Annotated in this window: 52 protein-coding genes and 1 pseudogene (1 of these 53 cut by a window edge); 29 read left to right on the plus strand and 24 right to left on the minus strand. The window is 74.6% G+C overall.

Annotation, left to right across the window (positions count from 1 at the left end):
- Nucleotides 1-198 precede the first annotated feature (198 nt).
- Together ABZ340_RS28780 and ABZ340_RS28785 are read left to right on the plus strand one after the other, a co-directional pair.
- Nucleotides 199-444, plus strand: coding sequence for a hypothetical protein (locus tag ABZ340_RS28780; protein ID WP_358784758.1), 246 nt, complete (start codon nt 199-201; stop codon nt 442-444).
- 3 nt (nt 445-447) lie between these two features.
- Nucleotides 448-825: a toxin Doc gene (locus tag ABZ340_RS28785; RefSeq protein ID WP_358784759.1), complete on the plus strand. Its 378-nt coding sequence runs from the start codon at nt 448-450 to the stop codon at nt 823-825.
- A 67-nt stretch (nt 826-892) separates the two neighbouring features.
- Here the strand turns inward: ABZ340_RS28785 and ABZ340_RS28790 are convergent, their stop codons facing one another.
- Nucleotides 893-1,561 (minus strand): TetR/AcrR family transcriptional regulator, encoded by a 669-nt coding sequence (locus tag ABZ340_RS28790; protein ID WP_358784760.1) that lies wholly within the window; start codon nt 1,559-1,561, stop codon nt 893-895.
- 56 nt (nt 1,562-1,617) lie between these two features.
- Between ABZ340_RS28790 and ABZ340_RS28795 the strand changes: the two genes are divergently transcribed.
- The 3 genes from ABZ340_RS28795 to ABZ340_RS28805 all read left to right on the plus strand — a co-directional run bounded on the left by ABZ340_RS28795 (nt 1,618) and on the right by ABZ340_RS28805 (nt 4,232).
- Nucleotides 1,618-3,066, plus strand: a complete 1,449-nt coding sequence (locus ABZ340_RS28795; RefSeq protein WP_358784761.1) for an MFS transporter — start codon at nt 1,618-1,620, stop codon at nt 3,064-3,066.
- Complete coding sequence (locus tag ABZ340_RS28800; RefSeq protein ID WP_358784762.1) at nt 3,063-3,458, plus strand: cupin domain-containing protein; 396 nt, start codon at nt 3,063-3,065, stop codon at nt 3,456-3,458. Before ABZ340_RS28795 ends, ABZ340_RS28800 begins: the two co-directional genes overlap by 4 nt.
- Before the next feature lie 129 nt (nt 3,459-3,587).
- Nucleotides 3,588-4,232, plus strand: coding sequence for a class I SAM-dependent methyltransferase (locus ABZ340_RS28805; protein ID WP_358784804.1), 645 nt, complete (start codon nt 3,588-3,590; stop codon nt 4,230-4,232).
- A 48-nt stretch (nt 4,233-4,280) separates the two neighbouring features.
- On the opposite strand, the gene ABZ340_RS28810 is transcribed toward ABZ340_RS28805, so the two are convergent.
- Together ABZ340_RS28810 and ABZ340_RS28815 are read right to left on the minus strand one after the other, a co-directional pair.
- The gene (locus ABZ340_RS28810; protein ID WP_358784763.1) at nt 4,281-4,832 is read right to left on the minus strand and encodes an HAD family hydrolase; all 552 of its coding nucleotides are present in this window, start codon (nt 4,830-4,832) and stop codon (nt 4,281-4,283) included.
- A 63-nt stretch (nt 4,833-4,895) separates the two neighbouring features.
- Nucleotides 4,896-6,065, minus strand: a complete 1,170-nt coding sequence (locus ABZ340_RS28815) for a lactate 2-monooxygenase (RefSeq protein ID WP_358784764.1) — start codon at nt 6,063-6,065, stop codon at nt 4,896-4,898.
- 495 nt (nt 6,066-6,560) lie between these two features.
- Between ABZ340_RS28815 and ABZ340_RS28820 the strand changes: the two genes are divergently transcribed.
- Nucleotides 6,561-7,004: an SSI family serine proteinase inhibitor gene (locus ABZ340_RS28820; protein WP_358784765.1), complete on the plus strand. Its 444-nt coding sequence runs from the start codon at nt 6,561-6,563 to the stop codon at nt 7,002-7,004.
- A 136-nt stretch (nt 7,005-7,140) separates the two neighbouring features.
- On the opposite strand, the gene ABZ340_RS28825 is transcribed toward ABZ340_RS28820, so the two are convergent.
- The 10 genes from ABZ340_RS28825 to ABZ340_RS28870 form a co-directional block, all read right to left on the minus strand.
- Entirely contained in the window at nt 7,141-7,383 is a 243-nt protein-coding gene (locus ABZ340_RS28825; RefSeq protein ID WP_358784766.1) for a CDGSH iron-sulfur domain-containing protein, read from the minus strand.
- Nucleotides 7,364-7,993, minus strand: a complete 630-nt coding sequence (locus tag ABZ340_RS28830; RefSeq protein ID WP_358784767.1) for a HemK2/MTQ2 family protein methyltransferase — start codon at nt 7,991-7,993, stop codon at nt 7,364-7,366. Before ABZ340_RS28830 ends, ABZ340_RS28825 begins: the two co-directional genes overlap by 20 nt.
- A 45-nt stretch (nt 7,994-8,038) precedes the next feature.
- Nucleotides 8,039-9,058, minus strand: coding sequence for an iron-containing redox enzyme family protein (locus ABZ340_RS28835; RefSeq protein WP_358784805.1), 1,020 nt, complete (start codon nt 9,056-9,058; stop codon nt 8,039-8,041).
- 112 nt (nt 9,059-9,170) lie between these two features.
- Entirely contained in the window at nt 9,171-9,353 is a 183-nt protein-coding gene (locus tag ABZ340_RS28840; RefSeq protein ID WP_358784768.1) for a hypothetical protein, read from the minus strand.
- Between the two features lie 85 nt (nt 9,354-9,438).
- Nucleotides 9,439-10,446, minus strand: a complete 1,008-nt coding sequence (locus ABZ340_RS28845; protein WP_358784769.1) for a Ppx/GppA family phosphatase — start codon at nt 10,444-10,446, stop codon at nt 9,439-9,441.
- Between the two features lie 100 nt (nt 10,447-10,546).
- Nucleotides 10,547-13,381, minus strand: coding sequence for an NHLP bacteriocin export ABC transporter permease/ATPase subunit (locus ABZ340_RS28850; RefSeq protein WP_358784770.1), 2,835 nt, complete (start codon nt 13,379-13,381; stop codon nt 10,547-10,549).
- A 1-nt stretch (nt 13,382) separates the two neighbouring features.
- Entirely contained in the window at nt 13,383-15,608 is a 2,226-nt protein-coding gene (locus tag ABZ340_RS28855; RefSeq protein ID WP_358784771.1) for an NHLP family bacteriocin export ABC transporter peptidase/permease/ATPase subunit, read from the minus strand.
- Entirely contained in the window at nt 15,605-16,411 is an 807-nt protein-coding gene (locus ABZ340_RS28860) for an HlyD family efflux transporter periplasmic adaptor subunit (protein WP_358784772.1), read from the minus strand. The genes ABZ340_RS28855 and ABZ340_RS28860 overlap by 4 nt, the downstream gene beginning before the upstream one ends.
- A gap of 120 nt (nt 16,412-16,531) precedes the next feature.
- Entirely contained in the window at nt 16,532-16,747 is a 216-nt protein-coding gene (locus ABZ340_RS28865; protein ID WP_358784773.1) for a type A2 lantipeptide, read from the minus strand.
- Between the two features lie 521 nt (nt 16,748-17,268).
- Nucleotides 17,269-19,440 (minus strand): SpoIIE family protein phosphatase, encoded by a 2,172-nt coding sequence (locus ABZ340_RS28870; protein WP_358784806.1) that lies wholly within the window; start codon nt 19,438-19,440, stop codon nt 17,269-17,271.
- A 241-nt stretch (nt 19,441-19,681) separates the two neighbouring features.
- Between ABZ340_RS28870 and ABZ340_RS28875 the strand changes: the two are divergent.
- Nucleotides 19,682-20,299: pseudogene (locus tag ABZ340_RS28875) on the plus strand (response regulator transcription factor); the annotation flags it as partial.
- On the opposite strand, the gene ABZ340_RS28880 reads toward ABZ340_RS28875, so the two are convergent.
- The 4 genes from ABZ340_RS28880 to lanKC form a co-directional block, all read right to left on the minus strand.
- On the minus strand, nt 20,222-22,255 hold the full coding sequence (locus ABZ340_RS28880; RefSeq protein ID WP_358784774.1) for an ATP-binding cassette domain-containing protein: 2,034 nt from the start codon (nt 22,253-22,255) through the stop codon (nt 20,222-20,224). The pseudogene ABZ340_RS28875 and the gene ABZ340_RS28880 overlap by 78 nt on opposite strands.
- Before the next feature lie 28 nt (nt 22,256-22,283).
- Nucleotides 22,284-24,020 (minus strand): ABC transporter ATP-binding protein, encoded by a 1,737-nt coding sequence (locus tag ABZ340_RS28885; protein WP_358784775.1) that lies wholly within the window; start codon nt 24,018-24,020, stop codon nt 22,284-22,286.
- Nucleotides 24,021-24,164: 144 nt separating this feature from the next.
- Nucleotides 24,165-24,281 (minus strand): SapB/AmfS family lanthipeptide, encoded by a 117-nt coding sequence (locus tag ABZ340_RS28890; protein ID WP_358784776.1) that lies wholly within the window; start codon nt 24,279-24,281, stop codon nt 24,165-24,167.
- Nucleotides 24,282-24,359: 78 nt separating this feature from the next.
- Complete coding sequence (gene lanKC, locus ABZ340_RS28895; protein WP_358784777.1) at nt 24,360-26,960, minus strand: class III lanthionine synthetase LanKC; 2,601 nt, start codon at nt 26,958-26,960, stop codon at nt 24,360-24,362.
- Between the two features lie 322 nt (nt 26,961-27,282).
- Here lanKC and ABZ340_RS28900 point away from each other — a divergent pair, with 322 nt between their 5' ends.
- The 4 genes from ABZ340_RS28900 to ABZ340_RS28915 all read left to right on the plus strand — a co-directional run bounded on the left by ABZ340_RS28900 (nt 27,283) and on the right by ABZ340_RS28915 (nt 32,195).
- Nucleotides 27,283-29,727 (plus strand): SpoIIE family protein phosphatase, encoded by a 2,445-nt coding sequence (locus ABZ340_RS28900; RefSeq protein ID WP_358784778.1) that lies wholly within the window; start codon nt 27,283-27,285, stop codon nt 29,725-29,727.
- Nucleotides 29,728-29,851: 124 nt separating this feature from the next.
- On the plus strand, nt 29,852-30,271 hold the full coding sequence (locus tag ABZ340_RS28905) for a CBS domain-containing protein (RefSeq protein WP_358784779.1): 420 nt from the start codon (nt 29,852-29,854) through the stop codon (nt 30,269-30,271).
- A 359-nt stretch (nt 30,272-30,630) separates the two neighbouring features.
- Complete coding sequence (gene rfbB / locus ABZ340_RS28910) at nt 30,631-31,611, plus strand: dTDP-glucose 4,6-dehydratase (RefSeq protein WP_358784780.1); 981 nt, start codon at nt 30,631-30,633, stop codon at nt 31,609-31,611.
- Nucleotides 31,612-31,679: 68 nt separating this feature from the next.
- A complete protein-coding gene (locus ABZ340_RS28915) occupies nt 31,680-32,195 on the plus strand; it encodes a metallophosphoesterase (RefSeq protein WP_358784807.1) in 516 nt (171 codons plus the stop codon).
- A 28-nt stretch (nt 32,196-32,223) separates the two neighbouring features.
- Here the strand turns inward: ABZ340_RS28915 and ABZ340_RS28920 are convergent, their stop codons facing one another.
- Both ABZ340_RS28920 and ABZ340_RS28925 read right to left on the minus strand, forming a co-directional pair.
- Nucleotides 32,224-33,495 carry a YncE family protein gene (locus ABZ340_RS28920; protein WP_358784781.1) on the minus strand — a complete coding sequence of 424 codons (1,272 nt, stop codon included), beginning with the start codon at nt 33,493-33,495 and terminating at the stop codon, nt 32,224-32,226.
- 164 nt (nt 33,496-33,659) lie between these two features.
- Nucleotides 33,660-34,031, minus strand: a complete 372-nt coding sequence (locus ABZ340_RS28925; RefSeq protein WP_358784782.1) for a helix-turn-helix domain-containing protein — start codon at nt 34,029-34,031, stop codon at nt 33,660-33,662.
- On the opposite strand from ABZ340_RS28925, the gene ABZ340_RS28930 reads away from it, so the two are divergent.
- From ABZ340_RS28930 to ABZ340_RS28965, 8 genes are all read left to right on the plus strand, one after another.
- Complete coding sequence (locus ABZ340_RS28930) at nt 34,030-34,530, plus strand: STAS domain-containing protein (RefSeq protein ID WP_358784783.1); 501 nt, start codon at nt 34,030-34,032, stop codon at nt 34,528-34,530. The two genes, ABZ340_RS28925 and ABZ340_RS28930, sit on opposite strands and share 2 nt — an antisense overlap.
- Nucleotides 34,531-34,932: 402 nt before the next feature.
- Nucleotides 34,933-35,394, plus strand: coding sequence for an ATP-binding protein (locus ABZ340_RS28935; RefSeq protein WP_358784784.1), 462 nt, complete (start codon nt 34,933-34,935; stop codon nt 35,392-35,394).
- Nucleotides 35,395-35,760: 366 nt separating this feature from the next.
- Nucleotides 35,761-36,852, plus strand: a complete 1,092-nt coding sequence (locus tag ABZ340_RS28940) for an S-(hydroxymethyl)mycothiol dehydrogenase (RefSeq protein ID WP_358784785.1) — start codon at nt 35,761-35,763, stop codon at nt 36,850-36,852.
- Nucleotides 36,849-37,481: an MBL fold metallo-hydrolase gene (locus ABZ340_RS28945; RefSeq protein WP_358784786.1), complete on the plus strand. Its 633-nt coding sequence runs from the start codon at nt 36,849-36,851 to the stop codon at nt 37,479-37,481. The genes ABZ340_RS28940 and ABZ340_RS28945 overlap by 4 nt, the downstream gene beginning before the upstream one ends.
- 127 nt (nt 37,482-37,608) lie before the next feature.
- Nucleotides 37,609-38,523, plus strand: a complete 915-nt coding sequence (locus ABZ340_RS28950) for an SDR family oxidoreductase (protein ID WP_358784787.1) — start codon at nt 37,609-37,611, stop codon at nt 38,521-38,523.
- A gap of 104 nt (nt 38,524-38,627) precedes the next feature.
- Nucleotides 38,628-38,813, plus strand: a complete 186-nt coding sequence (locus ABZ340_RS28955; RefSeq protein ID WP_358784788.1) for a hypothetical protein — start codon at nt 38,628-38,630, stop codon at nt 38,811-38,813.
- A 150-nt stretch (nt 38,814-38,963) separates the two neighbouring features.
- Nucleotides 38,964-39,173: an EamA family transporter gene (locus tag ABZ340_RS28960; protein WP_358784808.1), complete on the plus strand. Its 210-nt coding sequence runs from the start codon at nt 38,964-38,966 to the stop codon at nt 39,171-39,173.
- 93 nt (nt 39,174-39,266) lie between these two features.
- Nucleotides 39,267-40,445: an aminotransferase class I/II-fold pyridoxal phosphate-dependent enzyme gene (locus ABZ340_RS28965; RefSeq protein ID WP_358784789.1), complete on the plus strand. Its 1,179-nt coding sequence runs from the start codon at nt 39,267-39,269 to the stop codon at nt 40,443-40,445.
- A 117-nt stretch (nt 40,446-40,562) separates the two neighbouring features.
- Here ABZ340_RS28965 and ABZ340_RS28970 read toward each other — a convergent pair whose 3' ends face one another.
- Nucleotides 40,563-40,976 (minus strand): zinc ribbon domain-containing protein, encoded by a 414-nt coding sequence (locus ABZ340_RS28970; RefSeq protein WP_358784790.1) that lies wholly within the window; start codon nt 40,974-40,976, stop codon nt 40,563-40,565.
- A gap of 146 nt (nt 40,977-41,122) precedes the next feature.
- Nucleotides 41,123-41,857: a TetR family transcriptional regulator gene (locus ABZ340_RS28975; protein ID WP_358784791.1), complete on the minus strand. Its 735-nt coding sequence runs from the start codon at nt 41,855-41,857 to the stop codon at nt 41,123-41,125.
- 209 nt (nt 41,858-42,066) lie between these two features.
- Here ABZ340_RS28975 and ABZ340_RS28980 point away from each other — a divergent pair, with 209 nt between their 5' ends.
- Together ABZ340_RS28980 and ABZ340_RS28985 are read left to right on the plus strand one after the other, a co-directional pair.
- On the plus strand, nt 42,067-42,921 hold the full coding sequence (locus ABZ340_RS28980) for a hypothetical protein (protein WP_358784792.1): 855 nt from the start codon (nt 42,067-42,069) through the stop codon (nt 42,919-42,921).
- Between the two features lie 123 nt (nt 42,922-43,044).
- The gene (locus ABZ340_RS28985) at nt 43,045-43,602 is read left to right on the plus strand and encodes a flavin reductase family protein (RefSeq protein WP_358784793.1); all 558 of its coding nucleotides are present in this window, start codon (nt 43,045-43,047) and stop codon (nt 43,600-43,602) included.
- Nucleotides 43,603-43,637: 35 nt separating this feature from the next.
- Here the strand turns inward: ABZ340_RS28985 and ABZ340_RS28990 are convergent, their stop codons facing one another.
- Complete coding sequence (locus ABZ340_RS28990) at nt 43,638-46,016, minus strand: SpoIIE family protein phosphatase (protein ID WP_358784809.1); 2,379 nt, start codon at nt 46,014-46,016, stop codon at nt 43,638-43,640.
- Between the two features lie 491 nt (nt 46,017-46,507).
- On the opposite strand from ABZ340_RS28990, the gene ABZ340_RS28995 reads away from it, so the two are divergent.
- Both ABZ340_RS28995 and ABZ340_RS29000 read left to right on the plus strand, forming a co-directional pair.
- Nucleotides 46,508-46,669 carry a hypothetical protein gene (locus tag ABZ340_RS28995; protein WP_358784794.1) on the plus strand — a complete coding sequence of 54 codons (162 nt, stop codon included), beginning with the start codon at nt 46,508-46,510 and terminating at the stop codon, nt 46,667-46,669.
- Between the two features lie 52 nt (nt 46,670-46,721).
- A complete protein-coding gene (locus ABZ340_RS29000) occupies nt 46,722-47,117 on the plus strand; it encodes a DUF3662 domain-containing protein (protein WP_358784795.1) in 396 nt (131 codons plus the stop codon).
- 42 nt (nt 47,118-47,159) lie between these two features.
- Here ABZ340_RS29000 and ABZ340_RS29005 read toward each other — a convergent pair whose 3' ends face one another.
- Complete coding sequence (locus ABZ340_RS29005; protein WP_358784796.1) at nt 47,160-47,834, minus strand: nucleoside/nucleotide kinase family protein; 675 nt, start codon at nt 47,832-47,834, stop codon at nt 47,160-47,162.
- Between the two features lie 149 nt (nt 47,835-47,983).
- On the opposite strand from ABZ340_RS29005, the gene ABZ340_RS29010 reads away from it, so the two are divergent.
- The 5 genes from ABZ340_RS29010 (at nt 47,984) to ABZ340_RS29030 (ending at nt 54,542) form a co-directional block, all read left to right on the plus strand.
- The gene (locus ABZ340_RS29010; protein WP_358784797.1) at nt 47,984-48,724 is read left to right on the plus strand and encodes a beta-phosphoglucomutase family hydrolase; all 741 of its coding nucleotides are present in this window, start codon (nt 47,984-47,986) and stop codon (nt 48,722-48,724) included.
- The gene (locus ABZ340_RS29015; RefSeq protein ID WP_358784798.1) at nt 48,721-51,075 is read left to right on the plus strand and encodes a glycosyl hydrolase family 65 protein; all 2,355 of its coding nucleotides are present in this window, start codon (nt 48,721-48,723) and stop codon (nt 51,073-51,075) included. The genes ABZ340_RS29010 and ABZ340_RS29015 overlap by 4 nt, the downstream gene beginning before the upstream one ends.
- Nucleotides 51,076-51,312: 237 nt before the next feature.
- Complete coding sequence (locus ABZ340_RS29020) at nt 51,313-52,812, plus strand: hypothetical protein (protein WP_358784799.1); 1,500 nt, start codon at nt 51,313-51,315, stop codon at nt 52,810-52,812.
- A gap of 153 nt (nt 52,813-52,965) precedes the next feature.
- On the plus strand, nt 52,966-53,820 hold the full coding sequence (gene prcB / locus ABZ340_RS29025) for a proteasome subunit beta (RefSeq protein WP_358784800.1): 855 nt from the start codon (nt 52,966-52,968) through the stop codon (nt 53,818-53,820).
- A 188-nt stretch (nt 53,821-54,008) separates the two neighbouring features.
- On the plus strand, nt 54,009-54,542 hold the full coding sequence (locus ABZ340_RS29030; protein ID WP_358784801.1) for a DUF5709 domain-containing protein: 534 nt from the start codon (nt 54,009-54,011) through the stop codon (nt 54,540-54,542).
- A 68-nt stretch (nt 54,543-54,610) separates the two neighbouring features.
- Here the strand turns inward: ABZ340_RS29030 and ABZ340_RS29035 are convergent, their stop codons facing one another.
- Nucleotides 54,611-54,832 (minus strand): hypothetical protein, encoded by a 222-nt coding sequence (locus tag ABZ340_RS29035; protein WP_358784802.1) that lies wholly within the window; start codon nt 54,830-54,832, stop codon nt 54,611-54,613.
- A gap of 779 nt (nt 54,833-55,611) precedes the next feature.
- On the opposite strand from ABZ340_RS29035, the gene ABZ340_RS29040 reads away from it, so the two are divergent.
- Nucleotides 55,612-56,515, plus strand: the 5' portion of a protein-coding gene (locus tag ABZ340_RS29040; RefSeq protein WP_358784803.1) for an alpha/beta hydrolase. Its footprint extends 26 nt past the window's final position; only the first 904 of its 930 coding nucleotides appear in the window; it begins with the start codon at nt 55,612-55,614; the stop codon falls past the right edge of the window.

A 56,515-nucleotide genomic window follows, 5' to 3' on the forward strand; every position in this document is an offset into this window, starting at 1 on the left:
GTTGCGTGGGGGGTCCTCTGGGTGTGCGGGCCGGCCCGCCGCCCGGCCCGCCCCCCCCCCCCCCCCCGGGCCGGCGGGGGGGGGGGGGGGCGCCCCCCCCCCCCCCCCCCACGGTCCGTGACGCCCTCAGGTACCGCCGCATCAGCCCTGTGACCTGCCACTATTTACGGCGCAGTACCTGCGCGGTACCGTAGGGGCATGCCAGCTCTGAACGTGGAGTTCAGCGACCGCGAACTGGAGGATCTGCGGCAGATCGCCAAGGAGCGCGGTACGTCGATGAAGGCCCTCGTGCGCGAGGCCGCCGCCGCCGACATCGCGCGGCACCGGGCGCTGCAGGAGGGAGCGGAGGCGTTCCGCCGGTTCTTCACCGCCCACGCCGAGGAGTTCGCCGCCGCCTTCCCCGACGACGAACCGCCCGCCAAGGGCGAGGGCCGGGCCGCCTGATCCATGGCGCCCGTCCTCCACATCGACGTGCCCTGGCTGCTCCAGCGCCACGAAGAGGTCCTGCCGGACCAGCCCGTGATCAACGACTTCTCCGCGCTGGTCGCCGCCGTCGCCCGGCACCGCGTCGACCCGCCCCGCCTCGGCGTCGACTCCGACCCGGCCTGGCGGGCCGCCGCCCTGCTGCACACCCTCGCCGTGCTCAAGCCCCTGCCGTCGGCCAACGCCCGGTTCGCCTGCGCGACGGCCGTGGCGTACATGTTCGTCAGCGGCGTCGGCATCGACCCGCCCTACGGCGCCCTCGTCGACCTCGCCCGCGACCTGATGTCCGGCACGGCCGACGTCTACGGGGCCGCCGACCGGCTGCGGTCCTGGCAGATCTGAGGGGACGGAGGCACGGGGCCCGTACCGGTTCCGGTCCGGCGGACGCCGCGGGTCGCCCGGAGAACCGTCAGCGAGTGGCGATGAGGCCGTCCACGAGGGCCCGGAGGCCGTCCAGGTAGGTGTCCTCGGCGGTCAGCGCGGCCCAGCGGTCCGCGACCTGTGCCAAGCGGGGAAGCGACTCGGGGTCGAGCTCGGCGAACACCTGTTCCCGGTATGTCGTACGGCCGTCCTCCGCGCGCCGCCGGGCCGCCGCCGCCCGGGCCACCATCTCTCCGGCGGTGTAATACCAGATCGCGCGGTACCCGTGCACGGCCCGCTCCGGGGGCAGGCCGCACTCGGTCAGGCCGTCGACGATCTGCTCGACGAACCACAGTGCGGACACGGACATCAGGTCGTCGGCGGCCAGCACCTCCACGATCCAGGGGCAGCCGGCGAGCGCCTCGTGGATCGCGGCGGCGCAGACGACGACCCGTTCGCGCGGGTCGGCGGGCAGGTCGGGCCGGCGCAGCGCCCGTGCGGCGTAGTCGTCCATCAGCAGGACGAGCAACTCTTCCTTGTTGCGCACGTGGTGGTAGAGCGCCATCGGCGTAGTGCCGACCTCCGTGGCGAGCCGCCGCATCGTCAGCCGGTCCACGCCTTCCTCGGTCACGATCCGGCGGGCGGTCGCGACGACCCGTTCGAGGGAGATGCGGGGAGGTCGGCCCAGGGTTCTGCGGGGTGCGGACGGCTGCGGCATGCCCCTCATCATCCCCCAAGGTCGACAGAGGCGGTTCCCGGCGCTACTTTTCTTACATGTATAAAAATTTAGCGGGGCGTTCTGGCGTGGTGCTGGCGGCAGCGGCCGTCGCCCAGTTCCTCTTCGCCCTGGACATGTCGGTCGTCAACGTCGCTCTGCCCGCCGTCCGTGTCGCGCTGGGATTCGCGCCGCTCGGCCTGTCGTGGGTCGTGCACGCCTACGCGCTCACGTTCGGCGGGTTCCTGCTGCTGGGCGGCCGCGCCTGCGACCTGTACGGCCGGCGCCGCATGATCGTGCTGGGGCTCGCCGTCTTCGGACTGTGCTCACTGGCGGGCGGTCTCGCCCAGGCACCCTGGCAACTGATCGCGGCCCGGGCCGGACAGGGCCTGGGTGCCGCCGCGGCTGCCCCGGCCGCGCTGTCGCTGCTCACCACCACCTTCGGCGAAGGACCCCGGCGGGTGCGCGCGCTCGGCGTGTGGAGCGCGGTGAACGTCGCGGGCGGAGCGCTGGGTGTCCTGGCGGGCGGGCTGCTGACCGAGTACGCGGGCTGGCGCTGGGTGATGCTGGTCAATCTGCCCCTCGTGGCGGCCGCTCTCGCGCTGGTGGCCGCGGGCGTGCCCGCCGGGGACCGGCTCGCCGGGCGTGAGCGGCTGGACGCGCCGGGCGCCGTCCTGGCGACCGGCGGAATCGGGCTGCTGGTGTTCGGTGTCGTCCGTACCGGCACCCACGGCTGGGAATCCGCGGCCACGTGGGGGACCCTTGCCGCCGCAGTCGTGCTGCTGGCCGCCTTCGTCCTCGTCGAGTCGAGGACCGCCGCGCCGCTGCTCCGGCTCGGCCTGCTGCGCAGCCGCTGGGTGGCCGGCGCGAACGCCCTGGTGTTCCTGGCCGCGGCCGGGCAGTTCGCCGCCTTCTACTTCGTGTCCCTGTACATGCAGCAGGTCCTGGGCATGAGCGCCGCGGCGGCCGGTGCGGCCTTCCTGCCCTTCTCCACGAGCGCGGTCGCGGGTACCGCCGCCGCGACCCGCCTCGCCACGGTCCGCGGTCCCCGCGCCGCCCTCGTCCCCGGTGCCCTGCTGGCCACCGCGGGGCTGGCCTGGTTCGCCTTCATCAGCCCCGACGGCGGCTTCCTCACCGACGTGCTCGGCCCGTCCGCCGTCACCGGCGCCGGGCTCGGCCTGGTCCTGGGCCCGGTCGCCGCCGCCGCGACCACCGGCGTCGTCCCGGGTGAGGCCGGCATGGCCTCGGGCCTCCTCAACAGCTCCCGCCAGCTGGGCGGCTGCGTCGGCCTGGCCGTGCTGGCCACCGTCTCCGCGCACCGCACTGGTACGGCCGCCGATGCTGCGTCCCTCGGCGACGGCTACGCGCTGGGCCTCGCCGTCACCGCCTGTCTCTTCCTGCTCGCGGCCGTCGTGGCGATCTGCGTACTGCCGCGCCACCGGGCCGTCACCGCCGTCTCGCACCCTCTCACCTCGACCGGGAACCGACTGGAAGGCACACCCTCATGACACCCACCGTCATCGACCTGTTCGCCTCGGCCCTGCACTTCTGCCCCGACGGTGACGTCCGAGCCGTCGAGCGCCAGACGACGAGCAGCGCGCCGGGCACCTGGCAGATCGGGACCTTCCATGTGGAGACCGGCGCCGACGTCCACGCCGACCACTGGGAGATGCACCCGCGGGCCGATGAGGCGGTGTGCTGTCTGACCGGCGGCGTGCGCCTTTATTTCCGCCCGACGGACGCCGGCGGGGCCGAGGAGATGGTGCGGCTGCCGGCGGGCACCGCGGTGATCGTCCCCCGTGGCCGCTGGCACCGCCTGGAACCGGACGGTCCCAGCGACTTGGTGTCGGTCACCCTGCGCGAGGACACCCGTCTCGAAAAGCGCGACGGCGCCCGCTGACCGGGAGGTGACCCGGCGGGACTGCCGCCGGGTCACCACGAGCCGCGCCGGTGCGCGCAGGGGCCCTGCCCTGAACTGAGCCGTCACGCCGCTTGGTGCCTTGTTAGCCTGTGGCCGGTGGAAAGGGGACTGGACGCAGATGACTGGCTGGCAGACACGCGGACGTCTTATGACGCCGTCGCTGCAAGTTACGCAGAGCTGACACGTCACCTCTTGGACGAAACACCCGAAGAGCGCGCGGCCTTGGCCCTGTTCGCCGACCTGGTGTGTGCCCAGGGCGGCGGGCTGGTCGCGGACGTGGGGTGCGGGACGGGCAGGATCACAGGTCACCTGCGGAAGCTGGGCCTGGACGCGTTCGGCATCGATCTGTCACCTGGAATGATCGATGTGGCCCGTCGTGACCACCCCGGTGTGCGGTTCGATCTCGGTTCCATGACGGACCTCGCCTTGGCCGATGCCTCGGTGACTGGGCTGGTCGCTTGGTATTCATTGATCCACATTCCTGATGGTGAGATCAGCTCGGTTCTCGCGCATTTCCGTCGAGTGCTTCGGCCCGGCGGGCCGTTGCTGCTCGGATTCCATGTCGGCAATGAGTCGCAGTTGAAAACCGAGGGCTATGGCGGGCATCCGATGAAGGTCCATGTCCATCGCCGGCAGCATGACCAAACGATTGCGTGGCTTGACGAAGCCGGCTTCACCGTCGAGACGCACAAGACTCTCGTCTCTGCCGAGAGCAAGCTGGGAGGGATCATCCTCGCGCGTCGTCAGCCTTGAGGGGCTCCGCCGGTGAGCTGCCCCGAGTTTTGCATAGTCCGTGAGGCGTCACATCGTCATACGCTCCATGGGCAAGAGGCCGAGCGCCTGCAAAGGCGCCGACAGCACGGCATCCGCTTTTTCTGTCCGGTCGTACATGTGCCCCCATGCCGCTGCGGCACCGTGACTTCCCGTTGCCGCGGCGGTGCGCAGATCCAGTGGTGAGTCACCGAGACAGGCCATGTCCACGGGATCGACGCCGAGTTGCTCCGCGGTCGGCAGAAGCCCGTCCGGCGCCGGCTTCGGACGGGACACCAGGTCGTAGCCGATGAGCACGTCGGCACGCAGGCTTGCAGACCTCAGCAGTGCCCCAGCCGCGCGGGAACTGTTCCCGGTGAACACCGCCACAGCCCGACCCCGGGTTTGCAGGGCAGCGAAGACGTCAGCGACCCCGGAATGTGGGTCCACTTCGGCATCCTTGAGTTCCTGGTAGTACACCTCGGTCTCCGAGCGTGCCGGACGCCGACCGGTCAAGTGCTCCGAAATGACTCCCGGCGTGCCGCGCCAGTACGCGCCGACGGCATCGTTCGCATGGATGGCGGGACTGCCCAGTGCACGCACCGCAGGAACAAACGCCACAGGAAGGCCGTGTGCCGGGCGACCGTGCCGCCGGGGAGTTTTCCGTCAGGCGGTGCCCTCCACGAGATCGGCGGGGCTCAGCGTCGACGGGGCGGCGTGACCGGACAGGGCGAGGGTGAGGTCGAACTCGGCGAGCAGGCAGCGGATGACGTGCTCGACGCCGGCCTGGCCGTCGAGGCCGAGCCCGTAGGCGTAGGGCCGTCCCACCAGGACCGCCCGCGCGCCCAGGGCGAGCGCCTTGAAGACGTCGTCGCCGGTGCGCACCCCGCTGTCGAACAGGACCGTGAGCCGGTCGCCGGCCGCTTCCACCACCCCGGGCAGCGCGTCGGCCGCCCCGACCGCGCCGGCCACCTGGCGGCCCCCGTGGTTGGACACCACCACGCCGTCCATCCCGGCGTCGGCCGCCAGCCGGGCGTCGTCCGGGTGCAGGACGCCCTTCAGTACGATCGGGCCGTCCCAGTTCTCCCGCAGGAACGCCAGGTCCGGCCAGGTCTTGCCGGGATCGGCGAACATGCCGACGAAGTGCATGACGGCCGCGTTCGGGTCCTCGTGCACCGGCTTGGCGAGGCCCGCCCGGAACGCGGGGTCGGAGAAGTAGTTGGCGGTGCCGACCCCGCGCAGGAACGGCAGGTACGCCTGGTCCAGGTCGCGGGGGCGCCAGGACAGCAGCGGCGTGTCCAGGGTGACGAACAGGGCCGTGTATCCGGCCGCCTTCGCCCGGCCGAGGAAACTGCGGGCCACCTCGCGGTCCTTGGGCCAGTACAGCTGGAACCAGCGCTCCGCGTCCCCCATCGCCTCGGCGACCTGCTCCATGGGCGTGCTGGACGCCGAGGACAGGATGTACGGCACGCCCTGCGCGGCGGCGGCACGGGCGGCGGCCGGTTCGGCGTCCGGATGCATGATCGACAACACGCCGACCGGCGCCAGCGCCAGCGGGGCGGGCAGAGAGCGGCCCAGCACCTCGACCGACAGGTCCCGCTCGCGCACGTCCCGCAGCATCCGCGGCACGATGCGGCGCCGGTCCAGCGCCGCCCGGTTGGCGCGCGCGGTGCTGCCGTCGCCCGCGTTGCCCGCCACGTATCCGACGGGGCCGGGGCCCAGGCGCTGCTCGGTGAGCGCCTCCAGCCGGGTCAGGTCGGTGGGCAGCCGGGGCACGGTGCCCGTCATGCCGTTCAGGTAGATCTCGTACTGGAAATCCGCCCAGTGCTTCGCCATCCCCGCTCCCGCCTCTCGTCGTCGCGCTCGCGTCGCCCAGACGATACTCGCGAGCAGACCGAGGCGGGTGCGGCACGCGGGCCGGCGTTCAGCCCGCGCGCACGCCCGGCGCCCCGGCGGACTCCACGCCCTCTCGGGCCCGTGGACCGCCCGGGGTCCGGGGAACGGCCGCGGCAGGGCGGGGAAGGGCACGGCCGCCCGGGCGCGGGGCCGCTCGCGTGACCGGACGGCGGTTCGCGCGGCATGTTTCCGGCCTATTGCGGAGCGCGGGGATCACGCCATCCGGCCGGTTCGAGCGATCAAGAACCGCTCGAAATCGGCACGAGAACGTTCGAGCTCGGTGACATCACGCCACTGATTCAATACGCAAGGTTACCTAAACGTGCAGGGTCGATGTGAGTTCCGGCGGCGGACTCGGCAGACTCGCGCTCGCCGTTCCGGCACCCGACCGGGCCGGACCGGCGACCCGTCGAATCGAGCGGAAGGATGCACACGATGCGGAACACCGCGCACCGGGCGACGACCCTCGGCCACACGGCCGCCACCGTCTTCGGGCCCCTGACCGGGGCCGCCCTCGCCGCCCCGGGCCACACCCCCGCCTCGCTCCACGCCCCCTCGGCCCCGGTGCTCACCGTCGGCCGCGGCGAGAGCGCGGCCACCGCCACCCCTCTTCGCGCGGTCACCCTGACCTGCGCCCCGCGGCCCTCCGGCACCCACCCGGTACCCGGCCCGGCCTGCGCCGGACTGCGCGCCGCCGACGGGAACCCGGACGCCCTGACGGCCGGTGACGATGTGCTGCGCACCAAGGAGTACGCCCCCGCCGTCGTCGCTGTCGTCACCGTCGACGGGGTCTGGCAGGGCCGGCGCGTCTCCTCCGAGCGCACCTTCGCCGACGAATGCGTGCAGCACGCCCACGGCGCGGGCGTCTTCGCGTTCTGAGGACCGGCACCGCGCGGTGTCCGTGCCGTGTCAGGGACCCGTTGCTGGGGAGTGCGGGTCCGGACACGGGCCGGCGCGGTGCCCCACCGGGGGCGGCGGACGGAGTGGGGCCGTCCGCCGCCCCCGGGATCACGTGTCAGTCCTGCCGGGGCCGCTCGCCGGGGGCGGGACCCTCACCGGCCCGGGACCGGGCGCGGTGGCTGGTGTCGCACCAGGGGTAGCGGCGGCTGCGGCGGCAGGTGCACAGGGCGACCCGGAAACGGTCGGAGGACACCGTCGTACCGTCCTCCAGCTCCACTTCCACCGGGCCCTCCACCAGCAGGGGGCCCCGGCGCTGGACGGTGATCCGGCGGGGGGCGTCAGACGGGGAGTTCGGCACGGACGACCACCAGCTCTTCCTTGTTGTCCGCCGCGGACAGCAGCCCCCGCTGCCGCAGCCAGCGTTCCCGGCCCCGCAGCACGGGGCCGAACGAGATCCGCTGCCGCCGGACCACCGCCGCCTTCAGACCGGCCTCGCGCAGATGCCCGACGGTCCGGCCGGGATCGCTGAGCGCGGACTGCACGATCAGCAGCACCCCGCCGGGGCGCAGCAGGGCGGGCCCCTCCCGGCAGATGCGGTCCAGGACGAGGCGGCCGTCGTGCCCCGCGTCCCAGGCCCGGGCCGCGCCGCGCGGCCGGGTACCGCCGCCCGGCGCCGGCACGTACGGCGGATTGGCCAGGACCAGGTCGAACGACTCGCCGCGGACCGGTTCGAAGAGGTTGCCGCGCCGCACCCGGACCGGCAGCCCGGCCAGTACGGCGTTCAGACGGGCGGCGCACACCGCCCGCCGGGACACGTCCACGGCGGTCACCCGGCCGCCTCGCCGCGCGGCCCGGAGCGCCAGCGCGCCGGAGCCGGTTCCCACGTCGAGGACGTCCGCCCCCGCGGGGAGCGGCTCGTCGGACAGCGCCCCGGCCAGCAGCTCCGTGTCCTCCTGAGGGGCGTACACGCCCGGTAGCACCAAGGGATTCACACGCCTCGGGTACCCCGGGGATCAAGAAGTATGGGCCGCCGGCACCTCGGCGGGCAGGGGCGTGCGCAGGGACGACCGGCCCGCCCGCCAGTCCGCCAGCAGGCGCGCGGCGAGGCGGTCCTCCACCACGGTGGTGGCGTCGATCCCGAAGACCACGTCCGGGGCCAGGTGCGGCTCCTCCTCCAGCAGACCGCCGATCACCTCGTGGCGCACCACCTGCTCGTGGACCGCGTCGGCCTCGACGTGCTCGTCGTAGAAGTGCTCGGCGGCGGGCCCGGCGCCGGTGCGGCGCATCGCCTCGGCGAGCCGCCGGGAGCCGGGGGAGGAGGTGATCTCGACCGAGGCGAAGTGGCCCACGAGGGCGCCCCGCAGGCGGCGGTGCAGGCCGAAGAGGGACATGAGGTTCACCGTGGCGAGGGCCTCCGCGGACGCCGCGTCCAGGTAGCGCCCGTACGTGGTGTCCAGGCCCAGGTCCGTCATCAGACCGGCGAACAGGCGGGCGTGGACGCGGTCGGCCCGGCCGCCGCCGTACTCGTCGAACTCCACCGCCGCCATCCCCGCCTTGGCCCGGCCGCGCAGCCGGGGCAGCACCCAGGCGTGCGGGTCCGCCTCCTTCAGGTGGTACAGGGAGCGCTGGGCCGCGTACTCGCGCAGCTGCCACAACTCGCCCTCGTCGCGCAGGAAGTGGGTGACGCCCGTGCCGTCGGCCGGTTCGACGAGGAGGCCGGCGACCGCGTCCTCGACGTCCGCGTGCGCCCGGGTGCCGGCGCGCAGCGCGGACAGGAAGCGGTGCTCCAGCGCGGCGCGGGTGCGCAGCAGGCCGGGGTCCCACTCGTGGTCCGCGGGCACGCCGGCGAAACCGCGGTAGTGCAGTTCGTAGCACACGTACAGGGCGAGCTGGAGGTCGTCGCCGTACGGGGACGCGGCGGCGGCGGTCTCGGGGCGGGGCAGCGGGCCCGCGCCCAGCAGGTACTCGGTGACGGCGGCGGAGAGCGGTCCGCGGGCCGTCGGCAGCAGGGGTCCCTCGCGGTCGTGGTCCAGATCCATGGCCTGCGGGTACCCGGGCGTGGCGGCAGACCACCCCCCTCCCGGACACGCGCGGGCGGCGGCAGCCGCAGGAGCCGCCGCCGCCCGCACCGGGGCCTCGCGGCGGTCAGTCGCCGCGGGCCTGTTCCTGAGCCTGGGTGCTGGGCGTGATGGCATCCCCGGCCTCGCCCCGGTGCCGCCGTTCCTCCTCGGACTCCGGCGAGCGCGTCTCGGCGTCCTCCACCTCGCGCAGCACCTCCTCCAGCGCCGTCCGGGGCTCCTTGTGGCCGTGGTCGCCGTCGTGGGACACGGGTGTCTCCTTCCGTCGTTCTCCGACGTTTTCCGTCGTTCCTGCTGTGTCGTCACCTCTCCGGGCGCGGCCGGCGGACCGGGACTCAGCCGGTCGTGGCCGCGATGCGCAGGGGCACCGGGTCCGGGGGAGGGGCCTCGTCGCTGCGCCGGGTGATCTCCGCCCACCAGGACGGGCCGTCCTCGATGTGGCGCAGCAGGACGCCCTCCCGGATCGCCCACGGGCAGATCGTCACCGTGCGCAGCCCCGTCAGCTTCATCGCCGTGTGCCCGACCACCGCGCCCGCCAGGCTCTGCGCGGCCCGGGGCGCGGAGATGCCGGGCAGCCGGGCCCGCTCGGCGGCGGGCAGGGCGGCCAGCCGGTCGATCGCCCGCCGCAGGTCCGCGCAGTGCAGCTCACGCTCCACGAACGGCCCGTGCCGTCCGGGCGCGGCCCCGCACAGCCGCCCCAGCTGCTGGAAGGTGCGCGAGGTCATCACCGCGGTGCGCGGGCCCTCCCAGCGGATCCGGGCCGCCACGTCCCGCAGCTGATGGCGCACCGCGCGGCGCAGCGCCCGCACCAGCTGGGGCGGCGGCGGGTCGAAGCCCTCGAAGAACTCGTGGGTGAGCCGGGCCGCGCCGAGCGGCAGCGAGGCCACGAAGTCCGGCAGCCGGCCCCGGCCGAAGGCCACCTCCAGCGAGCCGCCGCCGATGTCGAGCAGGGCGAGCGGGCCCGCCCGCCAGCCCATCCAGCGCCGGGCTCCGAGGAACGTCAGCTCCGCCTCCACCTCGCCCGGCAGCGTGCACAGGGCGACCCCGGTGCGGGAGCGGACGGTGCGCAGCACCTCCTGCCGGTTCGGGGCGGCCCGTACCACGGCGGTCGCGAAGGCCAGCGGACCGGCCGCGCCCCAGCGGGCCGCGGTCCCGCTCGCCTCCGCGACCGCGTCGGCCAGCCGCTCGACCGCCTCCTCGGGGACCGGATCCCCCGGTCTGACCTGCTCCGACAACCGCAGCCGCCACTTGGCGGTGTGCACCGGCAGCGGCACCCCGCCCTCCGCGTCCGCCACCACCAGCCGGACCGCGTTCGATCCGACGTCCACCACGCTGATTCGCATGCTCCGGCAGGTACCCACTCCGCGGGCGGATCAACGGAACCAGGGCGGGGACGGCCGGCATCCACCGCCACCGTGGCGCATGCCGGCCGCCTGTGCCCCGTCAGGCCATCTGCCGCCGCACCAGCTCGTGCAGCCGGCCGCCCGTGTCGGCCAGCAGCTGCGCGGGCGGTCCCTGCTGGGCGACCTTGCCGTCCTCCATCACGATCACGCGGTCGGCGTCCAGCACGGTCGACAGGCGGTGCGCGATGACGATGCGGGTCGCGTTGAGCGCCTTCGTCGACTCGATCACCCTGCGCTGCGTCTCGTTGTCCAGGGCGCTGGTCGCCTCGTCGAAGAAGAGGATGCGCGGCCGGCGGATCAGCGCCTGGGCGATCATCAGCCGCTGCCGCTGGCCGCCGGAGACCGCCCCGCTGCCCGAGACGATGGTGTGCAGCCCCATCGGCATCCGCCGGATGTCCTCGGCGAGCCCCGCCATCTCGGCCGCCGCCATCACCTCCTCCGGCGTGTACGGCTCCGTGCCGCAGATGACGTCCATGATCGAGCCGGTGAACGGCTGCGCGTGCTGGAGCACCACCCCGCACTGGCGGCGCACCGCGGACTGGTCCAGGGCGGCCAGGTCCTGGCCGTCGTACAGCACGCTGCCCGACAGCGGACGGTCGAAGCCGATCAGCAGCCTCAGCAGGGTCGACTTCCCGCAGCCGCTCGGGCCGACGATCGCCACGAACTCGCCCGGCCGCACCTCGAACGACACGTCGTCCAGGATCAGCGGCCCGTCGGCGGTGTAGCGGAACGACAGCCGCCGCGCCTCGACCGCCCCGGACAGCGGACCCGGCCGGGTGCTGGCCGTGCGCACCTCCGGCGCCGCCTCCAGCACCGGCTTGATCTCCTCGAACAGCGGCAGCGCCGCCACCGCCGAGACGAACGCGCCGGTCAGCTGGGTGACCGAGGTCAGCAGCATCGTCACCGAGGTGGAGAAGGTGAGGAACGCCGCCGCCGACATCGAGCCGCGCGCCGGGCCTGCCAGCAGCATGAACATCACCAGGGTGCACAGCGGCAGGTAGACCGCGCCCAGCACGGCGTTGAGGTTCTTGACGCGGCCGGCCTTCTGCTGGAGCTCACGGCTGCGCGCGAAGCGCTCCGCCCAGGCGGCGTACGCGTAGTTCTCGGCCGCCGCCACCCGCAGCTTGGGCAGGCCGCGCAGCGTCTGGAACGCCTGGTTGTTCAGCTTGTTGGTGAGCACCACCAGCCGCCGCTGCCAGCGCACCTGCCACAGCCCGAGCCCCAGGAACACCGCGGCGACCACGACGAGCATGGCGATCGCCGCCAGCGCCATCGGCACGCTGTACCACAGCAGCAGCCCCAGGTTCACCGCGCCGACGGTCACCGACTGGGCCACCGTCGGGCCGACCCCGGCCAGCAGCCGGCGGATCGCGCTGACGCCCATGGCCGCGCTCGCCAGTTCGCCGGTGGAGCGCTCGGTGAAGAACGTCGTCGGCAGCCGCAGCAGCCGGTCCCACACCGCGGGCTGGAGGGTCGCCTCGATACGGCCCTCCAGCCGCAGGATGGTGAGGTTCTGCAGCAGCATGAAGGCCGCCGCCACGACCCCGCCGATCATCACCGCCAGACAGACCTCGGCGATCAGGCCGGTCTGGGCGCGCGGCACGAACTCGCCGAGCACCTTGCCGGTCGCCAGCGGCACCAGCGCTCCGACCGCCACCGTCACCAACCCGCTGACCAGCAGGTTCAGCAGGTCTGCGCGGGTGCCCCACAGACAGAACCGCAGCAGCCGCAGCGGGCTGAGCCGGCGGTCGGGCAGCGGCCGGTAGAACATCACCGCGCGCGGCTCGAACTCGTCGGCGGTCGCCTTGTCGACGGCCGTCTCCCGTCCGGAGCCCGGCTGCACGGCCACGTATCCGCCGCGCCGCCACAGCAGCGCCACCGGCGCCCCCGACAGCGCCCGCCGGCCCACCAGCGGCCCGACGTTCTCCCGCCACCAGCGGCCCTGGAGGCGCACGGCACGGGTGCGTACCCGGGAGGCGAGGGCGACCCGCTCCACCGGGTCCAGCCGGTCGCTCTCGGTGCCGCTGTGCGCCGGCTCGGCGAGCGTGATGCCCGCGGCCCGGGCGACCAGCTTGCAGGCCGCGTACGTGGCGTCCGCGTCGGCGGACGTCGTCTGCCGCCGGGACCGGGTGCCGATCGAGGCCAGCAGCGTCCGGTCGGCCCGGGCGCGCACCTCCTCGCCGGCCTTGATGCCCTCGGCGGTGCGGGTCTCGTGGGTGCGCTCCAGCTGCTCGATCCAGCGGTCCAGCGTGGTCAGCAGCCGGTACTGCTGGTCGACCATGCTCCGCCACAGGGCCGGGTCCATCAGCAGGTCGGCCGCGGCCTCGGCGCCGTACAGCTCGCCGTACTGCACACTGCCCGGCGGGACCTGCATCCAGAACACGTCGTCGTCCGTGGGCGCGGCGGCCCGCTCGCCGGCCGTCGGCGCCTGGAAGAGGATGGACAGGCTGCGGCCGACGCCCAGGGCGAGGGCGTACTCCAGCGGGCTCGTCGCCGGCGGGACGTACTGCGGGTTGCCGTACTCGTCGTACGACCAGGTCTGCGTGGTCGCCGGCTGGTACAGCTCGCGCAGGTTGATGCGGTGCATCACGCAGTCCCGCAGCGGGCGGGCCACCAGCGTGTGCTCCGGCCCGGTCACCGGGCCCAGCAGCAGCGAGCCCGCCTCCAGACGGCCGAGGTGGTGCCAGTGGCCCTGCTGCGCGGCGTCCACCGCGAACAGGTCGACGGCGCCCGCCGCGACCAGCCACAGCACCTGCGGCCCCTCCAGGTCCAGCCGGCTGAAACCGGCGCAGTCCAGCCGCGTGCCCAGCCGGCCGAGCGCATTGAGGACCAGGTCGCCCTCGTGCACGAGGCCGCCTTCGTGGACGGACGTCATCTCACCGCTCCCTGACCAGTGCCGCGTACGCGCCGCCGCGCGCCACCAGCTCCTCGTGCCGCCCGCGCTCCACGACCGTGCCGTGCTGGAGCACGACGATCTCGTCGCTGTCCCGCACGGTGCTGAGCCGGTGCGCGATCACCACGCAGGCGCAGCCGCGCTTGCGCAGGTTGTCCATGACCACCTGTTCGGTCTCGGCGTCCAGCGCGCTCGTCACCTCGTCCAGGACGAGGATGCTGGGGCGGCGCACCAGCGCCCGCGCGATCTCCAGCCGCTGGCGCTGCCCGCCGGAGAAGTTGCGGCCGTCCTGCTCGACCCGGCTGTGGATGCCGCCGGGGCGGCGCATGACCACGTCGTACAGCGCCGCGTCGCGCAGCGCCTCCACCACCGCGTCGTCGGGGATCGACGGGTCCCACAGCGCCACGTTGTCGCGGACGGTGCCCTCGAAGAGGAACACGTCCTGGTCGACGAAGGAGACGGAGGCGGCCAGTGCCCCGCGCGGGATGTCCTCGATGCGCCGCCCGTCGATGCGGATGACGCCCTCCCACGGCGTGTACAGGCCCGAGATCAGCCGGGACACCGTGGACTTGCCGCTGCCCGAGCCGCCGACCAGCGCCACCTGCCGCCCCGGTCCGACGGTCAGGTCGAAGCCGCTGAGCAGCGGCTTGTCCAGGGGGTTGTAGCCGAAGGTGATGTTCTCCAGCTCGACGTGGCCCTGGAGGCGGCGCGTGTCCTCGCCGCCGCCGGGCCGGCCGTAGAGCGGGTCGGCCCGGAAGTTCTCCACGTCCTTCAGGCGGGCCACGTCGGCGGCGAAGTCCTGGATGCGGCCGGCGACGCCGTTCAGGCGGGTCAGCGGGGCGGTGAAGCGGGCCACCAGCGCCTGGAAGGCGACCAGCAGGCCGACCGACATGTGGCCCTCCACCGCCCGCAGGCCGCCGATCCACAGGATCAGCGCGCTGTTGAACGTGGCCAGCGTCGGCGCCACCACGCCCAGCCAGGCGCTCGGCACCCCGAGCCGCTGCTGCTCCTCCAGGGTGGTGGCGTGCTGCCCCGCCCACTTGCGGAAGTAGCCGTCCTCACCGCCGGTCGCCTTCATCGTCTCGATGAGCTGAAGGCCGGTGTAGGCGGTGTTGGTGAGCCGGGCGGTGTCCGCCCGCAGCTTCGCGGTGCGCGTCGCGCGCAGCCGGATCACGACCCGCATCGCCACGATGTTCAGCAGCGCCACGCCGATGCCGACGAACGTCAGCTGGGGGTCGTACGTGTACATCAGCAGCGCGTACAGGACGACGACCACCGCGTCCACGCCCGCCGCCGCCAGGTCGCGGGCCAGGGTCTCGGCCACCGCGTCGTTGGACTGCAGGCGCTGTACCAGGTCGGCCGGGCTGCGCTGGGAGAAGAACGTCACCGGCAGCCGCAGCAGGTGGCGCAGGAAGCGGGCGCTGGACAGGGTGGAGGAGATGAGCCGGCCGCGCAGCAGGTTGGCCTGCTGGAGCCAGGTCAGCACGACGGTGAGCAGCACGCACGCCGCCATCGACGTGAACAGCACGCCCAGCAGCGAGGTCTGCCGGCCGATCAGGAACTCGTCGATGTAGGTGCGGCTGAGCGCGGGCACCGCCGCGCCGACGGCCACCAGCAGCAGGCTCGCCAGCACCGCGGCCGGCAGGGTGCCCGCGGTGCCGCGCAGCCGGGCCGGCATCGCGCCCAGCACGCCCGGCCTGCGCCCGCCGCGGGTGAAGCCCTCGCCGGGCTCCAGGACCAGGACGACACCGGTGAAGCTGCCGTCGAACTCCTCCAGCGGCACGAACCGGCGCCCCTTGCCGGGGTCGTTGATGTACACCCCGCGGCGGCCGAAGCGGCGGCCCATGCCGTCGTAGACGACGTAGTGGTTGAACTCCCAGAACAGGATGGCCGGTGCCGTCACCTCGGCGAGGGCGGCCAGGTCCATCTGCATGCCCTTGGCGGTCAGTCCGTAACCGCGCGCCGCCTTGAGCAGGTTGCTGGCGCGCGAGCCGTCGCGGGAGACGCCGCAGGCGATGCGCAGTTCCTCCAGCGGGACGTGACGGCCGTAGTGGCCGAGCACCATCGCCAGGGAGGCGGCGCCGCACTCGACGGCCTCCATCTGGAGCACGGTCGGGGTGCGGACGGTCTTGGCGCGGGTCTTGGGCACCGTGCGCTTGGGCGGCGGGGCGGCACGGCGTCTGCCCCGTGTCTTCAGGTCGGCGGTCACGGCAGCAGCCAATCGACGGGACGCTGGTCGGCCAGCCGGATCGAGCCCGTGGCCAGGGTCATGGAGGTGAGGGCGTACGGCGGTCCGCCGGCGGTCGACCAGGCGTAGCCGCTCTTCGTGGCGGAGGACCGGTCGAGCCGGACGGTCACGGCGACCGGCCTGCCCTCCTTGGTGAACTGCTCGCCGAGCTGGCTGTCCCCGAGGAACGCGCCGATCTGCTGCGCGGACTGCGCGGAGCGGTCCACCGACTTCACATGCCCGCGCAGCACGCCGTACTCCTGGCTGGGCACCGACTGCACGGTCAGGTCGACGGCGGCGCCCGCCCGGACCTCGGCGGCGTTCTCGGCGGGGACGTACACGGTGGCGTACAGCGGGTCCCCGGTGTGGGCGACCTTCTCCACGGCGGCGACGTTCGCGCCGGTCTGGACGATCTGCCCGACGGTGGCGGCCAGCGCGCTGACCCGGCCCGCGTCCAGGGCGCGGACGACCGTCTCGCCCTCGGCGGTGCGGACCTTCAGCACCGGCGCGCCGGCGGGCAGCCGCTCGCCCTGCTCGGCGAGGACGGCGGTGACCTGGCCGGAGACCGGGCTCTGCAGGATGTAACTGCCCTGCCCGTGCGTGAGGACGGCGGGCGCGCTGACGGTGGAGGCGACCGATCCGGTCACCGCCCACACGGACGCGGCGGCCATCGCGACCACGGTCACGGAGAGGACGAGCCAGCCCTGGGGACGGGCGAAGCGCACCGGAAGGTCGAGCTCCTCCGGCGACTGCAGCTTGGCGAGGGCCTGCTGGCGGAACTGCACGGACCTTCCCTCACCTGCGGAACTTGACGACAACGGCCCACGCGGGCCGGGGATGTGACGGCACCCGAGAGTCCCGGAGCCGGGGAGCGGCTCCGGGACTTCGGTGGCGCTGGGGCGCGATCAGAGACCGGCGACCAGGTTGGTGACCGGGGCCGTGTTCAGGCCGGTGACACCCTCGACCGTGTCGACGACGCCGTTCACCAGGCCGGTGACCGGGGCGATGCTGTCCACCACGCCGGTGACGGTGTTCAGGGCGTTGATGGCGAGGCCGCCGGAGACGTTGTCGAGCTCGGCGTCGGAGATCTCGACGGTCTCGACCTGGGAGGTGGAGTTCATGATGGAACTTCCCTTCATGCGTATGTTTCACAAGGGGGGAGCGGCCCCCTCTGGGGACAGACGGACGGCCGCGTCCGCGGGTGCCGGGCGCCGGGCGCTCGGGGCGGGGAGCCCCTTCGCGGCCCCCGCGGTGCGATGGATCAAAGCACGCCGCCGGTCCGCCGTTCCACTCAACCACCCCCTCCGACCAGGCACTTCGAACCGTCCGGCCGCCTTTCCGTGCAGGCGCGCGCACGGCTTGCCAGCGACTTCTTCACATGCGGCGCGAGGGTGAGGCGCCCGCGCCCGTGCTACCCGGACGGCGAATCCGGCACTTGCGCCCCAAAGGCGTGAGCGGGACCGGGCCCGTGTGCAGATCCGCCGTGCACGGTGACCGGGTTGGGCAGTCGATGTGCAGATTCACTGAAGCGAGGGTTCCACTCGGTGATCTCGACAGATCGTTACTGATCGATTGCCGAGTGTAAAAGGGCGAGTGGTGATCGGGAGGGCCGTCTCCGCCGGAGACGGCCCCGCCGCCGCTGTCACTCCTCCCGCGTCCTGAGCAGCAGCACCGCGACGTCGTCGATGCGCTCCTCCGCGTCCGCGACGTGCCGCACCAGGTGGTCGGCGAGTTCGTCCAGCGGCAGCTCCCCCGCCTCGGCCAGCCGCCGGCCCAGGCCGGCGAGGGCGTCCTCGAAGTCGGCACCGGGCGACTCCACCAGCCCGTCGGTGTAGAGGAGGAGCAGGGACCCGGGGGAGAGGCCGACCTCCGACGCGGGGTACGCCGCCGCCGCGTCGATGCCCAGCAGCGGCCCGCCGGCCAGGTCGAGCACCCGCACCCGCCCGTCCGGCCGCCGCAGCAGGGGCGGGGGATGGCCCGCGCGGGACAGCACGGCCCGCCCGCGCCCCGGATCGATCCGCAGGTACAGGCAGCTGGCGAACAGATCGGTCCCCAGATCGATCAGCAGCCGGTTGGTCCTGCGCATCACCTCCTCCGGGGCCTGGCCGACGGCCGTGTACGCGCGGACGGCGGTACGGATCTGCCCCATCAGGCCGGCCGCGGTCACGTTGTGGCCCTGCACGTCCCCGATCACCGCGGCGGCCGTCCCCTCGATGGGCACCAGGTCGTAGAAGTCGCCGCCGATGTCCATGCCCCGTGTCGCCGGCAGATAGCGGGCGGCCGCCTCGATGCCCGGCAGGCGCGGCAGCGAGTGCGGCAGCAAGGCCTCCTGCAGCCCGTGCGCCAGACGGTGCTTGGCGTCGTACAGCAGGGCGCGGTCCAGGGCCTGGGCCACCAGCCCGGCCAGACTGGTCAGCACCGCCCGCTCCTGGACCGGGAACGCGTGCGGCCGGGAGTAGGCGAGCACCCAGGTGCCCACCGGCCGGCCGGAGGCGATCAACGGCAGGTAGGCCCAGGCCGCGAAACCGTCCGGAGTGGCCTGCCGGGCCGGGTACAGGTGCTCCAGCTGCTCCCAGGACTCCAGGAACGCGGGCACCCCCGTGCGCAGCACCTGCGTGCCGGGGGTGCGCTCGGTCAGCGGCATCCCGTCGAACCGCTCCACCAGGTACGGATCCGGGTAGCCGCGGTGCCCCAGCACTTCCATCCGGCCCGCCCGCGACCCGAGGATCACCAGCGCCTGGCTGCCCAGGGTCGGGGCGATCTCGTCCGCCACCAGCTGCACCACGTCCTGCACGCCCACCGCCTCGGTCAGCGCGCCGGCCAGGCTCAGCACCTGCGCGATGGTGACCAGACGGGACGGGGCCTCGCCGGACCCCGGCGCGGCCCGGCCGGCCCCGGACACCCCCCGGGCCCGGCCGATGCGGACGCTGAGCCCGGTCCGGCTCGGGTAGAGCCGGAACGACAGCCGGTCGCCGGGCGGACGCAGCGCGACGAAGGAGGTCGACTGCTGGCTGAGCAGCGCCGCCCGGTAGCGGTCTTCGTACACGGGGTCGTTCAGCCACGGCACGGCCGCCCACAGCGGCGTGCCGAGCAGCTTGCCGGCCGGCGTCCCCAGCAGCTCGGCCGCCGCCGGATTGACGAAGGCGACGCGCCCGTGCAGGTCGAGCGAGCACAGGCCGTACGGCAGCCGTCCCGCCATCCGCACGGCTTCCAGGGCGCCGAGGGAGCCGGCCGTGCCCCCCGCGGCCGGCGCGGCGAGCAGGCCGGGTTCGTGGTGACCGGGCTCGTGGTGGACGTGCTCGTGGTGGCCGGGCGGGCCCTCCCGCGCCGCACGCTCCAGCCGGAGCGCCAGCCGTGCGCAGGCGGCCGTCAGCCGCTCCCGTTCCCGGCCGGACAGCTCCGTGGGGCGGGCCCCCGGCCAGGTCAGGAAGACCGCGCCGTGCACCGTGGACCCGGTCGCGACCGGGAGCGCGGCCAGGGCGAACGGGTAGGGCAGGACCACCGAGACCCGCGGATAGCGCCGGGCCATCTCCTCCTCGCCGCCGACCCAGACCAGCCGCCGCCCGCGCACCGCGTCGGCCACCGGGACGCGCGCGCTCAGCGGCACGCGCTCCCAGGGCGCCGCGAACGCCCGGGGCAGCCCCGTCATCACCGCCAGCTCCAGCACGGTCCGGTCCGCGGAGAGCAGGTACACCGCGCCGACGTGCGCCTGGACCTCCTCCATCATCGAGGCCAGCGCCGGCGACAGGACGGGCCGGCCGGCGGGCGGCCCGGAGACCGGGGGCTCTCCCGGGGTGGGCTGCCGGTCGGACACCCCGACCACCTCCTCGCACGGCCGGGCGACGGGTCCCAGGGTCAAATCTCCCTCGTGGCGGCGCGGCGCGCACGGCGAACGGCCCGGCGTCCGGCCCGGGCGGGCGCGGGCGACCCGCGGCACCCGGGTCGCCCGCGCCGGTGCCAAACCGCCCGCGTACCCCGGCCGGCCCGGCCCATGGCCCCTCGTCCGTTGCACGCGGCGGCGTACGGGCGCCTCGTGTGCGCCCCCGCGCCTCCCGATGGCCGGTTCCACGCGTTCGCGGGCGGTCGCGGACGCGAACAATGGGGCACGCGCTCACCATGACGGAACAGGCGTACGGCGAGCTGAAGGGGTGGCAGTGATCCGGGTGCTTCTGGTGCACGACACATGTCTGGTGCGAACGGTCCTCGCGGACTGGCTGCGCCGCGAACCCGACTTCGAGGTGTTCGAGACCTCGTGGCGCGGCGCGCCCGGACGGGTGCGGACCCTGCGGCCCGACGTCTGCGCCGCGGACCTGGAGTGTGCGGACGCCTACGGCATCCCGCCGCTCGGCGAGCTGTCCCCGCCGGGTCCGGCCTCCCCACGGCTGCTGGTGCTGGCCGGCAAGCACCGGCCGGGGCTGCTGAAACGCGCCGCGGAGGCGGGGGCGCTCGGCTACGTGGACAAGGAGGGCACGCCGGAACGCCTGGTGCACGGCATCCGGCGGGTCGCCCAGGGAGGACGTTTCGTCGACGACTCCCTGGGCCTCGGCTTCCTCAAGGCCGCCGAGATGCCGCTGACCCGGCGGGAGCTGAGCGTGTTATCCCTGGCCGCCGAGGGGGCCTCCATCGCGGAGATCGCCGGAACCCTGCACCTGTCCCGCGGGACCGTGCGCAACTACATGGCGGCCATCACCCGCAAGACCGGGGCCCGCAACCGGGTCGACGCCATCCGCATCTCCCAGGGCCAGGGCTGGCTGTGACCGCCGTGCGGGCGGGGCCGGCCGGCCGCCGACGAGGTCCCGGTAGGCCGCCGAGGAGCGCAGCAGCTCCTCGTGGGTCCCCTGCGCCGTGCGCGGGCCGTCCATCACCAGCACGCGGTCCGCGCGGCGGGCCGAGCCGGCCCGGTGGGCGACGACGACCAGGGTGCCGCCGGGCCGGGCCGCGAAGGCCCGCTCGGCCCGTTCCTCGGCCTGCGGGTCCAGATGACAGGTCGCCTCGTCGAGCAGGGCGAGCGGCGCGGGGGAGAGGTATGCCCGGGTGAGCGCGATCAGCTGCCGCTCGCCCGCGGACAGCGCCGACGGGTCGACCGGGGCCGCGGGACCGCCGAGCGCCTCCAGGAGCGGGGTCAGGCCGACCGCGTCGGCCGCGGCGAGCAGCTCCGCCTCGGGCACCGGCTCCGCGCGCAGGTGCGTGAGGTTCTCGGCGACGGTTCCGGTGAAGACGTACGCCTCCTGCGGGATGAGCACCCGCCGGGCGGCGGCGTCCGGCCCGGGCACCGGATGCCCGTCGATCGCGACCGTGCCGTGGGCCGGTACGACGAGTCCGGCGACCAGGGCCGTGAGCGTGGACTTGCCGATGCCGCTCGGGCCGACGACGGCCAGGTGCGAGCCGGGCGGGAGGGTGAGGTCGAGACCGTCGACGACGGGGGCGGCGGCGGGGCCGTAGGCGAAGGTGACGCCGTGGAGCGCCAGGGCGGGGACGGGAGAGGGGGAGGGGGAGGGGGAGGGAGCGGGGGGACGGAGGAGGACCGGGGGCGCCGGGGCCGGTGCGGCGGGACCGGCGTGGGTGCCGGGGGCTCCGGTGGGGAGGGGCGGCGGGACGGGGTGGCCGTCCGAGGTGGCTAGGGTGGGGTCGTCGTCTGAGGTGGTGCGAGGGGTGGGGTCGTCGTCCGGGGCGGTGCGGGGGAGGGGCGTGTCGTCGTCCTCCGTCTCCCCGGGGGCGAGACGGCGCAGGACGACCGCGAGGCGGGAGCCGCTGGTGCCCAGGCCGTGGACGAGGTCGCGCAGGGCGGGCAGCAGGGACTGGGTGACGTAGGCGAGGGCGCCGACCAGGGCCCCGGCGGTGACGCCGTGGGCGAGGAGCCAGGGCGCGGCGGCGAGCAGCAGCACGACCGGCAGATGGCCGCCGGCCGCCAGGGCCGCCACCCGCAGCACGCTCCAGCGGGCGAGGGAGCGGGCGGCCCGCAGCTCGGCCTCGACGTGCCGGGCGACACCGGCACCGGCCCGGTCCTCCGCACCGGCCGCCGTGAAGTCCCGCAGGCCGGGGCAGACGGTGCCCAGGTGGCCGGCGAGGGCCTCGTCGGCGATGAGGAACGCCTCCTGCCGGCGGGCCAGCACCCGCAGCGACACCGCGAACAGCGCCACCGCGGCCACCAGCGGCGGCAGGACGGCCGGCAGCAGCAGCGGCGAGAGGGAGAACAGCCCGGCCAGCGCCCCGGCGGTGGCGAACAGGAACGAGCGGGAGACCAGCACCAGCCCGGCGAAGGCGTCCCGCGCGATCTCCACCTGCTGCGTCAGCCCCGACAGGGCCCCGCCGTCCCCGGCCCGCACCCCGCGCGCGGCCACCCGGGCGACGAGCCGGTCCCGCAGCGGTTCGACGAGGTCGGCGACGGCCGCGTACACCCGCGCGGTCCCCAGCGCGCCCAGCGCCACGCCGAGCCCCGCCACGGCCAGCCAGCCGAGCCCGGTCCCCGTCCGCCCCGCCAGGAACCCGTCGTCCAGCGCGCGGGCCGGCGCGTACCCGACGAGGAAGCTCTGCCCCGTCTCCAGCACGGACCAGCCCGCGAGCCGCGCCAGGACCCGCGCCCGGGCCCGCAGGTACCGCAGGCCGCGCCCGTACACCCCGCCGGTCACCGGACCCCTCCCTCGCCGCCGGGCCCTTTCACGGGCCCCCTCCCTCGTCACCGGTCCCTTCGCCGCCGAACACCGCCCGGTACTCCGCCAGTCGCCACAGCTCCTGGTGCCGCCCCACCGCCCGCACCCGCCCCGCCTCCAGCCACGCCACGGCGTCCGCGCGGGCGGCGGTGGCGGCCCGGTGGGCGACGAGGAGCCGGGTACGGCCCGGTCCGCGGCCGACCAGGGCCCGGGCGATGCGGTGTTCGGTCACCGTGTCGAGGCTGGAGAGGGCGTCGTCGAGGATCAGCAGCCGCCCCCCGTGGGCGAACGCCCGGGCCAGCCCGAGCCGCTGGGCCTCGCCGCCGGAGAGCGGGGCGTCGGCCACGGCGGTGGCGTACCCGTCGGGCAGGCGGCGGACGAAGTCGTCCGCGCAGGCGAGGCCGGCCGCCTCCCGGACACGGCCGGGGGAGGGGGCGGGCAGCGCGAGGCCGATCGTGTCCTCGACGGTCCGGCCCAGCAGGGCGGGACGGGCGAAGGCATACCCGACCGCACGGCGCAGCTCGGCGCGGGACAGCTCCGGCAGGGGCACGCCGTCGAGCAGCACCTGCCCGGCGTCCGGGTCGGCCAGCCGCCCGGCGATCGCGGCCAGCAGCGACGTGCCGGAGCCGGAGCGGCCCACCACGGCCAGCGTCGTCCCGCCGGGCACCACCAGGTCCACGCCGTCCAGGACGGCCCGGCCGCCGCGCCGGGCGCTCACGCCCCGCAGTTCCAGCCGGCCGGGGCCCTCGGGCAGCCGGCCCGTCCCGTGGCCGGGGGCGGGTTCGGCGAGGACCTCGCCGAGCCGCCGGGCCGCCGCCCGGGCCCGGGCCAGGCCGGCGAGCTGCCCCACCAGCACGCCGACGCCGGTGGCGAGGACCGCGTACCGGGAGGCCGCGAGCACCTCGCCCACCGTCAGCCGGTGCCGGGCGAGGAGCACGCCGGCCACTGCGACGACCCCGAGGTACAGGGCGGGCGCCACGGCGACCGCCCGGGCGGCGGCCCGGCCCTGCACCCGCCACATGCGGTGCCCGGCCTCGGACAGCTCGGGCAGCGGACGCAGGACCCGCGCCGTCTCCCGGTCCGCCGTGCCCGCCGCCCGGATCGTGCGGAAGCCGCCGACGGCCTCCGCGAGGGCCGCGGCGATCCGCCCCTGCGCCCGCTGGTACCGCTCGGCGCAGGCGGAGGTGTCGCGGGCGAGAGAGCGCAGCAGCAGGACCAGCACCGGCGCCCCGGCGAGGAACACGGCGGCCAGCCACACGTCGATCAGGGCGAGCGCCACCAGGCCCCCGAGGGGACCGGCGAGCGCGGCGAGCAGCGCGGCCCGGGCCGCCGGTGCCGTCCCGGCCTGGGCCGCGCTGCCGACCAGGCGTGCCACGAGGTCCCCGGAGCCGAAGCGGTCGGCGGCCCGCGGGCCCACGGCCAGCAGGTGCCCGGTCACCGCGCGGCGCAGCCAGGCGGTGGCGCGGGCGCCGACGGCGCCGGTCAGCCAGGTCTCCACCGCGTCGAGCAGGGCGGCGGCCAGCACGAGGGCGGCGCAGTACAGCACCCAGCGGGTCGCCGGGGCGTGCGCCAGCAACAGGTCCAGGGTCCGGCCCAGCGCGGCCGGCAGCAGCAGGCCGGCACCGGTTCCGGCCACACTCACCAGGCACAGGACCGCGCACGGGACGCGGGCGTCCCGGCCGGCCGCCCGCGACAGCGCGCGCCCCGGCCCGGCCCCGGCGCCGTCGTCGGCACGGGTCGTCATACGGCTGTGGCCCTCCCGTCAGGGGAAAGAGGTGCGGGGGAGAGATGCGGGGAAGAGAAGAAGTGAGGCGGGCGGGAACGGCGGACCCCGGGCGGCCCTCCCTCGCGGGAGCGGGCCGCCCGGGGCCGGGTCACACGGAGCCGGTCACAGACAGAGCAGCACGCTGGCCGCGCTGATGCAGGACAGCAGGCTCACCGTGCTGTTGCCGCCGCCGTCGGTGCGGGCCTCGGACTCCATCGTCTGCAGGTCGAGAAGCGCCATTGTCGTTTCCTTTCCTCGGAACCCGTGAGGGTGATGTGGTTTTCCGCCCGTGGGGACGGGGGTGGTGTCACGACTCCGTCAGGTGGCGGAGCCGCGTCGGTGGGGCCGCGGTGGCGGCAGGAACGGCAGGTGCGCGGCGCGCTCGGCGTCCAGCGCCGCCGACAGGGCCAGCAGGCAGCCCGCCGTTCCGGTGGCGAGGTCCATGGACAGCCGCATCATCTGGTGGCCGGGGAAGGCCAGCTGGCCCTCGTACGCCATCGCCGACCAGCCCAGTGCGGCGATCTGCTCGGCCAGATGCGCGGGCGTGGCACCGGGCGCGCCGGTGCGGGCCAGGTGCAGGATCATCCCGGCGCGGCCCTGGAACAGGCCCGGCTGGGCGTAGAAGCGGGAGCGGGCGGCGGTGAGGATGCCGTCGCGGGCCCGCTCCAGCGCCGCGTCGCCGTCCGGGAGGTGGGCGAGGAGGTCGTCGAGGACCACGCCGACGCCCACGCTGCCGTCGCCCAGGTACGGCAGGGTCCGCCAGCCCTCGTCGACCTCCAGCGCGCCGTCCGGCCGGGCCGCGCAGCACTCCAGGTCGCGGCCGAGCGCCAGGCGGGCCGCGTCCAGCAGCGCGCGGTCGCCGGTCCACTCGTACCGGCGCAGCAGGAACAGCGCCGGCCCGCTCGCGCCCCGCAGCAGCCCCGCCCGCCGCCGGGACGCGTCGGGCGGCGGTTCGGCGAGCCTGCGCAGGAGGATCTCCGCGGCCTCGGCCGACCGGTCCCGCAGCTCCGTCTCGCCCGTGACGCGGGCCAGGTGGCCGAGGGCCAGCCCCAGCCCGGCGAGTCCGCCGTACAGGTCGGAGGAGAGGTTCTGCCAGCGCTCCCGCAGGATGCCGTCGACCAGGTCCAGCGCCCGCCCGCGGTGCCCGAGGCGGTCCAGGACGCAGGCGACGCCCGCGAGCCCGTCGTACAGGCCGAGCGGTGTCCCGGCGGGCGGCGGGCCGGTGCGGGCCAGCAGCCACCGCTCGCCCTCCTCGTACCGTTCGGCGCCCGTCTCGGCCAGCGCGTACAGCACCCCGGCCGCGCCGTGCGCGAGGCCCAGGCCGCCGCCGTCGGAGAACTGGGCGATGTCGCCCGGGAAGAGCCGGTCGGCGCGGTCCGGCGTGGCCGAGGCGAGGATCGCCTTGACCATCGAGTCGCGGCTGGAGGGCCAGTCGCCGGGCCGGGCCGGCGGGGCGGAGACGACGGAGGCCGCGCCCGGCCCGCGGGTGATCTCCGCGACCGCCTCGTCCAGGAAGGGGCGCGGCACGTCCGGGAACTGCTCCGCGACGACCTGCGCCAGATGGGCCGCCTTGCCCCGGTCCACCACGAACAGCGTGGTCACCGGCAGGAACAGGGCGAGCCGCAGGCAGGCCAGCGCGTACCGGTCGACGTCGGGGCCCCGGCGGTCGGGCGGCGCGAAGAAACCGGGGTGGGCGACCACCTGGCGGCCCTGCTCCCCGACGGGGGCCGCCGCCTCGAAGTCGAGCAGGAAGACCGACTCCTCGTCGGGCGCCACCATGATGTTGAAGACGTGCAGGTCGTTGAAGACGATCCCGCGCGCGTGCACCGCCGCCACCGCCTCCTCCACCTTGCGGTGGATGCGCAGCGCCCACGCCGTGTAGGCGGCGACGGCATCCGGGTCGGGGTCGGGACCGAGCAGCGGGTGCCGCTCGGCGAAGAACGAGTTGAGCGGGCGGCCCTGAAGGAAGTCCATGACCAGGAAGCGGTGGCCGCCGAGCTCGAACCAGTCGCGCACCTCCGGCACCACGCCCGTGCCCGCCACCTGCTCCAGCGCCCGCTTCTCCCGCTCCAGCCGGGCCACCGCATCCGCGCCGTCGGAGGCCAGCCCCGCGTGCGGCCGGCCCTCCTTCAGCACGACCTTGCGCCCGTCGCGGGTGTCGGTGCCCGCGTACACCCCGCCGCCGTTGGAGAAGTGCAGCGCCTTCTCGATCCGGTACGGCAGGTCGCCCACCGTCGTGGTGTTGCGGGCCGCCAGGTGCGGCTGGAGGAAGGCGGGCAGCGTCACCCACTCCGGCACCTGGAAGGACGGCGCCCGCCGGTCCGGCACCAGCCGCCCCTCGCCGTCGCGCACCGCCGGCACCAGCGAGCCCCGCTCGTCGACGACGAAGGAACGCGCGAAGGCGCCGTAGCGCACGTACAGCGGGCCCTCGTGCCAGCGCAGGTCGGTCAGGATGTACGGCCCCTCGAACCCCTCCAGCAGCGCGCCCAGCTCCCGCAGCACCCGGTGCAGCTGCGCCTCGTCGGCCGGGTAGACGGTGACGAACTTGCCGCTGCCGTCGCGCGGCGCGTACTTGGCGTTGCGCAGGTGCAGCAGGTGCGGTCCGGGCACGAACTTGAACGGGATCCGGCGCGGCACGCAGTAGTCCCACACGATCGCGGCGATCTCCTCCGCGTTCGCCCGGGTGGCCGAGGAGTGGATCTTCCAGCCCTGGGCCGGGCCCGGCAGCGGGCTCCCGTCCGGGCCGAGCGGCGTCATGGTCAGCCAGTCGCCGGTCCGCGCCGCCTCCCACCCCTCCGGCACCGTGCGCCGGGCCGCCTCGTACAGCGGCTCCGCGTCCGGCCCGCCCGCCGCCAGCCGGTCGGGCGTCTCGTAGAAGTGCCGGTCCGCGAGCGCGTACACCTCGTACCGCTTGTCCATGCCTGCTCCCCCCTCTCGGGCGGCTCCGAGCCTTCCAGCCGGGCGGCGGCCCCGGACAGTCACAGCTGTCACGGGATCACCGTGCGGAACCCACGAGTCAAGACATGTTCGGGTTCTTTCGAGCATCACCAGGGGCTCGCGGCGGGCCCACGGAGGCCACGTCCCCGGCTCGCGGGACCGCACCCCGGGTACGGAGGGGACGTGCCCCGGGTACGGAGGGGACGCGCCCCAGGTACGGAGGGGACGCGCCCCGGGTGAACAGAGACCGAGTCCCGGGCGCACAGGGGCTGCGCACCCGGCGCGGGAGCGCTGTAATGGCGGCGTGGTCGGTGAGGACACTGCGGGGCGCGGGACGAGGGTCCGGCGTGCCGGGAACGTCCTGGGAACGATCACGTCCGGGCCGGACGCGACGGACCGGCTCCGCCGCATCCTCGAACAGGCCCTCGTCTTCGCCGACGCCTCCTGCGCGGCCGTCTACGCACCCGGCGACGACACGGAACTGCTGTGCCTGGTGGAGTCGGCCGGTGTGCCCCGGACGCTGTACGGACTGCGCGACGGCTATCCCGCCGCCGGCCGCTCCCCCGTGGCCGACGCCCACCGCGACGGGCGGCCGCTCTGGCTCGGCCCCGGCGACCTCGCCGGCCGCGCCGAGTCGCGGCGCGCGCCGACGGGGGACTTCAGCCTCGCCGCCCTGCCCGTGCACCGGGACGGCGGCGGCTGCCTCCTCGCCGTGACCGAGCACCCGGACGGGTTCGGCCCCGACGCCCGCCGGTGCCTGGAACTGATCGCCGAGGCCGTCACCTGCCCCGCCCCGCCCGCGGCCGCCGAGGGCGCGGACCTGCCGCCCCACGCGTTCCGCCTCGCCATGGACACCGGCCGCGTCGAGGCCGGCGGCGGCGTCCTGGACCTGTTCGGCCTCGGCCCGGACGAGTTCGACGGCCGGGTCGAGACCCTGCTGGGCCTGACCGTGCCGGAGGACCTGCCCTCGCTGATGTCGGTGGTCGAGGCCGACCACATGACCATCGGCGAGCGCGAGCTGGAGTTCCGCGTGCTGCGCCCCGCCGGCCCGCCGCGCTGGGTCCGCCTGCGCGGCCGGCTGCTGCCCGGCGGGGACGGCCTGCCCGCGCGGCTCGTGGGCACGGTCGCCGACGCCGCCGGCCTGCGCTCCGACGTCACCGACGTGGCACGCGTACAGCGCCTGGCCGCCGCGCTCGCCACCGCGGGCACCGTCCGCGACGTCGGACAGGCCGTCGTCACCGCCCTGCGCGGACCGCTGCGCGCCGACCGGATCGCGCTCGCCGGACTGGAGAACGACCGGCTCGTCGTCACCGTCCTCGACCCGCCCGAACCCGAGGCCTGGCCCGAGGTCTGGCGGCTCCAGTGGCGCACCGAGTGGCCCGACGCGCCCGTGCGCGCCATGCCCACCCTCGCCGCCGCCCTGCGCGAGGGCCGCGCCCGGGTCTGGCCCGCCGGTTCCGCCCTGGAACCCGCCCTCGCCGACGTAGGCCCCGGCGGCCTCGCGGTGCTGCCCCTGCCCGCCGGCGGCCGCGTGGCCGGCGTCTGCCTGATCGGCTGGGACACCCCCCACGACGTCGGCCCCGACGAACGCGCCCTGCTCACCGCCTCCGCCGGCCTGGCCGGACAGGCCCTGCTGCGCGCCCACGCCTTCGACGCCGAACACGAACTCGTCGGCATGCTCCAGCGCCAGCTGCTCCCGCGCCGCCTGCCCGAACTGCCCGGCGCGGTCGCCGTCGCCCGCTACCTGCCGAGCACCGCCGGACTGGAGCTCGGCGGAGACTGGTACGACGTGATCCCGCTGCCCGACCACCACGTCGCCCTCGTCATCGGCGACGTCCAGGGCCACAGCGCCGCCGCCGCCACTCTCATGGGCCAGATGCGCACCGCCCTGCGCGCCTACGCCGTCGAAGGGCACCCGCCGGACGTGGTGGTCTCCCACGCCAACCGGCTGCTGGCCGACATGGGCACCGACCTCTTCGCCACCTGCGCCTACGTCGACCTCGACCTGGAGGAGGGCACCGCCTGGTGCGTCCGCGCCGGGCACCTGCCGCCGGTGCTGCGCCACCCCGACGGCACCACCGAGATCGCGGACGTGCCGGGCGGCCCGCCGCTCGGCGTCGTGACGCAGGCCGACTTCCCGATGAGCCCGCTGCGGCTGCGCCCCGGCACCCTGGTCGCCCTGACCACGGACGGCCTCGTGGAGTCCCCCGGCACCGACATCGACGAGGGCATGGACCGGCTCGCCCACGCGCTCGCCGTCCACGACCCCGCCCACCTCGGACCCGTCGCCGACGCCCTCCTCGGCAGCGCCCGCCGCAGCGACGACGTCGCCCTGCTCCTGCTGCGCTACGACGGCATGGCCCTGCGCCCGCGGCGCGAGAGCTGGACGGTGTGGCGGGTCCCCGAGGCCGTGCGCCACGCCCGCCGCTTCACCCGGCGCACCCTGCGCTCCTGGGACGTGGCGCGGGACGCCGCCGACGCCGTCCTCCTCGCCGTGTCCGAACTGGTCACCAACGCCCTGGTGCACACCGGGGGCCCGGTCCGCCTCGACCTCACGCACCTCGGCACCCGCCTGCGGGTCGCGGTCACCGACGCCTCGCCCCGCACCCCCGTCAAGCCCCCCGGCATCGGCTGGGAGGCCACCGGCGGCCGCGGCGTCCTCCTCGTCGAGGCGGTGTCGGCGTCCTGGGGGACGCTGCCGGTCAGCGGGGGCAAGCAGGTGTGGTGCGAGATCCCCCTGGGCCGGTGAGCGCCGCCGCCCCGGCGGGTCCGGCTTCCGGCGTTCCCGCAGGTGCCGAGTCCGCGCGGCCGGGTACCCGGACGGCGAGAGCACACAGCGCAGCAAGGCCGCAAGGCGAGGAAAGAGGTACGTCATGGCGCAGTACGTCCGCGACATCATGACCAGCGAACCGGTGACCGTCGAGCCGCAGACCTCCGTCGCCGCCGTGGCCCGCATCATGCGGGACGAGGACCTCGGAGCCGTCCTCGTCACGGAGGGCGACCGGCTGCGCGGGCTGGTCACCGACCGGGACCTGGTGGTCCGCTCGCTCGCGGGGGGCGGCGACCCGGAGCAGACCACCGTGGCCGCCGCGTGCAGCGACGACGTGGTGACCGTACGGCCCGACGAGGAGCTGGACCATGCGGTGCAGCTGATGCGCGAGCACGCCGTACGCCGCGTCCCGGTCGTCGACGAGGGCCACCCCGTGGGCATCGTCTCCCTGGGCGACATGGCCATGGAACGCGACCCGGAGTCGGCGCTCGGCGACATCAGCGTGGCCCGGCCGAACACGTGAGGCGCGGCCACGCCTCCGTGGCCGCGCGCGTCCGGCCCGCCGGCCCGGCCTGACGGCCCCTCCGGCGGGTCCGGTGGCGCGCGCGGCCCTCGGACCGCCCCGCCTCCCGCGTACCCGGGCATGCGCGCCCGGGCGGACATGCCCGGACGGACACACCCAGGCGGACGGGGCCGTGCGGGCCCGGTCCGCGTCCGGGCCCGCACGGCCCGTGGGCTCCGGGGTGCCCCCGGGGCGCGGTGGCGACCGCACACCGGCGCACCACCGGGCACCGCCGGGCACCGGTGTGCGGGGCACCGTGAGCGCACTGGTACCGTCGCCGGCATGCCGGCCGCAGGACTCAGCGAGGTGCACACGCGTCCATGAACCTCCTCGTCACCGGCGCCGCCGGATTCATCGGCTCCCACTACGTCCGTACGCTGCTCGCCTCCGACGCCCCCGGGGCGCCGCGCATCACCGTGCTGGACAAACTGACCTACGCCGGCTGCCTGGACAACCTCGAACTCGGCCACCCCCGCCTGGACTTCGTGCAGGGCGACATCCGCGACGCCGCGCTGGTCGACAAGTTGATGGCCGACGCCGACCAGGTGGTGCACTTCGCGGCCGAATCCCACGTGGACCGCTCCCTCCACACCGCCGCCGACTTCGTCCTCACCAACGTGGTGGGCACGCAGACCCTCCTCGACGCGGCGCTGCGGCACGGCGTGGAACCGTTCGTGCACGTCTCCACCGACGAGGTGTACGGCTCCCTGGAGTCGGGCTCGGCGACGGAGGAGCACCCGCTGCGGCCCAGCTCCCCCTACTCCGCCTCCAAGGCCTCCGCCGACCTGCTCGCCCTCGCCCAGCACCGCACCCACGGCCTGGACGTGCGGATCACCCGGTGCTCCAACAACTACGGCCCCCGCCAGTTCCCCGAGAAGATCATCCCGCTGTTCGTCACCCGCCTCCTCGACGGCGGAAACGTTCCGCTCTACGGCGACGGACGCAACGTCCGCGACTGGCTGCACGTCGACGACCACTGCCAGGGCATCGAACTGGTGCGCACCCGGGGCTGCGCCGGCGAGATCTACAACATCGGCGGCGGCACCGAACTGAGCAACCGGGACCTGACCGCGCTGCTCCTGCGGTCCTGCGGCGCGGACTGGGACCGGGTGGAGCACGTCGCCGACCGCAAGGGCCACGACCTGCGGTACTCCGTCGACTGGAGCAAGGCCCGCGACGAACTGGGCTACCGCCCACGCCGCGACTTCACGACCGGACTCGCCGCAACCGTCGCCTGGTACCGGGACAACCGCGCCTGGTGGGAGCCCCTCGCGCGGCGCGCCGCCGAGGACCACGCATGAGGACCGGACCGCCCGCGCACGTCCGGCCGGGGACCCGCTCCCGCCCGGACGCCGCCCCGGCCGGCCCCGTGCGCCTGCTGCTCGTGTCCGACACCCACCTGCCCCGGCGCGCCCGGGAACTGCCCGCCCCCCTGCTGGCCGAACTGCCGCGCGCCGACGTCGTCCTGCACGCGGGGGACTGGGTCGACGCGGCCACGCTCGACCTGCTGGAGAGCCGCTGCCGCAGGCTCGTCGCCGTGTACGGCAACAACGACGGACCGGAGCTGCGCGCCCGGCTGCCCGAGGTGGCCCGCGCCGCCATCGGCGGCCTGCGCTTCGGCGTCGTCCACGAGACCGGCCCCGCCCGGGGCCGCGAGGCCCGCTGCGCCGCCCGCTTCCCCGACCTGGACGTCCTCGTCTTCGGGCACAGCCACATCCCCTGGGACACCACCGCCCCCACCGGGCTGCGCCTGCTCAACCCCGGTTCCCCGACCGACCGCCGCCGCCGGCCGTACTGCACGTACATGACCGCTTCGGTGGCCGACGGCCGCCTCACGGACGTCGTCCTCCACCGGCTGCCGCCGCGCCGGACCGGCCGGCGCTGACGGCGGGCCGGCCCGGCGGAGCCCCCCGTCAGCCGGCCGACGGGCCGGTCCAGTCCGCCGCCACGTGGCCGAGGCGCACCCGCTGGGGGTGGTCGCCGACCGGGACGGACACCGTCTTCTCGCCGGTGGCGAAGTCGATGGCCGTGACCTGGTCGGATCCGCTCTCGGAGACGACGCAGTGCCTGCCGTCCCCGCTGACGGTGGCCCAGTAGGGCTTCGCGGCGGTGACGAGCGGGCCCTCCTGGAGCGTGGCGCGGTCGATCACCGTGGCGTAGTCGTCCATCGTGCCCGCCACGCACAGCTTGCCGCCGTCCGGGCTCATCGAGATGCCGTGGTGGCGTGAGTCGTTGACCCAGGTGGTGCGGTCCTCGCTGGTCGCCGGGTTCTTCGGCAGCGTCTTCGTCCGGGTGATGCGGTCGGCGGCGACGTCGTACTCGAAGAAGCCGTTGAAGAAGGAGACCTGGAAGTACAGCTTGGACTCGTCGGGCGAGAAGGCGGCGGGCCGCACGGCGTCGGAGTACTCCTTCAGCCCGGCCGCGTCGAGCCGCTGACGCATGTCGATCGTCTTGACCTGCTGGTACGTCGTCGCGTCCGCGACCGTGATGCGCCGGTCGCCCTTCGTCCAGTCCAGCCACGGGGCGTCGAGCGAGGTGTTCACCTCGCCGATCGACATGTTCCAGATGTACTTGCCGTCCTTGCTGAAGACGTTCTCGTGCGGCTTGTCGCCGGTGGCGAACGAGCCGAGCTCCCGGCCCGTCTCGATGTCCAGCACGTGCACGGTGTTCGCGGTCGACGCCGACACCGCGACCCGCTTGCCGTCGGGTGAGACCGCCATGTGGTCGGAGCGGTAACCGTCCACCGGGAAGCGCCAGTCGACCCGCCCGGTGGCCAGATCGATGGAGACCACGTCGGCGAAGCTGGGCCGGGAGACGACCACCGAGGACCCGTCCGGGGTCGAGTACATGTCGTCGACGAACTGGTCGTGCCCCTCGCCGACGCTGGCGCGGATGCCCAGGAAGTAGATCCACCGGATCGGATCGGCCTTGATCTCCGCCATCCGCTCTTCCTTGTCCGGGACGACGTCGATCCGGCCGACCTTGCCGAAGTCGCCGGTGGACTCGATGACGTCGGCGGTGCCCTCCCAGTTGTTGCCGACGAACAGCACCTCCCGCAGCGCGGCGGGGGAGGGGGCGGCCGCCGGGCCGGCGCTCGCGGCGGTGGGGGCGGTGACGGTGAGCACGAGGGCGGCAGCCGTGGCGACGGCCGCGGAGCAGAGGTGCCTGAGCCTGAGGACGGACATGACTCCCCTTTTGATGTGGGCATGCCAATAGATGAGGCGTGAGCAGCGTCGTTCGGGATGCGAGTTACTTACTGGAAAGTAAGGAGTGCTCGCCCCCACCGCAAGACCGCGTACGCGACGACATCGGACCGGCGGCGGCCGGGTGGCCCCTCGGGGGGCGGGTCTTACGCGGTCAGCGGACGGGGAGGCTGGGGCCGGGCGCCGTCGGTGTCCTCCTGGGAGCGCTGGGCATCGTGGCGCGCGAGCACCGAGAGCAGCTCCGCGACGGTCACGCCGGCCTCCACCTCGGCCGGGTGCCGCAGGGGGACGCCCTGCTCGATGCGGTACGTGTTCGAGCGCCCCTGGCGGGTGTGGGACAGGTAACCGTCCTGTTCCAGATCGGCAATGATCTTTTGCACGGCGCGTTCGGTCAGGCGGCAGTACGCGGCGATGTCCCGGATCCGGGAGTTCGGATCCTCGGCGATGGCGGCGAGAACGCGGGCGTGATTGGTCAGGAACGTCCAGCCGGTGTGCGGTTCAGGTACTGCTCCGTGCATGACACCAGATTATGGTGCATCGTTTCACGACCACAAAAGAACGAATTGCTGTTCGTGTATTCTGGGACGTGTTAAATGGCGGGGTGGTCACCGGCGGAGGAGCCCGGCGTGCCCCGCGTGTCCTGCCCCGTCCCTGCGAAGTGAGCGAGTCGTGGTGCACCAGCCGTTTTCCGCCGTGCGTGTGTCGGGGTGCGACGGCGTTGCCGTAGTGACACTGCGTGGCGACATCGACATGTCCGTCGAGACGGAGGTGCGCCGCGCCCTGCTCCCCGCCTCCGACGTGGACACTCCGCGCACCGTCATCGACCTGAGCGAGGTGTCCTTCATGGACAGCGCCGGGATCAATGCGCTGATCAACGCCCATCTGCGCGCCGGCGCCCAGGACGGCTGGATCCGGGTGGTCACCTCGTCCCCCCTGCTCCAGAGCCTGTTCCGGACCCTCGGCATCGACGAGGTCATCAGCAGCTACCCCACACTGCGCGAGGCCCTTCAGGCGTGACGCCCGCCCCGCGGCACCATCGGCCTTCCCGGCCCGGGCCCGCGCGACCCCCTCGCGGTGCCCGCGCCGGCCCCGGCGCCTCCCGGCGGCCGCCGGGAGGATTACATCCCGTCGTCCGGGGTATGCGCGCGCCTGCGGCCGGATGAACGGGCGGCCAGGGCACCGATCGGTGGGAGGACACATGGGGACGACCGCGACCGCGCAGTTCGCCGGGTGCCCCGCCGGAGGACCCGGCTTCGCGGGCGGGCCCGGCGGATCCCGTGTCGCCCCGGTGTCCGCGACGGCCGGCGGAACCGCCGGAGGAGCACGACCGAACCACCGTAGGGACGGCACGTGCTCGGATCGCGACAGGGCGTTCCGGCATCCGGTGCAGGACGGGGAGCCGCACGGCGGTTGTACGGGATGGACGAGTTGAAGCTGATGGGTTCGCCGGCGGGCCGGGCACCGGCCGCCGGCGGGCCACCGCAGTTCTCGGTGACGTTCGAACGGGAGACGTTGCGTGTCGCGGACGCGCGCCACTGGGCCGTTCAGCACCTGGCCGGCTCCCATGACGGCCGGAGGCGTCCCCTGCCGCCCCGGGCCGTCGAAGCGGCCCAGCTGGTGGTGAGCGAGCTGGTCACCAACGCGATCAAGTACGGTTCGGGCCCCGTGGAACTGTCGCTCGCCGTCGCGGACGACTGCCTGTCGGTCACGGTGAGGGACGGCGACACCACCTTGCCCACCCCCCGGCCGACCGACCCTTCCCGAGTCGGCCAGCACGGTCTGGAGATCGTCGCGGCGCTGAGCCGAAAGATCGACATCGCGCGCGAGCCGTCCGGGAAACGCGTCACCGCACACATCGCGCTGCACGCGTCCGCGCCCTGACCGGCGGACGCCCCACCCGCATGCAGCGCCCTCGCCGCTGCTCCGGAGCGGGTGGCGGACGGCCCGGTACGAGGCTCCCGTCACCCGCGAGGGCCGGACGCCGGCCCGCGGTCCGGTGGCGGACCGGCCCTGCCGTCGTGGCCACCGCCGGGACGGTCCTGTCCGGCGTCGGTCCGTGGGCTAGAGCACACCGGACACCGCGGTGCAGTGCCGGGGGCGCCGGTTCCTTCCGCCCCGGCTCTCGAGTCCCGGGCCCCTCAGGACCGCCACCGCCACAACCGGAATGGCCTGATCCAGGTCCCTTACCGATCAGTCACGCATAGGGTCGGAGGGGACGGACACCGGTGATACGGAAGGGGCAGCGCGATGGCGCAGGAAGTACGCGGCGTGATCGCACCGGGCAAGAACGAGCCGGTGCGGATCGAGACGATCGTGGTGCCCGATCCGGGGCCGGGGGAGGCCGTCGTGCGCGTCCAGGCGTGCGGGGTGTGCCACACCGACCTGCACTACAAACAGGGCGGTATCAGCGACGATTTCCCGTTCCTGCTCGGTCATGAGGCCGCGGGTGTGGTGGAGTCGGTGGGGGAGGGGGTCACGGATGTGGCTCCCGGGGACTTCGTGATCCTCAACTGGCGTGCGGTGTGCGGGGCGTGCCGCGCGTGCCGTCGGGGGCGTCCGCAGTACTGCTTCGACACGCACAACGCGCGCCAGAGGATGGCCCTGGCCTCGACCGGTCAGGAGCTCTCCCCCGCTTTGGGGATCGGGGCGTTCGCGGAGAAGACGCTGGTCGCCGCGGGGCAGTGCACCAAGGTCGATCCGGCCGCCTCGCCGGCCGCCGCGGGGCTGCTGGGCTGCGGGGTGATGGCGGGGATCGGCGCGGCGGTCAACACCGGCAACGTGGGCAGGGGTGACACGGTGGCGGTCATCGGCTGCGGTGGTGTGGGGGACGCGGCGATCGCCGGGTCGCGGCTGGCCGGGGCGGCGAAGATCATCGCGGTGGACGTCGACGACCGCAAGCTGGACCTCGCCCGTGAGATGGGCGCCACCCACACCGTCAACTCCCGCCAGACCGATCCGGTGGCGGCGATCCGTGAACTGACCGGCGGCTTCGGTGCCGACGTGGTCATCGAGGCGGTCGGCCGCCCGGAGACCTACCGGCAGGCGTTCTACGCCCGCGACCTGGCCGGCACCGTCGTCCTGGTCGGTGTGCCCACGCCGGAGATGAAGCTGGAACTGCCGCTGCTGGACGTGTTCGGGCGCGGCGGTGCGCTGAAGTCGTCCTGGTACGGCGACTGTCTGCCCTCCCGGGACTTCCCCATGCTCATCGACCTGTATCTGCAGGGCCGGCTGGACCTGGACGCGTTCGTCACCGAGACGATCGCGCTGGACGAGGTGGAGAAGGCCTTCGAGCGGATGCACGCCGGTGACGTCCTGCGTTCGGTGGTGGTCTTCCCGTGAGCGGTGTCCGTATCGAACGCGTGGTCACCTCGGGGCAGTTCACCCTCGACGGCGGCACCTGGGACGTCGACAACAACGTGTGGATCGTCGGCGACGACCACGAGGCCGTCGTCATCGACGCCGCCCACGACGCGGACGCCATCGCCGCGGCCGTCGGCGACCGCCGCCTGACCGCCATCGTGTGCACCCACGCCCACAACGACCACATCGACGCCGCCCCCGCCCTCGCCGACCGCACCGGCGCGGTCATCTGGCTGCACCGCGACGACCTGCCGCTGTGGCAGCGCACCCACCCCGACCGGCAGCCCGACGCCTGGCTGTCCGACGGCCAGGTGATCGAGGCCGCAGGCGCCGACCTGACCGTCCTGCACACCCCGGGCCACGCGCCCGGCGCGGTCTGCCTGTACGACCCCGGCCTCGGCACCGTCTTCACCGGCGACACCCTCTTCGCCGGCGGCCCCGGCGCCACCGGCCGCTCCTACTCCCACTTCCCGACGATCATCGACTCGATCCGCGACCGGCTGCTCACCCTCCCGCCCGAGACGAAGGTCCTCACCGGCCACGGCGAGGCGACCACCATCGGTGCCGAAGCGCCGCATCTGGACGAGTGGATCGAACGCGGCCACTGACGTCCACCCTCCCGGGGGCGCTCCCGCAGGCGGCGGGGCGAACCGGAAGGGAAAGGCGACAGAAGATGTCCGGTTTCCCCGGCACCCTCGTCAGCGAGATCACGTACGAGACGACGGGAGGCCGGACATGTCACGTTCGCTGGAGGGCAAGGTCGCACTGGTCGCGGGGGCGACCCGGGGAGCCGGACGCGGCATCGCCGTGGAACTCGGGGCGGCCGGCGCCACCGTCTACGTCACCGGGCGCAGCACCCGCGCCCGGCGCTCGGAGTACGACCGCCCCGAGACCATCGAGGACACCGCCGGCCTCGTCACCGAGGCCGGCGGCCACGGCGTCGCCGTCCCCGCCGACCACCTCGACCCGGCCCAGGTGCGCGCGCTGGTCGACCGCATCGCCCGCGAACAGGGCCGCCTGGACGTCCTCGTCAACGACATCTGGGGCGGCGAGACGCTGTTCGAGTGGGACACCCCGGTGTGGGAGCACGACCTCGACAAGGGACTGAGGCTGCTCCGCCTCGCGGTCGAGACCCACGCCATCACCAGCCACCACGCCCTGCCGCTGCTGCTGCGCCGCCCCGGCGGCCTGGTCGTGGAAGTCACCGACGGCACCGCGGACTACAACCGCGACCACTACCGCAACTCCTTCTTCTACGACCTCGCCAAGACGTCCGTCCTGCGCATGGCCTTCGCCCTCGGCCACGAGCTCGCCCCGCGCGGCGCCACCGCCGTCGCCCTCACCCCGGGCTGGCTCCGCTCGGAGATCATGCTCGACGTCTACGGCGTCCGGGAGGACAACTGGCGCGACGCCCTCGACCGCGTCCCCCACTTCGCCATCTCCGAGACGCCCCGCTACGTGGGCCGTGCCGTCGCCGCCCTCGCCGCCGACCCCGGCGTGGCCCGTTTCAACGGGCAGTCCCTCTCCAGCGGCGGCCTCGCCCAGGTGTACGGCTTCACCGACGTCGACGGCAGCCGCCCGGACGCCTGGCGCTACATCGTGGAGGTCCAGGATGCCGGAAAGCCGGCCGACGTGACCGGCTACCGCTGACGGTTCGTCCCCGCCCCGGGCGGCTGGCGGACGTGATCAGCAACACGGTCCGGTATGTCCGTTTAGCTCGCGATTACTCACATCGTCTTCACTTCTGCCGCCGTATGCTTCACAGCATGTCCACCACTGTTGAACCCTCCTCCGAGCGATCGGCTGCCGAGGTCAACGAGGAGATCCGGGCCCTGTGGCTCCGGTCGGGCGGGACACTGAGCGTCGAGCAGCGCGAGGAGTACCAGCGCCTCGTGATGGAGTGGGCCGCCGCGTCCCCCGACCCGGAGCGGGCCGCCTGACCCGTCGGGCCTCCGGCGCATCGGAACCCGGCCACGGGGCACCTGGCACCGAAGTGGGTGCCCCTCTCGCACTGACCTCGGCCCTCCGCGCACTGACCTCGGCCCTCCGGACGCCTGCGGCTGCCGCCCCGGCGATCCCCCCAGGCCCTCCTGATCGGGGCGGGCGCCGCCCTGGGGCTGATCCTCTACCTGCTCGCCGCGCAGCGGCAGTTGCCGGCGGTCGCCGTGGTGCTCGCCTCCCTCTGTCCCGCCCTGCCCGTCGTGCTGGGGGTGGCCCTCCTGCGCGAGCCGGTCACCCGGCGGCAGGTGGCCGGCCTCCTCGGCGCGGGGGCGGCCACGGTGCTGCTGACGCCGGGGTGACGGGCGCGGCGTACGCGGCACGGGAGACCGGGGGAGTCCCCGGCGGCGCTCGCGCCGTTCCCCGGGCCCACCGCAGCGCCTATCTTGTGCCTCATGACCAGCAGCCCTCAGGACAGGACCGGTGAACCCGACCCCTTGCGCGCCCTCCCCCTCGACCGGCTGAAACGCCGTACGAGCATGAAGTGGCGCACCTATCCCGAGGACGTGCTGCCGCTGTGGGTGGCCGAGATGGACGTGCCGCTCGCCGAGCCCGTCGTCCGCGCCGTCACCGACGCCCTCCGCCTCGGCGACACCGGCTATCCCGCCGGCACCGCCTACGCCGAGGCGCTGGCCGCCTTCGCGGACAAGCGGTGGGGCTGGAGCGGGCTCGCCGTGGAACGCACCGCGCTCGTGCCCGACGTCATGCTGGGCGTCGTCGAGATGCTGAAGCTGGTCACCGGGCCCGGCGACCCGGTCGTCGTCAACCCGCCCGTCTACCCGCCGTTCTATCAGTTCGTCGAGCACATGGACCGGCGGGTGGCCGAGGCGCCGCTCGGCGCGGACCTGCGCCTGGACGTGGAGGTGCTGGAGGACGCCTTCCGGCGCGCCACCGCGGCCGGCGGACGGGCCGCCTACCTGCTGTGCAGCCCGCACAACCCGACCGGCACCGTCCACACCGCCGCCGAGCTGGCCACCGTCGCCGCGCTCGCCGAGCGGTACGGCGTCCGGGTCGTCGCCGACGAGATCCACGCGCCGCTCGTCACCGGCGGCGCCCGGTTCGTGCCGTACCTGAGCGTGCCCGGCGCCGAACGCGGCCTGGCGCTGATGTCGGCGTCCAAGGGCTGGAACCTCGCCGGCCTGAAGGCGGCGCTCGCCCTCGCCGGGCCCGGTGCCGCCGCCGACCTGGCCCGGATGCCCGAGGAGGTCCGCCACGGCCCCAGTCATCTCGGCGTCATCGCCCACACCGCCGCCCTGCGCGACGGCACCGCCTGGCTGGACGCCCTGCTGGCCGGCCTCGACGGCAACCGGCGGCTGCTCACCGCCCTGCTGGCCGAGCACCTGCCCGGCATCACCCACCGGCCGGGCGAGGCGACGTACCTGGCCTGGCTGGACTGCCGCGCGCTCGGCCTCGGCGACGACCCGGCGCAGGTGTTCCTGGACCGCGGACGGGTGGCGCTCAGCTCCGGGATCCCCTTCGGCACGGGCGGCGCCGGCCACGTACGCCTCAACCTGGCCACCTCGCCGGAGGTGCTCACGGAGGCGGTAGGGCGGATGGCGGCGGCACTGCGGTGAGAGAGCGGGCGGCACCGTGGGCATCCGCGCCACACTCGCCGGCTGACCGGCTGACCGGCTGACCGGCTGACCGGCTGACCGGCTGACCGGCTGACCGGCCGACCGGCCGACCGGTCGTCAGGTCCAGGCCCGGTACGGCTCGTCGACCAGTTGGAAGACCGGCTCGCCCCGCACCGGGTCCTTGGCCGTGGACAGCCGCACCCGGTCCCCGCTGTGGATGCCGATGGGCGGGCCCATGACCCGGCCGCGCACCACGAACCCCTCGGCCATCTCGATCAGGGACACGTTGCGCGCCGCGGGGGTGTTGCGGTGCACCACCGTGGAGCGGCGCACCGTTCCCGTGCCGTCGCTGCGCTCCGTCCGCAGGTCGCTGCCCCGGCAGACCGGGCACAGCAGCCGGTGGTACATGGCGGTGCCGCACCAGGTGCAGCGCTGGAAGACGATGGCCTCGGTGTCCGGGGCCTTGGGGCCGAGCACGCCCGTCGCGGAGCCGGCCGCCTGCTGAGCGGCGCTTGCTGAGGGGTGGTACACGCTGTCAACTCCCTGCACTCGGCCGGAATCCCGCGTGCGCGGTCACCGTGCACGCGCGTGCGCGGCCACCGTGCCACCGCGCACGCCCGACAGGGTATGGCACTCAGTGCCAGACGTAAAGGCACTCCGTACCCTGTTCGTTCGGGTCAGGGTCGCCCGAGCGCGGTCTCGATCTCCTGCACCACCCTCCACAGGGGTGCGCCGCGCCGGGAGACGACGACCATCACGTCGTCGGACTCCTCGCGGCCGGGAGGCGCGGCGGCGTCGCCGAAGGCGGACTGCACGTACCCCAGCGCGTGGTCCACCGCCGCGCTCACGTCCCCCCGGGCGTCCGAACGCAACCAGGAGCGCAGGGCGTTGTTGTGCGCGGCGACCACCGCGGCGGCGATCACGTCGGCCCGCAGCGTGCCGTCCCGGTGGCCGGCGAACCGCCCCCGCAGGTACGCGGCCAGGGCGCGCTCGTAGCGCCAGACCACCGACAGCTCGTACGCGCGCAGTCCGGGAACCTGCCGGGTCAGGCGGTAGCGCTGCACCGAGAAGGACGGGTTCTCGGCGTACATGCGCAGCACCAGCCGGGCCGCGTCGCACACCCGCCGCACCGGCTCGTCGTCCGTGGCGGAGGCGGCCAGGAAGGCCGTCATGTCGGCCAGGCAGCGCTCGTGGTCGGGGAAGACCACGTCCTCCTTGGACGGGAAGTAGCGGAAGAAGGACCGCCGTCCGACCCCGGCGAGCGCCACGATGTCGTCGACGGTGGTCTGTTCGTAGCCCCGCTCCAGGAACAGCCGGAAGGCCGCCGCCACCAGGGCCTCCCGCATCGGCGGCTTCCCGCCCGCCGCCTCCGCCTTCCCGTCGCGGCGGGTCGCCGCACTGCTGGAGCTCATGGTGGGGAACGTAGCACCCGACCGGCCCGGATGGCACTCGGTGCTGTGTGTGGGGGACTTGGTACCTGTCGCGGGCGAAGGGCGAAGGGCGAAGGGCGAAGGGCGAGGGGCGAGGAGCGAGGGGAGCGCTGCCCTGTTCGCGAACCGACAGAGAATCGACGGTTTTCGATCGCGTACGATCATTTCTCGCCATTACTCAGGAGTTCCGCATGTCACCCGTCCGTCCCCGCCTCCTCTACGTCACCGATCTGTCCTACCCGGCGCGCGGGCGGCGCTACTGCGACGAGGACATCTTCCTGACCTCCCGGCTCCGCGCCGACTTCGACCTGGCGCTGTGCCATCCGCGGGACACCGCCGCGCTGCTGGACGCCTTCGACGCCGTCGTCGTCCGCAACAGCGGCCCCGTCCTCGCCCACCAGGACGCCTACGACGCCTTCCGCGAACGCGCCGCCGCCCGCGGGACCCTCGTCTACAACCCGCTGACGGGCAAGGCGGACATGGCCGGCAAGCAGTACCTGCTGGACCTGACGGCGGCAGGGTATCCGGTCATCCCCACCGTGGACCGCGCCGAGGACCTGCATCTGCTGCCCCGCAGCGAGCGGTACGTCGTCAAGCCGAAGCGGGGAGCCGATTCCCTGGGGCTGCGGGTGCTGCCCGCGGACGGGGTCCGCGACGCGGTGCGCACGGCGGCCGGGGACGTGCTCGTCCAGCCGTGCGTCGACTTCGCCTACGAGGTCTCCTTCTACTTCGTCGACCACGACTTCCAGTACGCCCTCCACGCGCCGGACCCCGGCCGCCGCTGGGAACTGGCGCCGTACGAACCCGCCCCCGCCGACCTGGAGTTCGCCCGCCGCTTCATCGACTGGAACGGCCTCGGCCACGGCATCCAGCGGGTCGACGCCTGCCGGGCGCCCGGCGGTGAGCTGCTGCTGGTCGAGCTGGAGGACCTCAACCCCTACCTGTCCCTGGACGCCCTCGACGACCGGCGCAGGGACGACTTCGTCGCCGCCGTGACGGCGTCCCTGCACCGCTTCCTGCGGGCCGGGGGCGCTCCGGGCCGCTGAGGGGCGGCTGAACGGCCGGGCGCCGGGAAGACGTGTCCGGGATGGCGGGAGTGGCCGGCGCGTGGTGTCGTGGCGGGTGAGCGACGACCGGGTGCCGCCACGGCGGACAGGAGGCGCCTGACCATGGAGAGCGCAAGCGCGGCGGACGCGGGAGATACGGCGGACGCGGGGGACATGGACGTCTTCGTCGGGCGGCTCGACCCCGACATGTGTGTGGTGACGGCCGCGGCGGGCGGGGAACGGGCCGGCTGCCTGGTCGGGTTCTCCTCGCAGTGCTCCCTCCACCCGGTGCGGTTCGTCGTCTGGCTGTCCGAGGCCAACCGGACCTTCCGGGTGGCGCGGACCGCGGACGTCCTGGCCGTGCACTTGCTCGCCCGGGAGCAGCGCGCGCTCGCCGAGCTCTTCGGCGGGGAGACCGGCGACCACGTCGACAAGTTCGCGCACGTTCGGTGGCGGGAGGAGCACGGCGGGGCCGTCGTGCTGGAGGACGCGCCTGCCTGGTTCGTCGGCCGGGTCCTGCGGCGGGTGGAGGGCGGCGACCACGTCGGGTTCGTCCTGGATCCGGTCGCATGGGGCGGGCGGCGCGAGGCGTCCGCCGGGGACGCCCCCGAGACCGCCCCGGCGCCGCTGCTGCGGCTCACCGACGCCCGCACCATCCGGCCCGGCCATCCCGCGGACTGACCTCGCCTTCCGCGGACTGACCTCGCCTTCCGTGGTCAGGCCCCGCTTTCCGCGGACTGACCCCGCCTTCCGTGGTCAGGCCCCGCGTCCGCCCGGCCGGGCACCCGGACGTCGAGGACGCACACGTCGTCCCGCCGCCCCTCCTCCAGCATCGCGGCGAGCAGCGCGTCGAGGGAGCCGGGCTCGTCGGGAGGGTGGGCCGCGGCGGCCCGCGCGAGGCGTTCCAGGCCCCGGTCGATGCTCTCGGGCGGCCGTTCGACCAGGCCGTCCGTGTAGAGGACGATCCGGTCCCCCGGCCGCAGCCGGCACTCCGCCTCCCTGAAGACGGGGGTGGTGGTCGCGCCGAGCAGGATGCCGCTCGGGCGGTCGAGGTAGCGGGCCCGGCCGGCGCGCAGCAGCAGCGGCGGCGGATGGCCCGCCTGGGCCCACAGCAGCCGGCGCGTGCCGGGCTGGTAGCGGGCCAGGACCATGCTGGCCGTGCCGTGGGAGCCCCGGGAGTGCAGCAGCAGCGTGTTCAGACGGGCCAGCGCTCCGGTGAGCGAGGAACCGGTGATGACCATGCCCTTGGCGGTGAAGCGGAGCTGGGCCATCGTGGCGACGGCGTCCACGCCGTGACCGGCCACGTCGCCGACGACGAACAGGGCGTCGCCGTCGGGCAGTTCGATGGCGCTGAACCAGTCGCCGCCGACGTGCACCCCCGACTGCGCGGGCAGGTACGCCACCTCGACGCGCAGCCCGGCCGGGCGCAGTGGCTGCCGGGGCAGCGGCAGCAGCGCGTGCTGGAGCCGGGCGGCCAGGGTGCGCTCCGCCCGCAGGACGTCGTACTGGGTGACCATCGCCCGTTCGCTCTCGACGAGGGCCAGCTCCGCCCGCCGCAGCGCGGTCAGGTCCTGCACGAAGCCGAGCACCTCCACGGGGGCGCCGTCGATGCCCGTCACGGCCTCGGCGACGAACCGCAGATGCCGGACCCCGGCCGGCGTCCTGGTCCGGAACGGGAGGTCCAGGGGCCGTCCCTCGACGGTCAGGGCCCGCACGGCGCGGTCCAGCGCGGGCGCCTCGTCGGGCAGCGCCAGGCCGGGCAGGTCGGTGAGGCGGACCGGGCCGTGTGCCGGGTCCCGGCCGAAGATGGCGAACACCTGGGACGACCAGGCGGCCTCGTGGGTGGCCAGGTTCCAGGTGGCCCAGCCGAGGTTGCCCAGCCGCTGGAGGTCCGCCAGCCGCTGCTCCTGCCGGTCGGAGGAGTCGTGCCGCAGCCAGGTCAGGACCAGCCGGCCGTCCAGTGCCGCCACCCGCACCGAGTAGGTGGACAGTTCCGCGACACCGGACACGATCTTCTGGTGCGCGAACGGCGCGCCCTCGTAGGGCTCCCCGGTGAGCAGCGTGTGCAGGCAGCCCCGCAGCAGCGGTTCGCTCTCGGCGGCCGGCAGGCACTCCGTGAGCCGCCGGCCGGCCGGCTCCCCGCCGCCGCGGCCGACGACGTCCGCCGCCTGCTCGGTCGCCGCGTCGATGCGGTAGTCCTGGACCTCCCCGGACGGCGCCCGCAGGGGAGTGAGCAGCATCACCGCGACCGGCAGCGCGTCGAGCACGCGGCGCACGGCGTCGGCGGGGCCGCTCACGGCGCGCCCGGGCCGGCGGGTCCCGAACGTCCGCAGCCGCCCGGCGCACAGCAGGGCGACGGCCTTGAGGTGCTCGCGGGCGGCCGGCGGGAACGGGCCGCCGCCGCGGCGCAGCACACCGAGGCAGACTTCGCCCGCCTCCCCGGCCGCCACGGGCAGCCAGGCCCGCGACCGCCAGCGCTCGGGCGGATCCCCGATCAGCAGGTAGCGCTCCCGGTCCTGTTCGACGTCCTCCAGCCAGCGCGGCCGGCGGTCCCGCAAGGCCTCCAGTGCCGCCACCCCGTCGAGCGGAGGGACCCGGTGCCACTGGGCGGCCAGCGTCTCGTCGATGCCGGCGTGCCCGATCAGTTCGAGCCCGCCGGAAGGCAGGCGGGCGTAGAGCATGACGGCGTCGGCCCCGGCGTCCGGCGCGAGGTGCTCCAGCAGACAGCGGGCCAGGTCCTGCGGTGTGCCGACGTGGACGAGGGCCCGGGCGAGGCGGGCGAGGGCGGCGGGGACGCCGTCGCCCGCCGGGGGCGGCGGGGGGACGTCGTGGCCGGTGGGGCGGGAGCCGGTGCCGGGGGCCGCGACGGCGGGCCGCGGATCACGGGGCGGCGTGCCCGGGCGCGGCGGATCGCCGCCGCCGAGATCCCCGAGGGTGACCCAGCACTCCTCCAGCAGGGTGCGGCCCGCCGCCTCGGCGCGTTCCAGCAGCGCCTCGCCCGCGGCCTGCGCGGAGCAGCCGGTCAGCGCCATCACGGCACCCTTGGCCCGCTCCACGACGGCCGACCCCGCCGCCAGGTCGCGCAGCCGGTCCATCTCGGCACGCTGCCTGGCGACGACCTTGGCCAGCGCGGCCAGGTCGGGCGCGGTGCCGGAACCCGCCGGCGTGGCGTGCTCGCTCGTCACGCGACGAGCATCGCACACAGGGACGGGCCCGATGTCCGCCCTGTCGCCACTCGCTTCCGGCGCGCGCCGGACCGGCGCGGACGGGACCGGCGCAGGCGGGCTCGCGCGGACGAGCACCGGCGTCCGGAAAGACGGTCCGGGGCCGGGCCCGTGAGGCGGCGCGCCGCCGGTGTGCCGTGCCCGTCCGCCGACGCCGCGTCCCCGGCGCCGGGGCGTGACCGGCGCCCGGTGCCCCGCTCGGCCGGCGCCTCGGTGAGGGATGCGTCCGGGGCCGGTGCGGATGGATACCCGCGCCCGGTCCGGGAACCCGCCGCCCAGGAAGACCCGGCCCGGCACGACGGAGCCGGAAGATCCCGACACGACCGATCACGACCGATCACGACCGATGAGGAGCCGCCGCCATGACCGTTCCGGAAGAGAACCGGCCGAAGACCGAGACCACCGACGACGTGCTCGACCAGCGCGAGGAACGCGCGTCCCGTCCGCAGGGCGCCACCGGCCGCACGATGCGCGAGGCCCTGGAGGAGGCGCAGGTACGTCCTGACGACTACGACGAGGAGTGACACCGCCGCCCGGCGGCATCCGACCCCGACACGACGGAGCAGGTGAAGACGCATGGGCGCACTCAGCGCTCTGGAAGAGGCCCTGGAGAACCGATGGGAGGCGCTGTGGGCACGGGTCCTCGGCAAGGAACCCGTGGAGCTGCTCGACGCCCTGCGCGCCGAGTGTGACCGCCACGCCGTGGTCTGCGCCGCGGACCGGGTGATCGTCCCCAACGCCTACGACGTCGAACTCGCCGACCCCGTCCACGAGGAGCTGGCGCCCCACAGAAGCCGTGTGGGCCAGGCGCTCACCGACAGCCTGGTACGGCACGCCGAGCGGCACGGCTACGAATGGGCCGGTCCTCTCGCCGTCCACATCACCCGGTCCGCGGACGTGCCCAACGGCCGTTACCGCGTCACGAGCCGCGTGATGCCCCACGTGAGCGCCGAGGGCTTCCAGCACGCCTGACACCGTCCGGCCGCGGGAGACGCCGGAGCGGCCGGCCGGCGCTCACCCGCCCGGGCGGACGGAGGGCAGTGCCGTCACCGGCACCACGAGGTCGGCCCGGTCCCGGGTCGTGGCCACCAGGTCGGCGTTGCGCTGGTCCGTCCCGCGCACCCACGCCACGGCGTCCGCGTGCGACTTGCCGAACTCCACGTGCCGGGCGACGAGCCGCCGGATCCGCTCCTCCTCGGGCGTCTCGCAGAACCACACCTCGTCCAGCTGCGGGCGCACCCGCGCCCAGGCGCCGGTCTCCAGCAGCAGGTAGTTGCCCTCCGTCACCACCAGCCGCGCCTGCGGCGGCACCGGGACGGCCCCGGCGATCGGCTGCTCCAGCACGCGTTCGAACCCGGGCGCGTACACGGCCTCGCCGTCCGCGTGCCCGCCTTCCTCACGCAGCCGCCGCAGCAGCGCCGCGTACCCGGCCGCGTCGAACGTGTCCGGCGCCCCTTTGCGGTCCCGGCGGCCGAGCCGCTCCAGTTCGGCGTCGGCGAGGTGGAAGCCGTCCATGGGCACGTGCGCCGCCCACGGCTCGGCCTCCTGCCCGTTCAGCTCCCGTACCAGGTGCTCGGCCAGTGTCGTCTTGCCCGAGCCGGGGCTGCCCGCGATGCCGAGGATCGCGCGCCGTCCGCCCCCGGTGAGGCTGCGGGCCCGGGCGAGAAGGTCGTCGAAAGTCAGCGGCACACCGCAGAGTGTGTCACCCGGCGAGCCGCGCCACGCCAGGGGGAGCCCGGCCGCCCGTCCCTCCGGTGCACCCGGCCCGCGCCCCCCGTACGGCGGTTGTGGCGCGGGCCACCCGGTGGGATCGGGCCGGGCGGGGAACCGTGACCTGTATGACGACGCAGCTCGGTCTCCCCGAAACCATCCAGGCCTGCCTCTTCGACCTCGACGGGGTCGTCACCAGGACGGCGGTGGTGCACGCCGCCGCCTGGAAGGAGACGTTCGACGCGTTCCTGCGCGAGCGGGACGGCGCGGACTTCCGCCCCTTCACCGACGCCGACTACGACGAGTACGTCGACGGGCGCCCGCGCGCCGACGGCGTACGCGCCTTCCTCGCCTCCCGCGGCATCGAACTGCCCGAGGGAAGCCCCGGCGACCCGCCGGACGCGCAGACGGTCAACGGCGTCGGCAACCGCAAGAACGAGCTGCTCCTGGAGAAGATCCGCACCCAGGGCGTCGAGGCGTACGACGGCACCCTGCGCTACATCGAGGCCGTGCGCGCCCAGGGCCTGCGCACCGCGATCGTCTCCTCCAGCGCCAACACCCGGGACGTACTGCGCTCCATCGACGCCGAGCGCCTGTTCGACGTACGGATCGACGGCGTGGTGGCCGCCGAGCGCAAGCTGCCGGGCAAACCGCGCCCCGACACCTTCCTCGCCGCCGCCCGCGACCTCGGCGTCGAGCCGTCCCGCGCCGCCGTCTTCGAGGACGCCCTGGCCGGCATGGACGCCGGCCGCGCGGGCCGCTTCGGGTACGTCGTCGGCGTCGACCGCGTCGGCCAGACCGACGCCCTCTACGCGCACGGCGCCGACCGCGTGGTGAAGGACCTCGCCGAGCTGGGGGGCCAGGCGTGATCACCAACCGGACGTACACCGTCGAACCGTGGTCGGTGCGCGAGACCGCGCTCAACCTCGACCTGCTCGCCCAGAGCGAGTCCGTCTTCGCCCTGTCCAACGGGCACGTCGGCTGGCGCGGCAACCTCGACGAGGGCGAACCGCACGGCCTGCCCGGCAGCTACCTCAACGGCGTCTACGAACTGCACCCGCTGCCCTACGCCGAGGCCGGCTACGGCTACCCGGAATCCGGCCAGACGGTCATCAACGTCACCAACGGCAAGGTGCTGCGCCTCCTCGTCGACGACGAGCCCTTCGACCTGCGCTACGGGCGGCTCGTCAAGCACGAGCGCACCCTGGACCTGCGCCGCGGCGTGCTGGAACGGTTCTGTGAGTGGACCTCCCCGGCCGGTTCCACGGTCCGGGTGCGCTCCACCCGGCTGGTCTCCCTCACCCAGCGGGCGATCGCCGCCGTGTCGTACGAGGTGGAGCCCCTCGACAGCAGGACCCGGGTGGTGATCCAGTCCGAGCTGGTCGCCAACGAGAGCCTGCCCGGCCCCGACGGCGACCCGCGCACCGCCAAGGCGCTGAAGTCCCCGCTGGAACCGGAGGAGGACATGGCGGCCGGGACCCGGCTGCGCCTGGTGCACCGCACCCGCACCAGCGGCCTGCGGGTCGCCGTCGCCGCCGACCACGTCGTCGAGGGGCCCGAGCGGACCAGCACCAGCACGGAGAGCAACGTGGACGTGGCCCGGCTGACCATCACCTCGGTCCTGGAGCCGGGGCAGCGGCTGCGGGTGCAGAAGACCGTCGCCCACGGCTGGTCGGGGACCCGCTCCCGGCCCGCGATGAGCGACCAGGTCGAGGCGGCCCTCGCGGCGGCGGCCCACAGCGGCTGGGACGGCCTGGTGGAGGAGCAGCGGGCCTACCTCGACGACTTCTGGGGCCGCGCGGACGTCGAGGTCGACGGCGACGAGGAGATCCAGCAGGCCGTCCGCTTCGGCCTCTTCCACGTGCTCCAGGCCGGCGCCCGCGCCGAGCAGCGGGCCATCCCCGCCAAGGGGCTGACCGGCTCCGGCTACGACGGGCACGCCTTCTGGGACACCGAGATGTTCGTGCTGCCCGTCCTCACCTACACCGCCCCCAAGGCCGTCGCCGAGGCGCTGCGCTGGCGCCGGGACACCCTGCCCGCCGCCCGGGACCGCGCCGCCCAGCTCGGCCTGCGCGGCGCCGCCTTCCCCTGGCGCACCATCGACGGCTCGGAGGGGTCGGCGTACTGGCCGGCCGGCACCGCCGCCTTCCACGTCAACGCCGACATCGCGCACGCCGCGGTGCGCTACGCGGCGGCCACCGGCGACGCCGACTTCGAACGCGACACCGGCCTGGAACTGCTGGTGGAGACGGCCCGCCTGTGGCGCTCGCTCGGCCACCACGACCACCACGGCACCTTCCACATCGACGGCGTCACCGGCCCCGACGAGTACAGCGCCATCGCCGACGACAACGTGTACACCAACCTCATGGCGCGGGCGAACCTGCTCGCCGCCGCCGAGGTGTGCGAACGCCACCCCGACGTGGCGGCCCGGTTCGGCGTCGACGACGAGGAGTCCGCCGCCTGGCGGGACGCCGCCGAGGCCGTGCACGTCCCCTACAACCACGAACTGGGCGTCCACGAGCAGCACGAGGGCTTCACCCGCCACCAGCGCTGGGACTTCGCCCGCACCCGGGCCGACCAGTACCCGCTGATGCTGCACTTCCCCTACTTCGACCTCTACCGTAAACAGGTGGTCAAACAGGCCGACCTGGTCCTGGCCATGTACACCTGCGGCCGGTTCTTCGACGAGTACTGCGACGAGGAGCAGATCGCCCGCAACTTCGCCTACTACGAACCGCTGACCGTCCGGGATTCCTCCCTGTCGGCCTGCTGCCAGGCCGTCGTCGCCGCCCAGACCGGCCATCTGCGCCTGGCCTACGACTACACCGCCGAGGCCGCCCTGATGGACCTGGCCGACCTGGAGCACAACACCCGCGACGGACTGCACATCGCCTCGCTGGCGGGCACCTGGATGGCGCTGGTCGCCGGGTTCGGCGGCACCCGCCGCGAGGAGGAACACCTCTCCTTCGCGCCGCGCCTGCCGGAGAAGTTCAGCCGCCTGGCCTTCCGGCTCCAGTTCCGCGGCCGGTGCCTGCGCGTGGAGATCGGCGCCGACAAGGCCACGTACACCCTGCTGTCCGGCCCGCCCCTGAGGATCCGTCACCACGGCACGGCGCTGACCGTGAACGGCGACGGCCCCGTCACCCGCGCCATCCCCGCGCCGAAGCCGCGCCCGGCGCCGGAGCAGCCCCCGCACCGCAGGCCGAACGCCCTCTGACCCGGCGTGACCGGAGTCTCGGACGGGGCGCGCGTACCAGGCGTTCGGGCGGGGCGGCGGCGTCAGGCGACCGGCCGTATTCCGCCCTGCACGCCCGCCGCACCCGGGTTAGTTTGTCGGTGTTCACACAGGGATCACGCGGGCTCACGTAGGCTCACGCGGGCTCACGCGGGCTCACGTAGGCTCACGCGGGCTCACGTAGGCTCACGCGGATTTCGCACAGGGTGAGGGGTGACCATGGCCGACGGCGCGAACGCCACCGTGGCGGGCGTGCGGCGACGTGGCCCGGCGACCGGTTCCGGCGCACCCCCGCGTGCGCGCGACGGCCGTCCGCTCGCCGCCGTGGCCGCCGCCTTCACCCTCGCCCAGCTCGTCCTCGTCCGCCCGGGCATGGGCCTCGGCTGGGACGAGACCGTCTACGTCAGCCAGGTCACCTCCCACACCCCGGCCGCCTTCTTCAGCGCGCCGCGCTCCCGCGGCGTCTCCCTGCTCGTGGCGCCGGTCGCGTCCTGGTCGTCGTCCACCGCGCTGCTGCGCGTCTATCTCGCCCTGCTGTCCGGCCTCGCCCTCTACCTGGCCCTGCGCGCCTGGCGGGGCCTGTTCCCGGCCCGTGTCCTGGCCACGGCCGGCGCGTTCTTCGCCACCCTGTGGGTGACGCTCTTCTACGGTCCGCAGGCCATGCCCAACTACTGGGTCGCCGTCGGCGCCCTGATCTGCGCCGGCTGCTTCCTGCGGGCCCGCGAGCGGGGCGCCGGCCCGGCGGCGCTGTGGGGGGTGGCGGCCGGTGCCGCGCTCATGGCGTGGATGCGGCCCACCGACGCCGTCTGGGTGACCGTGCCGCTGCTCGCCGTCGCGCTCGTCCGCCGCCGGGGGTGGCTCCTGCTCGCCCTCGTGGGCGGGCTGGCGGCCGGGGGAGTGCCGTGGGTGATCGAGGCGTACGCCGGTTACGGCGGCCTCGCGCAGCGGCTCGCCGACGCCTCCCGCATCCAGGGCGGCCTGGGCCGGCACATCGCCGTCGACGACCAGCTGCGCAGCCTGGGCGGCCGCGCCCTGTGCCGCCCGTGCACCGGGCCGATGCCGCATCCCGTGGTCACCCTGTGGTGGTTCGCGCTGCCGGTGCTCGCCGCCGCCGGCCTGGCCGTCGCGGTCCGCGCCGGGCGCACCGCCCGCACCCTGGTCCCGCTCGCCTGCGCCACGACGGCCGCCCTGCCGTACCTGTTCACCATCGAGTACGCGGCGCCCCGCTTCCTCCAGCCCGCCTACGCCCTGCTGGCCCTCCCCGTCGCCGACGCGCTGTGGCACCTCGCCCGGACCCGGGACGGGCGGTGGCGGCCCTGGCCCGCGGCCCTGGTCGCCGTCGCGCTGGCCGGGCACCTGGCGGTGCAACTGGCCGTCCTGGTGCACACCGTGGACCGCAACACCGACAGCCGCCGCGACTGGGCCCGCACCGCCGCCACGCTGCACCGGCTCGGGGTCCGGCCGCCCTGCCTGGTCACCGGCCACGAAGCCATCCCGCTCGGCTACTACGCAGGCTGCTCCTCGGGCAACACCCACGGCAACAACGCCAACACGACCGCGGCCGAGATCGTGAGCACCGCCCGGCGGATGCCGGTCGCCGCCCTCGTCGGGCCGGGCGGCACCCCGCCCGGCTACGCCCGGTCCTGGACCCCGTACCGCATCGGCGACCTCCAGGTCCGCATCGCACCCCCGGCAGAGGGCACGGCCGGTCCCGGGTGACCCCCTCGGGCAGCCCGTGACCGCCGGGCGCGCGGCGGCCCGCGGCGCACGCCCGACGCGGGATGCGGCGAACACCCGCGCGTTTTCCGGCCGTCGGTGCCTGGTAGGACAGGGATGTCGGTTCACGGGACGCGGTGAGGCAAGGGGGACGGCATGGCAGGCAGCGGCACGGACGGCCGGCTGGGGGAAGAGTTCTTCACCCCGGGATCGTCCTCCTTCACCGAATTCCTGGCGGCGCACCGCCCCGGGCTGCTGCCCACGCGGCCCCTTCTGCCCGACGGTGTCCGGGCCGCGCCCGACGCGTTCCCGCACGGCACCACGGTGCTCGCCCTCACCTGCCGCGACGGCGTCCTGATCGCCGGCGACCGCAGGGCCACGGCGGGCAACCTCATAGCCCAGCGCGACCTGGAGAAGGTCCACCCCGCCGACGACCACACCGCGCTGGCCTTCGCGGGCACCGTGGGCCTCGCGCTCGACATGGTGAAGCTGTACCAGGTCGAGCTGACCCACTTCGAGAAGGTCGAGGGCACCCCCATGACCCTCGGGGCGAAGGCGACCCGCCTGGCCGCCATGATCCGGCAGAACCTCGGCCAGGCCATGCAGGGCCTCGCCGTCGTCCCGCTGCTGGCCGGCTACGACCACACGGCACCGGACGGCGCGCGCGGACGCATCTTCGGCTACGACGCCGCCGGCGGCCTGTACGAGAAACGGCACTTCCACGCCGAGGGCTCCGGCTCCCCGTACGCCCGGGGCGCGCTGAAGAAGCTGTTCCGCCCGGATCTGTCCCGGCGCGAGGCCGCCCTGGCCGCGCTGCACGCCCTGTACGACGCGGCGGACGACGACTCCGCGACCGGCGGCCCGGACCTCGGCCGGCGGATCTTCCCGATCGTGGCGGTGATCACCGAGGAAGGTTTCGACCGGCTGACCGAGGCGGAGACGGAGGAGCTGAGCCGCGTGATGGTCGAGCAGCGCGACCGCAGACCGGACGGGCCCGTCGCGGCCCCCTGACGGACCCGCGCGCCCGTGTCCGGGGTTAGAGATCGCGTAACGGGAAACGCGAATGCTGCCACCGAGACGATCGAGACGGCCGGGACGGCCAAGGCGGTCAGCACGACCGGAACGACCGGGACGGTCAGGACGGCCGGGACGATCGGGGCGGACGGACCGAGGCGACGCAGCTCGAAAGGGAGGCAGTGATGGGCACGGACCCGATGGCGGACGACGCCTACCAGCCCACCGGAAGCAACGAGGAGCAGGAGGACGCCGCGCCGCTGGACATGCAGGACGCCGTCGACGAGCGCACCTACGACGACACGCTCGACGAGGGGTACTCCCCGCCGGAGAAGCCGCTCGGGGTCACCAAGCACGGCGTCACGGCCGCCGAACAGCACGACGGCGAGACGCTCGACGAGCGGCTGTCGCAGGAGGTGCCCGACGTGACCGCGTCGCCCGGGGACGGCGTGGGCGACCAGCCGGGCGGGGAGGGCGAGCCGGTCGACCCCGAGGCGGGCACGGACCGCTCCGGCCGCCTGGTCGCCCCGGACGAGGGCGTGCGCACCGACACCACCAAGGAGACGGTCGCCGACGACGTCGGCGTCGACGGCGGGGCCGCCGGTGCCGAGGAGGCCGCCGTGCACGTCGTCGAGGACGACACGACGCTGCCGGGCTCCTCCGGCTACCCGGGCTACCTGCAGGACCGGGACGGGGAGCGCCCCGGCTCGGCGGGCTGACCCGGACACGCGGCGGGCCCGGTTCCGGTGGAGGCCGGAACCGGGCCCGTGACCGTGCGCGGACGGTGTCAGGGCAGCAGCCTGTCGACGGCGGCAGGGCCCTCCGCGGCCAGCTTGCGCCTGGCCCATTCCAGGTTGCGCGGGGTGATGTCCCTGCCGGCCGCGAGGACCAGGTCCTCCGGCGACACCTCGGTGCCGTTGCGGGTGTGGAGCAGGTTGTCCGGGGTTGCGCGGTCGTCGTACGTGCGGGCCCCGGACGGCCGGGACGCGTCGGGCTGGGTCGTCGACATGATCTGAAGCTCCTCGGTCCTGATTCGCCGCGTCGGCCCCGGTGCGGCCACCGGTCCCGACGCCTGCCGTCCCCCGATGTGGTGCATTTTTCCCTGTATCTCCTGATATCACCATTCACCCGGACGGGGCACCGTGCATCCGGAAGGCGCGGAAACGCGGTGTGCGACCCGCCTTCCGCGGGAGGGTGCGGGTACCTTCCGCGGCCCGTCGGAAACCTTGGGGAGGCCGCGCGGGCGGAATCGGCGCCGGCCTTGCCGCCGAAGGCGCCGTAGAGGCCCGAGGCCCGAGGCCCGATAGTCCCGAGAGCCCGGGTTCGGAGTCCCGAGCCGCGAGTCCCCAGGCCCGTGCCGGCGCGCAGGACACCCCCAGGCCCGTGCCGGCGCGCAGGACGCGGGCCGGTGTGCCGCCGCCGGCGGGACCGCCTCGCTCGGCACGGCCCGTGACGCGTGGTGAAACCGGTCGGTCCACCACCGGCCCGCACCTCCTGTCCGCCCATCCCGCCCGTCCGCCCGGTGGGCGCCCCCGGCTCCTGGCGCCCCCGTCACCGCCGCGGCCCTCGGCGGTCCGGCCCGCCGTACCCCGTCGCCGTACCCCGCCACCCCGCTCCGGAGACCGGTGAAATTGCCGATTCCCGCGGCCCGGGCGCCCCCCGACAGTGGCAGCGCAAGTCCAACGGCGACGCCCGTCCGGCCGCACCGCGGAGCGCGACCCCACGCGCCCCCGAGCCATGGGCGGCCACCGGCCGGGCCCCTCGCCACGACAGAGAGGACGACTCGTCGTGCACCGACACCCCCACACCAGCGCCACCAGCGCCCGTCCCCGGGCGTTCCACGGGCCGCGGCGGCGGCTCGCGGGCGCCGCGGCCGCGATCGCCGCCGTCATCGGGCTCGGCACCCTCGGCAGCCCGAGCGCCCACGCCGCGGACAACCCGTACGAGCGGGGCCCCGCGCCCACCGAGGCCAGCATCGAGGCGCTGCGCGGGCCGTACTCCGTCGCGGAGACGGAGGTCTCCTCGCTGCTCGTCACCGGCTTCGGTGGCGGCACCATCTACTACCCGACCAGCACCAGCGACGGGACCTTCGGCGCCGTCGTGATCTCACCCGGCTTCACCGCCACCCAGTCCTCCATCGCCTGGCTCGGCCCGCGCCTGGCCTCGCAGGGCTTCGTCGTGTTCACCATCGACACCAACACCACGGTCGACCAGCCCGACTCGCGCGGGCGGCAGCTCCTCGCGGCGCTGGACTACCTCACCGAGCGCAGCTCCGTCAGAGGCCGCATCGACAGCAGCCGGCTCGGCGTCATGGGCCACTCCATGGGCGGCGGCGGCAGCCTGGAAGCGGCCAAGTCCCGCCCGTCCCTTCAGGCCGCGATCCCCCTCACCCCCTGGAACCTCGACAAGACCTGGCCCGAGGTCCGGACCCCCACCATGATCATCGGGGCCGACGGCGACTCGGTCGCCCCCGTCGCCTCCCACGCCGAGCCCTTCTACTCCAGCCTGCCCTCCGGCACGGACCGGGCCTACCTGGAGCTGAACAACGCCACCCACTTCGCGCCGAACGTATCGAACACGACGATCGCGAAGTACAGCATCTCGTGGCTGAAGCGGTTCATCGACAACGACACCCGCTACGAGCAGTTCCTGTGCCCGCTGCCCCGCCCCAGCCTCACCATCGAGGAGTACC

This window comes from Streptomyces sp. NPDC006134, assembly GCF_040628835.1.
Lineage (GTDB): Bacteria > Actinomycetota > Actinomycetes > Streptomycetales > Streptomycetaceae > Streptomyces.

Coding starts and splice junctions, on each gene's coding strand:
- ABZ340_RS28780 (WP_358784758.1), top strand. CDS start 199: ATGCCAGCTCTGAACGTGGAGTTCAGCGACCGCGAACTGGAGGATCTG.
- ABZ340_RS28785 (WP_358784759.1), top strand. CDS start 448: ATGGCGCCCGTCCTCCACATCGACGTGCCCTGGCTGCTCCAGCGCCAC.
- ABZ340_RS28790 (WP_358784760.1), bottom strand. CDS start 1,561: ATGCCGCAGCCGTCCGCACCCCGCAGAACCCTGGGCCGACCTCCCCGC.
- ABZ340_RS28795 (WP_358784761.1), top strand. CDS start 1,618: ATGTATAAAAATTTAGCGGGGCGTTCTGGCGTGGTGCTGGCGGCAGCG.
- ABZ340_RS28800 (WP_358784762.1), top strand. CDS start 3,063: ATGACACCCACCGTCATCGACCTGTTCGCCTCGGCCCTGCACTTCTGC.
- ABZ340_RS28815 (WP_358784764.1), bottom strand. CDS start 6,065: ATGGCGAAGCACTGGGCGGATTTCCAGTACGAGATCTACCTGAACGGC.
- ABZ340_RS28820 (WP_358784765.1), top strand. CDS start 6,561: ATGCGGAACACCGCGCACCGGGCGACGACCCTCGGCCACACGGCCGCC.
- ABZ340_RS28845 (WP_358784769.1), bottom strand. CDS start 10,446: ATGCGAATCAGCGTGGTGGACGTCGGATCGAACGCGGTCCGGCTGGTG.
- ABZ340_RS28850 (WP_358784770.1), bottom strand. CDS start 13,381: ATGACGTCCGTCCACGAAGGCGGCCTCGTGCACGAGGGCGACCTGGTC.
- ABZ340_RS28865 (WP_358784773.1), bottom strand. CDS start 16,747: ATGAACTCCACCTCCCAGGTCGAGACCGTCGAGATCTCCGACGCCGAG.
- ABZ340_RS28885 (WP_358784775.1), bottom strand. CDS start 24,020: ATGACGACCCGTGCCGACGACGGCGCCGGGGCCGGGCCGGGGCGCGCG.
- ABZ340_RS28890 (WP_358784776.1), bottom strand. CDS start 24,281: ATGGCGCTTCTCGACCTGCAGACGATGGAGTCCGAGGCCCGCACCGAC.
- lanKC (WP_358784777.1), bottom strand. CDS start 26,960: ATGGACAAGCGGTACGAGGTGTACGCGCTCGCGGACCGGCACTTCTAC.
- ABZ340_RS28905 (WP_358784779.1), top strand. CDS start 29,852: ATGGCGCAGTACGTCCGCGACATCATGACCAGCGAACCGGTGACCGTC.
- rfbB (WP_358784780.1), top strand. CDS start 30,631: ATGAACCTCCTCGTCACCGGCGCCGCCGGATTCATCGGCTCCCACTAC.
- ABZ340_RS28920 (WP_358784781.1), bottom strand. CDS start 33,495: ATGTCCGTCCTCAGGCTCAGGCACCTCTGCTCCGCGGCCGTCGCCACG.
- ABZ340_RS28930 (WP_358784783.1), top strand. CDS start 34,030: ATGACACCAGATTATGGTGCATCGTTTCACGACCACAAAAGAACGAAT.
- ABZ340_RS28925 (WP_358784782.1), bottom strand. CDS start 34,031: ATGCACGGAGCAGTACCTGAACCGCACACCGGCTGGACGTTCCTGACC.
- ABZ340_RS28935 (WP_358784784.1), top strand. CDS start 34,933: ATGGACGAGTTGAAGCTGATGGGTTCGCCGGCGGGCCGGGCACCGGCC.
- ABZ340_RS28940 (WP_358784785.1), top strand. CDS start 35,761: ATGGCGCAGGAAGTACGCGGCGTGATCGCACCGGGCAAGAACGAGCCG.
- ABZ340_RS28950 (WP_358784787.1), top strand. CDS start 37,609: ATGTCACGTTCGCTGGAGGGCAAGGTCGCACTGGTCGCGGGGGCGACC.
- ABZ340_RS28955 (WP_358784788.1), top strand. CDS start 38,628: ATGCTTCACAGCATGTCCACCACTGTTGAACCCTCCTCCGAGCGATCG.
- ABZ340_RS28965 (WP_358784789.1), top strand. CDS start 39,267: ATGACCAGCAGCCCTCAGGACAGGACCGGTGAACCCGACCCCTTGCGC.
- ABZ340_RS28975 (WP_358784791.1), bottom strand. CDS start 41,857: ATGAGCTCCAGCAGTGCGGCGACCCGCCGCGACGGGAAGGCGGAGGCG.
- ABZ340_RS28980 (WP_358784792.1), top strand. CDS start 42,067: ATGTCACCCGTCCGTCCCCGCCTCCTCTACGTCACCGATCTGTCCTAC.
- ABZ340_RS28985 (WP_358784793.1), top strand. CDS start 43,045: ATGGAGAGCGCAAGCGCGGCGGACGCGGGAGATACGGCGGACGCGGGG.
- ABZ340_RS28990 (WP_358784809.1), bottom strand. CDS start 46,016: ATGGACCGGCTGCGCGACCTGGCGGCGGGGTCGGCCGTCGTGGAGCGG.
- ABZ340_RS28995 (WP_358784794.1), top strand. CDS start 46,508: ATGACCGTTCCGGAAGAGAACCGGCCGAAGACCGAGACCACCGACGAC.
- ABZ340_RS29000 (WP_358784795.1), top strand. CDS start 46,722: ATGGGCGCACTCAGCGCTCTGGAAGAGGCCCTGGAGAACCGATGGGAG.
- ABZ340_RS29010 (WP_358784797.1), top strand. CDS start 47,984: ATGACGACGCAGCTCGGTCTCCCCGAAACCATCCAGGCCTGCCTCTTC.
- ABZ340_RS29020 (WP_358784799.1), top strand. CDS start 51,313: ATGGCCGACGGCGCGAACGCCACCGTGGCGGGCGTGCGGCGACGTGGC.
- prcB (WP_358784800.1), top strand. CDS start 52,966: ATGGCAGGCAGCGGCACGGACGGCCGGCTGGGGGAAGAGTTCTTCACC.
- ABZ340_RS29030 (WP_358784801.1), top strand. CDS start 54,009: ATGGGCACGGACCCGATGGCGGACGACGCCTACCAGCCCACCGGAAGC.
- ABZ340_RS29035 (WP_358784802.1), bottom strand. CDS start 54,832: ATGTCGACGACCCAGCCCGACGCGTCCCGGCCGTCCGGGGCCCGCACG.